This window comes from Neorhizobium sp. SOG26, assembly GCF_003491345.1.
Lineage (GTDB): Bacteria > Pseudomonadota > Alphaproteobacteria > Rhizobiales > Rhizobiaceae > Neorhizobium > Neorhizobium turbinariae.
In genome coordinates, this window is record NZ_CP025512.1 from 2,747,575 (window position 1) to 2,802,262 (window position 54,688).

Here is a 54,688-nt window from a genome sequence, read left to right on the forward strand (position 1 = left end):
GATCTTGCATTCTTCCGGCGTCAGGATGCCCGGGCAGTTCGGTCCGAGCAGGCGCGACTTCGACTTGTCCAGCCGTGCCTTCACCCGCACCATGTCCATCACCGGAATACCTTCGGTGATGCAGGTGATGAACGGGATCTCGGCGTCGATCGCCTCGATGATCGCGTCCGCGGCACCTGCCGGCGGAACGTAGATCACGGATGCATCGGCACCGGTCTTTTCCTTGGCTTCGGCAACGGAAGCGAAGATCGGCAGGGTTTCGCCCTTCGAGCCGGTCCAGGTTTCGCCACCCTTCTTCGGATGGATGCCGCCGACCATCTGCGTGCCGTAATAAGCGAGCGCCTGTTCGGTATGGAAGGTGCCGGTCTTGCCGGTCAGGCCCTGAACCAGGACCTTGGTGTTCTTGTTGACGAGAATGGACATAAGTTCCGGTCCTTCAATTAGGCGTTGATCGCCGCGACGATCTTCTTGGCCGCATCGTCCAAGTCGTCAGCTGCCGTGATCGCAAGACCCGATTCATTCAGGATCTTCTTGCCGAGTTCCACATTGGTGCCCTCGAGGCGCACAACCAGCGGAACCTTAAGACCGACTTCCTGAACGGCCGCGACAACGCCCTCGGCGATGACGTCACACTTCATGATGCCGCCGAAGATGTTGACGAGGATGCCTTCGACCTTCGGATCAGCCGTGATGATCTTGAAGGCTGCCGCGACCTTCTCCTTGCCGGCGCCACCGCCGACGTCGCAGAAGTTGGCAGGCTCCTTGCCGTAGAGCTTGATGATGTCCATCGTCGCCATGGCAAGACCGGCGCCGTTGACCATGCAGCCGATGTTGCCGTCGAGGGCAACGTAGGCGAGGTCCCACTTGGAGGCTTCGATTTCCTTGGCGTCTTCTTCGGTTTCGTCGCGCAGCGCCTTGACGTCGTCGTGGCGGAACATCGCGTTGCCGTCGAAGGAAACCTTGGCGTCGAGAACGCGCAGGTGGCCATTTTCCATGACGATCAGCGGGTTGATCTCGAGAAGGGCCATGTCCTTCTCGCTGAACGCCTTGTAGAGGATCGGGAACAGCGACTTCGCGTCTTCGGCAGCAGCGCCTTCGAGCGCCAGCGCCTGCGAGATCTTGGCAACGTCGTCAGCCGTCACACCGGCTTCCGGGTCGATTGCGATCGTGTGGATCTTCTCCGGCGTGTCATGGGCGACAGCCTCGATGTCCATGCCGCCTTCGGTCGAAACAACGAAGGCAACCTTGCCGACCGAGCGGTCGACCAGCAGCGAGCAATAGAGTTCCCGGGCAATGTCGGCGCCGTCTTCGATGTAGAGGCGGTTCACCTGCTTGCCGGCGTCGCCGGTCTGGGCCGTTACCAGCGTGTTGCCGAGCATTTCCTTGACGTTGGCAACAACTTCATCGATCGACTTGGCGAGGCGGACACCGCCCTTGGCGTCGGGGCCGAGTTCCTTGAACTTGCCCTTGCCGCGGCCGCCGGCGTGGATCTGGCTCTTGACCACGTAAAGCGGGCCAGGCAGCGACTTTGCAGCCGCCTCAGCCTCTTCCGCCTTCAGGATGGCAACGCCTTCCGCAACCGGTGCGCCATAGCTCTTCAGGAGAGCCTTGGCCTGATATTCATGAATGTTCATGGGGTCTATCCCTATTGAGTGTGCGTCGACGCCGATTACTTCAGGGCGGGAGCGATGTTCATGCAGGCTTCGCAGAGGCCGGCAACGGCGCCGACAGACTTCTGGAAGGCTGCTTCTTCGTCCTTGTTGAACTCGACTTCGATGACGCGCTCGACACCGCCGGCACCGAGAACAACCGGTACGCCAACGTACATGTCCTTGACGCCGTACTGGCCCGCGAGGTGGGCAGCAACCGGCAGGACGCGCTTCTTGTCCTTGAGGTAGGATTCAGCCATCTCGATCGCCGAGGCGGCCGGTGCGTAGTAGGCCGAACCGGTCTTCAGCAGGCCGACGATCTCGGCGCCGCCATCACGGGTGCGCTGGATGATCTCTTCGAGACGCTCCTGCGTCGTCCAGCCCATCTTCACGAGGTCCGTCAGCGGAATGCCGGCAACGGTGGAGTAACGTGCGAGCGGAACCATCGTGTCGCCGTGGCCGCCGAGGACGAATGCGGTGACGTCCTGGACGGATACGTTGAATTCTTCAGCGATGAAGTGGCGGAAACGACCGGAGTCGAGAACACCGGCCATGCCGACAACCATGTTCTTCGGCAGGCCGGAGAACTTCTGGAGCGCCCAGACCATCGCGTCGAGCGGGTTGGTGATGCAGATCACGAAGGCGTTCGGGGCATACTTCTTGATGCCGGCACCGACCTGTTCCATGACCTTGAGGTTGATGCCGAGAAGGTCGTCGCGGCTCATGCCCGGCTTGCGGGCAACACCGGCGGTGACGATGCACACGTCAGCGCCTTCGATGGCGGAATAGTCGCTTGCGCCGGAAAGCTTGGCGTTGAAGCCTTCAACGGGGCCGGACTGCGCAATGTCCAGTCCCTTGCCCTGCGGGATACCGTCGGCAATGTCGAACAGGACGATGTCGCCCAGTTCCTTCAAGCTGGCCAGGTGAGCCAGCGTGCCACCGATCATGCCAGAACCAATAAGTGCGATCTTCTTGCGCGCCATCGAAAAGCTTCCTCTCGAGATCCGAACCACAGCAAGCTCTGGAGCCCGCCAATGTGCCAGATCGCATAGACCTAACGCGCAAAAAACGCAATGGATTCTTTCCGACCTAGTATTTTCAATCGGTTAGAATGCAAAAATCTTACGTAAACGTAAGATATCCATTAACGGAAATTAAGCCCGTCGCCGCTTTTCCTGATGCATCTCCAGGTAATCCTGGCTCCGCATCTCGAACAGCCGCGAAACGGTCCGGTCAAACTCGAAGCCTTCCGTGCCGCGCCGCTCGAGAAGAATGTCTTCCGGAGCAGTGGCCGCAGACACGAACAGGCGAACGCCATGGTCATATAGGGCGTCAACGAGATTGATAAACCGTTTGGCCTCATTTCGCTTGTCCGGGCCAAGTTGCGGCACATGCTCGACGAAGACGGAGTCGAACCTGTCGGCGATCGCGAGGTAGTCGGAAGCGCCGAGCGGCTTGCCGCAGATGTCGCTGAACTGGAAGCGCGCCGCACGTCCGGCTGCCGAGGGCACATGGATGCTGCGCCCCTTCCTCGGGATTTCCATCGGCGCCGACTTCAGCCCTTCGGTCACCTGGTGCCAGGACGATTCCATCGCGGCATCGGTGCGTGCATCGAGCGGTGTGAGATAGACCGGCAGGCTCGCAAGCTTCTGCATCCGGTAGTCGGTCGGGCTGTCCAGCGTCACCACGTCGACATACTTGCCGAGCAGCGTGATGAAGGGCAGGAACAGCCCGCGGTTGAGCCCGTCCTTGTAGAGGTTCTCCGGCGCCACGTTGGAAGTGGCGATCAGCACGCAGCCGAGCCCGAACAGTTCGGTGAACAGGCGCGCCAGGATCATCGCATCGGTGATGTCGGTGACCGAAAATTCGTCGAAGCACAGCAGCTCGGCCTCGGCAAAGATCGCCTCCGCCACCGGTGGCACGGGATCGGACTGCTTCGTCTCGCCCCGCTTCAGCTTCTGCCGGTGCTCGTGGATGCGGTTGTGCACATCCGCCATGAACTCGTGGAAATGCGCCCGGCGTTTCTTTTCCGTCGGCGCCTTCTTGAAGAACATGTCCATCAGCATGGTCTTGCCGCGACCAACGCTGCCATGCACGTAGAGCCCGCGGATCTCGCGCGGCTTGCCGCCGCCCTTGGCAAACAGCCAGCCGAGTGCACTCTTCTTCTTCGAAGGCTTGGTGTCCCGCAGGCAGGTCAGCACATGGTCGAGCTTGGCCGCGACATCGAGCTGCGCGGCGTCAGCCGTCAAGGTGCCCGACGCAGTCAGCGCCTTCAGCTCCTCGACGACGCTCGTCGTGTATTTCGGTATGGGTTCCAAAAGACGCCCTCGGAGGCGAGGGCTTAGCGGCTGAGGCTCACCGGCTGTCCGGAGTTCAGCGTGCCGTCGAACTTGTTCTCAGCCGTCTTGTAGACGCGGCCGATCACGTCGCCGGAGCGGTTCTTGAACTGCACCATCTTGCCCGACACTTCCCATGAGCCCATCGCCGTCAGCTCGCCCGCGCAACCGCGCGTACCGCCGCGCGAGCCGCTGCCGAGATTGGTGAGCGTCAGGAACATGTCGCAGGACTGGCCGGCGTTCGACACGCGCCAGTTGCCGACCATGGCTTCCTTCTTGATGTCGAGCGCGCTTGCCGGGGCAGCCGCGTTCGGATCAAGCGCTGCCATGTCCTGGCCGGCCGCCGGCGCAGACGGGTACTGCGACGCGCCACCCGGAGGCGGAAGTTCGCTGCCCTGGACCGAGGGAACCGGCTGGGCCTGGAGAGGGGTAGGTTGAGCGGGCTGGGCCGGAAGGCCACTGTAGAGATTGTTCGACGTCCGCTGGCAACCGGCAAGCGCCATGGCTAGAACCAAAGTCGTCGCCACATATCTCATCTGCATACTACTACTCCTGCTTTCAGTCCTCATCCGCCCGGCCACTGATTAAGACCGCATTAGCGTAAAGCGAATTGGTTAATCAAGTCGTACCGGAACAATTCGGCATGCCTGTGACGCGTCTTGTCTCACAGGAAGGAGTGGTGCGCCGGCCGATCTCGCACGTCGCGCGACCGGCCGGCAATCTTAGGTCAGACGCGGCGCTCGACCATCATCTTCTTGATTTCGGCAATCGCCTTGGCCGGGTTGAGGCCCTTCGGACAGGTCTGCGCACAGTTCATGATCGTGTGGCAGCGATAAAGCCGGAAGGGATCCTCAAGGTTGTCGAGACGCTCCCCCTTGGCTTCGTCGCGGCTGTCGATCAGCCAGCGATAGGCCTGCAGGAGAACAGCCGGGCCGAGGTAGCGGTCGCCGTTCCACCAGTAGCTCGGACAGGAGGTCGAGCAGCAGGCGCACAGGATGCACTCGTAGAGGCCGTCGAGCTTGAGGCGGTCCTCATGGCTCTGCTTCCATTCCTTGGCCGGCTGCGGCGATACCGTCTTCAGCCAGGGCTCGATCGAGCGGTGCTGGGCGTAGAAGTTGGTGAGGTCCGGCACGAGGTCCTTCACCACCGGCATGTGCGGCAGCGGATAAACCTTCACCGTGCCCTTCACGTCGCCCATGCCCTTGGTGCAGGCCAGCGTGTTCGAGCCGTCGATGTTCATGGCGCAGGAGCCGCAGATGCCTTCGCGGCAGGAGCGGCGCAGCGTCAGCGTCGGGTCGATCTTGTTCTTGATGTAGAGAAGACCATCGAGAACCATCGGGCCGCAGTCGTCCACGTCGACATAGAAGGTGTCGATGCGCGGGTTCTGCCCGTCGTCCGGGTTCCAGCGGTAGATGCGGTATTCCCGGACATTCTTGGCGCCGGCCGGCTTCGGCCAGACCTTACCCTCGGTCATCTGGGAATTTTTCGGTAGAGCGAGTTCAACCATGTTCCAGGTCCTTTGAGATCAGTAGACGCGCGCCTTGGGCTCGATCTTGGCGGCTTCGATGCCATCCGCGATCAGCTCGGTGTGGACCGGACGGTAGTCGAGCTTCACCTCGCCCGCCTCGGAAACCCAGGCGAGCGTGTGCTTGCGCCAGTTCTCATCGTCGCGACCGCCGAACGGGCCGGACGTGTAGTCTTCGCGCGCATGCGAGCCACGGCTTTCCTTGCGCGCTTCGGCGCCGTAGACCGTGGTGATCGCGTTGGCCATCAGGTTGTGCAGCTCGAGCGTCTCGACCAGATCCGAGTTCCAGATCATCGAGCGGTCGGTCACCTGGATGTCCCTGAGCTCGCCCCAGATGGCCGACAGGCGGCGGCAACCGGATTCCAGCGACTCCTGGGTGCGGAACACGGCTGCGTCTTCCTGCATGGCACGCTGCATCTTGTCGCGCAGCACCGCCGTCGGCGTGCCGCCCTTGGCGTGACGCAGGCCGTCGAAACGGGCCATGATCTTGTCGCAGGCAGCGAGGTTGAGCGCCGGGACCGGCTCGGCGCGGTTGATCACCTCGCCGGCGCGGATGGCAGCGGCACGGCCGAAGACCACGAGGTCGATCAGCGAGTTGGAGCCGAGACGGTTTGCCCCGTGAACCGAAGCGCAGCCCGCCTCGCCCACGGCCATCAGGCCGGGAATGATGCGTTCCGGGTTTGCGCTGTCGGCGTTGAGCACTTCGCCCCAGTAGTTCGTCGGAATGCCGCCCATGTTGTAGTGCACGGTCGGCAGGACCGGGATCGGCTCGCGCGTCACGTCGACGCCCGCAAAGATCTTCGCGCTCTCGGAAATGCCCGGCAGGCGCTCGTGCAGGACGGCCGGATCCAGATGGTCGAGATGCAGGAAGATGTGGTCCTTGTTCTTGCCGACGCCGCGTCCTTCGCGGATTTCCAGCGTCATGCAGCGCGATACCACGTCACGGGAAGCCAGGTCCTTCGCCGACGGAGCGTAACGCTCCATGAAGCGCTCGCCCTCGGAGTTGACGAGATAACCGCCTTCGCCGCGCGCACCTTCGGTGATCAGGCAGCCCGAACCGTAGATGCCGGTCGGGTGGAACTGCACGAACTCCATGTCCTGCAGCGGCAGGCCGGCACGTGCCACCATCCCGCCGCCGTCGCCGGTGCAGGTATGGGCCGAGGTTGCCGAGAAATAGGCGCGGCCATAACCGCCGGTCGCCAGAACGACCATCTTCGCCGCGAAGCGATGGATGGTGCCGTCGTCGAGGTTCCAGGCCACGACGCCGGTGCAGCGGCTGCCGTCTTCCGACATGATCAGGTCGAGCGCGAAATACTCAATGAAGAATTCCGCGTTGTTCTTGAGCGACTGGCCGTAAAGCGTGTGCAGGATGGCGTGACCCGTGCGGTCAGCGGCAGCGCAGGTGCGCTGTACCGGCGGGCCGGCGCCAAAGTTCTGCATGTGGCCGCCGAACGGGCGCTGGTAGATCTTGCCTTCCTCGTTACGCGAGAAGGGCACGCCGTAGTGCTCCAGTTCGTAGACGGCCTTCGGCGCTTCCATGACCATGTACTGCATGGCGTCGACGTCGCCGAGCCAGTCGGAACCCTTCACGGTGTCGTAAAGGTGCCACTGCCAGCTGTCGGGCGTCATGTTCTGCAGCGAGGCGGCAATGCCGCCCTGTGCCGCCACGGTGTGGGAGCGGGTCGGGAAGACCTTGGTGATGCAGGCGGTCTTGAAGCCTTGTTCAGCCATGCCGAGCGTGGCGCGCAGGCCGGCGCCACCGGCGCCGACGACGATCACGTCGTAGGAATGGTCGACATAGGTATAGGCCTTGCCGTTCTGGGCGATCGGGGTCACGGATGCCATGGGATTATCCTGCAAATGCGATTTTCAGGACGGCGAAAAGACAGAGCCCGCCGACCACGAGGGAAAAGGTTGCGTTGAGGATCAGCAGTGCGACCTTCATGAACTCGGAATGGATGTAGTCCTGGATGATCTCTTCCATGCCAAGCCGCATGTGGATGATGCTGGCGATCACGGTCAGGCCGTTGATGGTCGCAACGAAGGGATTGGCAAGCGCGCTGACCACTTCAGCATAAGGCCGTCCCGCATACATGATCAGGAAGACCACATAAAACAGCATGAGGGGCACGAGCGCGAGCGAGGTCGTGCGGACGCGCCAGAAATGTTCGGTACCGCTTTTTGCCGAGCCGAGACCGCGAACCTTGGCGAGGGGAGTACGCATATCCATGAAACGATCTCCTCAGCGAACGATCAGCACGATCGCCCAGACCAGCACGGTCAGCGCGATGGAAGCCACGAGGTTGGCCTTGGCCAGCATGGTCGAGAATTCCTTCTCGAAACCGTAGCCGATATCCCACATGATGTGGCGCAGGCCGCCGAGCAGGTGGTGGAACATGGCCCAGGTATAACCGAACAGGATGATCTGGCCGATGATGGAGCCGAAGAACCAGTTGACCTGGCTGAAATAGTCCTCGCCCGAGGCCGCGGCGATCAGCCAGGCAGCGACAAGCAGCGTGCCGAAATACAGCGCACCGCCGGTAATGCGGTGGACGATCGACATCGCCATTGTCGGGATGAACTTGTAGATTTGAAGATGCGGCGACAGAGGCCGGTTATTTGTCACATTCGCCATCAGAACCTCGCGGCGTCGTATGCGGTATGGAGGGCGGGGGCCCGCAATGCAAAGAAAATGTGCATTGCATCATTGGCACGGTTTAATCGCACGCGTGTCGCGCGACAAGAACATTTCAGGTGGAAGGGCAATTTAATCGATTGTGTCTTTCTCAAGGTAAGCCGCCGAATCGGGCGGACGCGACGTTAACCATAAAATTCCAAAGATTCCGTTGCTATGGAGACCTGGCGGCACTTCGGTGTTAACCTTTGTTAACCACGTGAACGGAGTTCGCCATGATAGCGAATCGCATGAAGCCTGTTTTCGCCGCGCTGGCCCTTGCAGCAGCGCTCGGATCCTCCGTCGAGGCGGCTGACCGCCATCGCGACCGGGGCCATGGATATCATCGGGTGGAAAACAGCCGGTGGGACCGCCAGGGCGACGGCCGCCACAACCGCCCGGCTGAAATCGACCGGATGATCGGCATCAACAAATCCATCGCGCATGTCCGTCGCAAGCACCATGTCAGTGACTTCTATGGCGGGTCGGTCGCTGGCTACGATGTGCGCGGCGTCGGCCGGTATGTCTCGCGCGATCTCTACTGGGCCAGTGACATCCGCACCGGCGTGATGCCGGCGCCGAAGGCAAAGATCATCGACGTCGAAACTGAGATGGGCGGCAACGCCTTTGCGTCGCGCGCCTGCGCCTTCGAGGCCGGCGTCTGCGTCATCCGCGGCGGGAACTGAGGCCGTTCCGCTCAAGGATTGCCGCCACATCGAGCGGACCTCGGTCGGCCAGGCGGATGCCGCATAGCGGCGTGGCCGACCGTGCATGTTCGTTCACGCCGCTTGTCAGCGCTTCGGCACCCCCCCTTTGCTCGGCCGGGCATCTCCCCCTCAAGGGGGGGAGATCAGCCAGAGGCATCGGTTTCCCGACCATCGACGGCTGCGACTGGCATCATAACATTAAACCCTATGCCTCAAGCCCCGGGCCCCGGGCCCCGACCCCCGACCCTTGAGCCTGCCGATCGCATCCTCTTCCTGCTGCTCCAGGTGCAGAGGGTGGATGGAGCTTGAAGCCGGGCCACCTGTGATCTCCCCCCTTGAGCCCTGAGCCTGCCGATCGCATCCTCTTCCTGCTGCTCCAGGTGCAGGGGGTGGATGGAGATTTGAAGCCGGGCCACGTGTGATCTCCCCCCTTGAGGGGGAGATGCCCGGCAGGGCAGAGGGGGGTCATCACAACCATTACCGTACGCGACCCGTGGACATTTGCGGGGGTCGCTTGAGCCCATTCAAGCACTTAGCACGATTTTCATCCCCGCCTTTTCGCCACCCGTTATTCTGTGCCTGCTTCCGTCGCCGGAGTGTTTCGCGAGACGTTCGCGGGCAGGCGGGAGCCGGCGCTCATCCTTCAAACCGTAACGTGCGGGGAAGGGATGAGAGGTGAAAGCCATGGGAGCGGATGTGTTTTTCAGTGCCGCGCCCTATCAAGCCTCCCCCTGGTCGCCAGGCCAGGTTCGGTTGAGCCGTGCAAGTGTTCCTGAATATCGGGGCACGCAGCGAGGCGAGGCGCTCACCTGTAGGGACCGGAAGTCCCGAAAAAACGCCGAAGGCCACGCGAATGCGGAGCCACAGAATTACATTTAAGAGAGGTTTCGCATTCGCGTGCGCTCTCCGTTATTTGACATAACCCGGCGGGAGACCGCGCGGGGATAAAAGCCTTGCGGCATCCTCGGCGCCCTCCCTCTCCCCTGGTGGGAGAGGTTACAAAATCATGATCTTGGCGTCAGCTAAGTCATAGATTTTGTTGGTGAGGGGGTCGCACTTCCGCACCTCAGCAACAATCCCTAGCCCACGAAGCGCCAGACGGTGGTGCGCTTGACCTCGCTGTCCTCGAGTGCCCGCGTCACCGGCACCTGGTAGACGGCAAGTTCCTCCAGCCGGTCCCTGGGGCAATAGCTGCGCCCGGGATCGCCCACCAGCACCAGCTTGCCCTCCCCGGCCAGCCGCGAAAACCACGGGATCAGCGCCGCGGCAAAATCCTTGTCGTAGAACACGTCGCCGGCCAGCAGCACATCGGCATCGGTGGCGGCGCCGATCTGGTTGTCGCCCGTGAACCGAACCTCGACGCGATTTTCGGCCGCGTTCAGCGCCACCGCCGTCTGCGCCCAGGGGTCGATATCAGCCGCCAGGACACCGGCCGCGCCGGCGCGTTTGGCCGCAATCGCCACAAGCCCGGAGCCGCTGGCGAAATCCAGAATCCGCTTGCCCGCCACCATGTCCGGATGGTCCAGCACGTAGCGCGCCAGCCCCTGCCCGCCCGCCCAGGCAAAGGCCCAGAACGGCGGCGGCAGCCCGATCCGCTCCAGGTCCTCCTCGGTCTTCAGCCAGAGTTCATGCGCCTCGGTCGCCAGATGCAGCCGGATTTCCGGCACATGCGGCGGGCACATGAGATCGGTGTTGTCGAGGATGAACGTCCGCGGATCGGTCTTCAAGACAGTCTTCAGTCGGTCGACTTGGGCGGGTTGTCGATGCCGCCCAGCCGGCAGATCTCGAAATATTCCTCGTCCGTCACCGGCTGCACCGAAAGCCGCATCGAGGTGACGAGCGACATCTTCTCGAACTTCGGGTTCGCCTTGATCTCCTTCAACGTCACGGGTTTGGGCATGTCCATCACGGCCCGGATGTCGACGCAGTCCCACTTCGGATCGCCGTTCGCCGTCGAATCCGGATGCGACAGCGCACACACCTCGACGATGCCGACAATCTCCAGCCCCTCGTTGGAGTGGTAGAAGAAGCCCTTGTCGCCGATCTTCATCGCCCGCATGTTGTTGCGCGCCAGGTAGTTGCGCACGCCCGTCCACTCGGTGCCTTTTTCGCCGGCCGCCTTTTGCTGCTCCCAAGACCAGGCCGAGGGTTCGGATTTATAAAGCCAATAGGCCATCTGCTGTCTTACTCCGGCTTGTTGAAGACCCAGTTCCAGGGCTTCACCTCGACCTTCTCGAACAGGCCCGCGAGGTAATAGGGATCGGCTTCGGCGATCATGCGGGCTGCGGCCATGTCATCGGCTTCCACCACCACCAGGCTGCCGTTCGGCTTGCCTTCGTCATCCAGGAACGGGCCGGCAAACTTCAGCGTGCCCTCCGCATCGAGCTTGTTGAGGTGCTCGACATGCTGGGGACGCGTGTCCATGCGGACATTGAGATGCCCGGGCTTGTCGGTGCAGAGGAAGGCAAACAACATGGTCTTGCTCCTTGGGTAACGGTTATTCAGTGGTGATCGGTCGGTTCATCAACTGCTGCATCGCCGTCATGACATCGAGCCGCCCGTCGATGATATCGGCAACGGCGCGGGTGATCGGCAGGTCGATGCCATGATCGTCGCCAAGCCGGGCAGCGACGGAAGCGGCAAAGGCGCCTTCGACCAGTGTGCCGCCGCTCGCCTGCGCCAGGTCGCCACGTCCAAGCGAGATGCCGAAGCGGAGATTGCGCGACTGGTGGCTGGTGCCGGTAAGCACGAGGTCGCCGAGGCCGGAGAGCCCGCGCACCGTGTCGGCCCTGCCGCCCATCGCCTGAACGAGCCGCGACATCTCGGCCAGTCCGCGCGAGATCAGCGCCGCCCGGGCGGATTCGCCCAATCCGGCGCCTTCCACGATGCCGCAGGCGATCGCCAGCACGTTCTTGAGCGCCCCGCCAAGCTGGGTGCCAATCCGGTCCGACGACGGATAAATCCTGAAGGTGCGGCCGGACATGGCAAACGCGAGCCGTTCGGCGAGCGCCGCATCCTGGGCAGCAACCACCATGGCGGTCGGCAGGCCGCGTGCCATATCGGCCGCAAAACCCGGACCGGATAGCGCAGCGACAGGGTGACGCGGCAGTTCCGCCTCAAGCAGATCGGTGAGGAGCCGGCCTGAGGCGCGATCAATCCCTTTCGCGCAGGTCACCACGACGGCGTCATCGGCAAGATAGGGACCGTAATAGCGTGCCGCGTCACCTTGCGCCTGCGACGGCATGGCAAACAGGACGAGGCTGGCCTCGGCAATGGCATCGGGCTCCGCGGAAAACTGCAGCGCATCCGGAAGCGGCACGCCGGGAAGAGCGGCATCATGCACTCGGTCGTCGCGCAGGTCGCTCATCAGGGCCATGTTGCGACCGACCAGCGTCACCGGGTAACGGTTTTCGAGCGCCATCACCGCGGCAAGCGCGGTCCCGAAAGCGCCGGCGCCGATCACGGCAATGCGTTCGCCAGGCTGCCTTGCGGCACTCATGCCTTGGCGCCCCGTTTGCCGGAGCCGAGAAGCGTCTGCGCGTGGCTGTCGAGCGGCCAGCGCGAACGCGGCGCCACGTCGAGCCCATCAGTCGGCATGTCTTCGGCGAGACGCTCCAGCCCTGCCCAGGCAATCATCGCCGCATTGTCAGTGCAGAGCCTGAGCGGCGGCGCAATGAAGCGGAAGCCGTTTTCGATGCAAAGCGCCTGCAGCGTGCGGCGAATTTCCTGGTTGGCGGCAACGCCACCCGCGACCACCAGCGCCGGATCCACGTCCAGCGCGCCGAACTCCGCCTTGAAGCGGAGAAGTCCGCGGCCGATGCGGTCGCGCAGTGTCCGCGAGATCGCCTTCTGGAACGAGGCGCAGATATCGGCCACATCCTGTTCGGACAGCGGAGCGATCTCGGTTGCCGCCTGCCGCACCGCAGTCTTCAGGCCGGAGAAGGAGAAGTCGAGCCGCGCTTCGCCAACCAGCGGTCGCGGCAGCGAGAAACGATCCGGATTCCCGGTTTGCGCAGCCTTCTCGACCGCCGGCCCGCCGGGATAAGGCAGGCCAAGCAACTTGGCCGTCTTGTCGAAGGCTTCGCCGAGCGCATCATCAATGGTGGTGCCCCAGCGCTCGTATTCGCCAACGCCACGCACCAGCACGAGCTGCGTATGGCCGCCGGACACGAGCAGCATGAGGTAAGGGAAGGAGAGCCCGTCCGTCAGCCGCGCCGTCAGCGCATGGCCTTCGAGGTGGTTGATCGCCATCAGCGGCTTGCCAGTCGCACGCGCGATGGCCTTCGCCGTCATCAAACCAACGATCAGGCCGCCAATCAGCCCGGGACCGGAGGTCGCCGCGACGGCATCGATGTCGCTCAGCGAGACATTGGCGCGAACCAGCGCTTCCTCGACCAGTCCGTCAAGCGCCTCGACATGCGCGCGCGCTGCAATCTCCGGCACGACGCCGCCATAGGCACTGTGCTCGTCGAGCTGCGAAAGCACGACATCCGACAGGATCTCGCCGCGTCCGTCTTCATGGCGCACGACCACCGCCGCGGCGGTTTCGTCGCAGCTTGATTCTATCCCGAGGATGCGAAGAAAGGTCGCCATGTACTATCGCTCGTTGCGAGCTCGGATAAACGGGTTTACGGAGAACCCTCCGGTAACAATGGAATGACCGATATGCAAACAAAACCTTTCCGGATCGGAACACGCGGCAGCCCGCTGGCGCTCGCCCAGGCGGCTGAAACACGCGCACGACTGATGGCCGCGCATGACCTTCCGGAGGAGATGTTCGAGATCGTCATCCTCTCGACAACCGGCGACCGCGTCGTCGACAGGTCGTTGAGCGAGATCGGCGGCAAGGGTCTCTTTACGCTGGAGCTCGAAGAACAGCTCGCGTCCGGCGACCTCGATTTTGCCGTTCATTCCTCCAAGGACATGCCGACCAGGTTGCCGGACGGGCTTTACATCTCGGCCTACCTGCCGCGTGAAGATTTCCGTGACGCCCTGATCGGGCGAACGGCGCCGACCCTGACCGCGCTGCCGGACGGCGCCGTCGTCGGCACCGCGTCGCTGCGCCGCCAGGCGCTCATCCGCCGCATCCGTCCGGACATCCAGGTCACCATCTTCCGCGGCTCCGTCGGAACGCGCCTTCGCAAGCTGAACGAAGGCCATGTCGATGCGACGCTCCTTGCTTATGCCGGGCTGAAGCGGCTTGCCCGCGAAGAAGTGATTACCGAACTTCTCGACCCCACCACTTTCCCGCCGGCCCCGGCACAAGGTGCGATCTGCATCGAAAGCCGTGTCGGCGACGCCCGGATCGACGCCCTGCTCGACCCGATCAACCACCGGCCGACCTTCGACGCCGTGTCCTGCGAACGCGCATTCCTCGCCGCACTCGACGGATCCTGCCGCACGCCTATCGCCGGTTACACAGTTCTCGACGATGAGAGGCTGAAATTTTCCGGACTGATCCTTACCCCCGACGGGAAGAAGGAACATTCGATCGAGGTCGATGGCAAGCGCGCGGATGCCGAAACACTTGGGCGCCAGGCCGGCGAGGCCGTGCGCGCCGCCGCCGGGACGGAATTTTTCGAAGGCTGGGCCTGACGCGGATGCGGGTTCTCGTCACCCGCCCCGCCGTTTCCGCCACACGCACGGCAGAACGCCTGCGTGCCCTCGGCCACGAACCCGTGTTCCTGCCGCTGACGGAAGCGGCCCACGCGCCCGATGTCGCGCTCGGCGCGCTGCAAAAGCCATACGCCGCGCTTGCGATGACCAGCGCCGAAGCGGCCCGGGCGCTGGACCCCATCGCCGCCAACCTGACGGAGTACTTCACCAAGAGGCTCTATGCCGTCGGTCCTGCAACCGCCCGGGCTGCGTCTGACCTCGGCTTCCGCGACATCCGCACCGGGCCCGGCACCGGCCTTGGACTGGCGGAATTGATGGCCGGCGAGGCGCGCGATCCCACCTTCCCGCTGCTTTACCTCACCGGCCGCCCCCGCTCCTCGCGATTCGAAGATCGCCTGCTCGCCGAGGGACTGGCCGTGGACGTAGCGGAGATCTACGAGATGCGCGCCATCGCGCATGAACCAGAGCAGGTTGCTGCGGCCCTGCTCTCCCCGCCTGTCGATGCCGTGCTTCTGTATTCCCGCGAGAGTGCATCCCACTTCGCCCGGCTTGCCGAAAACCTGCTGCCGTCGCTGCCAAAGCTGCAGTGGCTGTGCATCAGCGCCAATGTCGCCGAGGCGGTTCCCGCCACTCATCACGCAAATATCAGGACAGCCGTCTCCCCTGATGAAGACGGGTTGATGTGCCTCCTTTAGTCGCGGAGAAGAGGCAAAATCCGACGGGCCCCTTTCTTTCCAGTGGAGCCCCCACTAGTTTCTCCCAAAGGCATGCGAAAAGAGGTCGAGATGGTATCGGACAAGCCACCCCGCCGATCAAAACGAGAAAAAGAACCGGTCACGATCGACCTGACTCCGGAAGAAACTTCCCCGGTTGCCGAGCCCACCCGCTCCATCGACGCTGACGAACCGCTGACGGCGGCCGAGCAGGGTGGTGATGAGACTGAAAAGCCCGCCCCCGACACCGCGACCGCCGAGCCGCTCGCAGACCCTGTGATCGAAGAGACCGTCGAACCGATCGAGGGTGCGGCCGCATCGCAGGACGACACGGTTGTTGCCTCTCCTGCAGATGAACCGCCGGCGGAAGCAGCGTTGGGAGAGCATCCACCACTGGACGAGCCGCCGGTGGATCAGCCGCCGGTAGACGAGCCGAAGGCGGACGAGACTGCGGCTGCAGCCGAGCCAGAGGAACCTGCGAAGCCGGCAACTTGGGCCTCCGAGCCTGCGCCGATTACCCCGGCGAAACAGAAAACCTCCCCTGCCACCTCGACCCTGATTGCCTCGGGCATCTTTGGTGGCATCGTGGCGCTGCTGCTTGCCGGCAGCATGCAATATGCCGGTTATATCCCTGGCGCGAGCCGTACCACCCCGGTCGACACCTCCGGTCTCAGTGCCGAGATCGACGCCCTCCGCCAGGAGGTTGCGGCGCTGAAGGACCGGCCTGCACCGGAGCCGGCACAGGCGGCCGCCGCCGACCCGCAGCTTGAACAGCGTCTTGCTGCGCTGGAAGCCAATGCCGGAAACGAGAGCGGTGGCAACGAAGAGGTTATCAACGCGCTGCGCCAGGAACTCGCCCAGTTGAAGAGCCAGGTGGAAGCAAGCCAGGGCAATGCGGCCGAGCTTCAACAGCGGGTGGATGCCGCGGAAGCCAAGCTGAACGATCCCGGTCCCGAACAGCAGGCCGCGCGCGCCGTGGCCGCTGCGGCCCTCAAGTCTGCCATTGATCGCGGCAGTTCCTTCGAGGCCGAACTGGAAACCTACGCCAACGTCGCCGGCGACGATGCAGCCGTGGCTGACCTGCGCGATTTCGCGACCTCCGGCGTTCCTTCCCGCGATGATCTGCAGCGCGAGTTTTCCGCTGCGGCCGATGCCATGCTGGAAGCTTCCGCCCAGCCTGATCCCGACCAGGGTGTCGCGAGCCGGCTGTTCTCCTCGGCCATGTCCGTGGTCAAGGTGCGCCGCGTCGGTGATGTCGAAGGCGACACGCCGGACGCTGCGGTGGCGCGCATGGAAGATGCCGTTCGTAAGGGCGATCTCCAGGCTGCCGCGCGCGAATGGGACAAGCTGCCCGAGCCCGCCAAGGCCGCGTCCCAGGAGTACAAGAAAAAGCTCGATGCACGCCTGCAGGTCGAAACCCTCGTTGATGGCGCCTTGACGCGCGCTGTTGCCGAAACCAAAGGCTGAGGACGAAAAAGCGGATGGTCAGACTTTTCATTTTCCTTCTCGTCGTCCTCGGTTTGGGATGGGGTTTCGCCTGGCTCGCAGATCGGCCGGGGCTGATTTCGATCACCTGGCAGGACCACCTGATCGAGACGAGCCTGATGGTGGCCGCCACGGCTCTGGTTGCCGTCATCGGCGCGGTTATGCTGCTCTGGTGGATCATCGGCGTCATCTGGACATCGCCGCATTCGGTGCGCCGTTATTTCAGGAGCCGCAAGCGTGACCGTGGTTACCAGGCTCTGTCGACCGGCCTGATCGCCGCCGGCGCCGGCAATGCCATCCTCGCCCGCAAGATGAGCCTGCGCACGCGTGGCCTTCTGTCTGCCGACCAGGAACCGCTCATCCATCTTCTCGATGCGCAGGCGCTGCTGATCGAGGGCAAGCATGACGAGGCGCGCCAGAAGTTCGAGCGAATGTCGGAGGATCCGGAAACCCGCGAGCTGGGTCTTCGGGGGCTTTACATGGAAGCACGCCGGCTGGGCGCCAATGAAGCAGCGCGTCAGTATGCCGAGAAGGCCGTCGAGCATGCGCCCTATCTGGCCTGGGCCGCGCAGGCGACGCTCGAATCCCGCAGCCAGGCTGGCCGCTGGGATGATGCCATCCGCCTGCTCGACCAGCAGCGCGCCGGCAGCGTCATCGACAAGCCGCAGGCCGACCGCCTGAAGGCCGTGCTGCTGACGGCCAAGGCCGACGATCGCCTCGAAGGCGATCCGAAGGGTGCGCGCGACGATGCGATGGCGGCCCTGAAGCTTGCCAAGGATCTTGTGCCGGCGGCCGTCATCGCCGCCAAGGCATTGTTGCGCGAAGACAATGTTCGCAAGGCAGCCTCGGTTCTGGACGGCGTCTGGAAGCTCAATCCGCATCCGGAGATTGCCCGCACCTATGTCCGCGCCCGCAGCGGCGACAGCACGCTCGACCGGCTGAAGCGTGCCGAGAAGCTCGAAGCCATGCGGCCGAACAATGTAGAGTCCCTGCTGGCGGTGGCGCAGGCCGCGCTTGATGCGCAGGATTTCAAGAAGGCGCGCGCCAAGGCGGAAGCTGCCGCACGCATGCAGCCGCGGGAATCGGTCTTCCTGCTTCTGGCCGATATCGAGGACGCAGATACGGGGGACCAGGGTCGCGTGCGGCACTGGATGGCCCAGGCGCTTCGGGCACCGCGTGATCCGGCCTGGGTCGCCGATGGTTTTGTTTCCGAGAAGTGGTTGCCGCTGTCGCCGGTCACCGGCAGGCTCGACGCCTTCGAATGGAAGGTACCCTTCGGGCAGCTCGAAGGACCGGTCGAAGACGGTTCGGTCGTTGGCGACCAGGCGATTGCAACGCTGCCGCCGGTCAGCCGGCAGAGCGATGTCGCGCCTGAACGGCAGGAGCGGGTCGCTGCCGAGCCGGCGAGCCAGCCGGATAGCGAGCGGCCGAAGCCGATCCTGGTGGAAGTCCCGGCCACGCCCGCTGGAACACAGCGCGCTAATGGAGGCGAAGCTGTTGCAGCAAAGACAACAGCGCCCACAAATGCGCCGGAACCGGCCGAAAAACCGCCGCAAACTGGCGAAGAACCGGTTCCATTTTTCGGCCATCCGCCAGATGATCCCGGCGTGAAGGATCCAAACGCTGCGGAGTCTCGAACGAGGCTCCGGCTCTTCTAAAGGACGAGGGCCTGGGGAAACATGTTCGATCGCATACAGGCATTTCTCCAGACCCTGACAAGCCGAAGCGACACAAGAGAATTTGCACCCGATGATCCCCGGGTCGCCTTCGTGGCGCTTTGCTTCCAGGTGATGGAGGCAGATGGCCATGTGTCGGAAAGCGAGCAGAAGCGGTTCCGCGATCTCCTGCGGGAAAGGTATGATCTCACCGAGGATCGCCTGAAGGCGCTGATTGCAGTCGGGCGCGATGCCGGCAGCCAGGCCGTCGACTATTACCGTTTCACCTCGGATCTGAGGCGCCACCTCGTCAACGAGGAGGATCGCGTCGAGCTGCTCGGCAGCCTGTGGGATCTGGTTTATGCTGATGGCAAGCGCAACGAGATCGAGGATCACGTGATCTGGCGGATTGCCGATCTTCTGGGCGTTTCGTCGCGCGAACGCGTGCTCCAGCGACAGCAGGCCGCCGCCCGCATCGGCTCCGGCGACACGGCCGAAGCCGAGGCCTAAGCGTCAGCGCTGCGGCGCTTCCAGGCTGTCGATCTTGCGAAGTTTCGGGAAACCCAGCGACCAGATGGCCGCCACGGCCAACGTGCCGATGCCGCCAATGACCACCGCAGGAACGGCACCGAAGATCGACGCCATGGTGCCGGCGCGGAACTCGCCAAGCTCATTGGATGCCCCGACAAACACCATGTTGACCGCATTGACCCGGCCGCGCACTTCATCCGGCGTCCAGAGCGCGATCAGCGTTTCGCGGACATAGACCGAGATCATGTCAGAGGCGCCCATCAGCATCAGCGACCCGATCGACAGCCACGGCGTGGCGGACAGGCCGAATACGAGCGTGCCGACACCGAACAGCGCAACCCCGATAAACATCGCATGGCCGGCATGGTGGCGGATCGGATAGAAGGCAAGCAGAACGGCCACGACGATCGCACCAACACCTGGAGCTGCACGCAACATGCCAAGCCCCCAGGGCCCGAGTTCGAGGATATCGCGCGCGAAGATCGGCATCAGCGCTACCGCGCCCCCGAGAAGCACTGCGAACAGATCAAGCGAGATGGCGCCGAGCACCACCTTTTCACCGGAGATGAAGCGGAAGCCCGCAAGGATCTCGCCCCAGCTCACCTTGTTAGCGGCATTGCGCTGCGGCGGCTTGGGGATCATGAACATCATGATCGCGGCGAGCACCAGGAACAGCAGCGCCACGGAATAGGCAGCAACGGCACTTGCGCCATAGAGCAAGCCGCCGAAGACCGGGCCGAGGATGGAGGCCGTCTGCCAGGACGAGGAGTTCCAGGCAATCGCGTTCGGCAGGTCCTGTTCGGGAACGAGGTTGGGCCCGAGCGACTGGACGGCCGGCCCCATGAAGGCGCGCTCGATGCCGAAGACGATGAGGATCGCAAACACCAGCCATGGCGCAAACGAGTTGGTGATCGTCAGGAACAGCAGCGCTGCAGAGCACATGGCACCGACAACCATGCAGATCGAGACGATCACGCGCCGGTTATAACGGTCGGCAACCGACCCGGTAACGAGGATCAGCAGCAGCGATGGCAGGAACTGGAAAAGGCCGATCAGCCCGAGGTAAAGCGGGTTGCGGGTCTCGTCATACATCTGCCAGCCGACTGCGACACTGACGATCTGGATCGAGAAGGCAGCCAGGAACCGCGAAAAGAAGAAGAGCGCGTACGACCGGTGCCGGAAAGCGGCGAAACGATCGCCAGATGCAGGAATGGACATGAGGCAGTCACTTTCACCATGGCCGAAGCCGGCACTGTTTGCGCCCGCTGTTAAACATGATTCGGACGAGGCGGCGGAGCGGCACTTGCTCGTTAGTTCTCCAATGTCTACATGTCTGTCAACAACGAATTGGAGACCTGAATGCTCGCCCTGTTTCAGACCATAGATTTGGCCTTGAACCTTTACACCTGGGTGCTGATCGCCAGTGCCATCTTCTCCTGGCTGTACGCCTTCAACGTCATCAATTCGCGCAACCAGTTCGTGGATTCGGTCGGACGTTTTCTGTTCAACGTGACTGAACCGGTCCTGCGCCCGATCCGCCGCGTCATGCCGAACCTCGGCGGCATCGATATCTCGCCGGTGATCCTGCTCCTCATCATCTTCTTCATTCGCTCGCTGATGTGGACGTCGATCTACCCCGCCCTGGCTTGAGCACGGCATACACGATTTACCCGGATCATCTGCGGCTCGCGGTGCGGCTCACGCCCAACGCGGGCCGCAACAGCATTGACGGGTTCGAGACGGCCGCGGACGGCGAGGCTTACCTGAAGGCGCGGGTGACCGCCGTTCCGGAGGATGGCAAGGCCAACAAGGCGCTCATCCTGCTTCTTTCCAAGACCTACCGGATCCCGAAGTCTTCGATCTCCTTCGTGTCCGGCGAAACGGCGCGCAAAAAAATCCTCCGGATCGAGGGCGACCCGGAGGATTTGAAGGCAAAGCTCGAGAAAGGCTGAAGCCGAAGCTTACTTCTTCTTCTCGGCTTCGTAGCGGGCGATCGCGTCGATGATCATCTGCTTGGCAACGTCGACATCCTTCCAGCCGTCGATCTTCACCCACTTGCCGGGCTCCAGATCCTTGTAGTGCTCGAAGAAATGCTCGATCTGCTTGAGGGTGATCTCAGGCATGTCGGTGTAGTTCTTGATCTTGTCGTAACGCTGGGTGAGCTTCGGCACCGGCACGGCGATGATCTTCTCGTCCTTGCCGCCGTCGTCTTCCATCACCATCACGCCGATCGGGCGGACGTTGATGACGCAGCCCGGAACCAGCGGACGGGTGTTGCAGATCAAAACGTCGATCGGGTCGCCATCTTCCGAAAGCGTGTGCGGCACGAAACCGTAGTTACCCGGATAGGTCATCGGCGTGTACAGGAACCGGTCGACGATCAGCGCGCCCGCTTCCTTGTCCATTTCGTACTTGATCGGTTGGCCGCCGACAGGCACTTCGACAATGACGTTCACATCCTCGGGCGGATTCTTGCCAACGGCAATCGCATCGATACGCATTCTATTCCTCAGGTAAGGCTTGTTAAGGTGCTGCGTCACTAGCGGGATTCAGGCTGCAAGGCAACAAAGCTTTGGACGCAAGGTTAAGTTGCGGACGGTCAGGTCCGCGAAAGAAGAACCTCTCTTCATGAACGCAGAGGCGTGGTTCAGGACCAGACGAAGCCGAGCTTCTTCAACTGCACGCCGTCAAAATCTTCCATGCCTTCGGCGATGTCAACGCCGCCGTGGCGACGGAAGAAACGGGCCGCATGCTCGCTGTCTTCAAGGCACCAGACCACCATGCCTTCGCAGCCGAGCGACTTCAACAGCCGGCGACTTTCGCCGAACAGCCGGCGGCCAAGCCCGATGCCCTGAAATTCCGGGCGCAGGTACAGTTCATAGACTTCGCCGTCATATGGCAGCGCCCGCGCACGGTTGAGCCCGACGGTTGCATATCCGGCAATCTGGCCAGCGACATCGAGTACGAGCAGGGTGGCCGGTCCGCGCGTTGCCTTGCGCCACCAGTTCTCGCCGCGACGCTCCAGCATCTGGGTCAGCGGCTTGTGGGGGATCAACCCGGCATAAGCCTGTGTCCATGCTTCCCGGTGGGTTTCCGAGATAGCACGAGCATCTTGCGGCTCCGCGCGCCGGACATCGATCGACAACGTCTTCATAACGTTAACTATGGTCCCGCCCGGGTACAATCGCCATACGCATTTCCAGAGCGTTAACGATTGCCCACAGACTTATCATGTGGACGACATGGCAACGTTAACGTGTTTTCAACCTTTTCGACAAGAGCGGGAACAACGGCAAATACTAAAAAACCCCGGCATCTCTGCCGGGGTTCTGGTTCGTGCGATCGATGGCGGATCAGCCGGCCATCTTCGACTTTTCGTAGCGCTTGCGATCGTTCGGATCGAGGTACATCTTGCGGAGACGGATCGACTTCGGCGTCACTTCCATCAGCTCGTCGTCCTGGATCCAGGACAGGGCGCGGTCGAGCGTCATGCGGATCGGCGGGGTCAGCTTCACGGCTTCATCCTTGCCGGCGGCGCGGATGTTGGTGAGCTGCTTGCCCTTGAGCACGTTGACTTCCAGGTCGTTGTCACGGCTGTGGATGCCGATGATCATGCCCTGGTAGACCTTTTCGCCCGGCTCGATAATCATCGGGCCACGGTCTTCGAGGTTGAACATGGCATAGGCCACGGCTTCACCCGAACCGTTCGACAGGAGCACGCCGTTGACGCGACCACCGATCGGGCCCTTGTAAGGCTGGTAGTCGTGGAACAGGCGGTTCATGATCGCCGTGCCGCGCGTATCGGTCAGCAGTTCCGACTGGTAGCCGATCAGGCCGCGGGTCGGAGCGTAGAAGCGCAGGCGCAGGCGGTTGCCGCCCGACGGACGCAGCTCGACCATTTCGCCCTTGCGCTCGGACATCTTCTGAACGACGACGCCGGAATGCTCTTCATCGACGTCGATGACGACTTCTTCGATCGGCTCCATGAGGTTGCCGTTTTCGTCATTGTGCATGACGACGCGCGGACGCGACACGGCAAGCTCGAAACCTTCGCGACGCATGGTCTCGATAAGAACGGCGAGCTGCAATTCGCCACGGCCGGACACGTAGAAGGAGTCCTTGCCTTCGGCTTCTTCGATCTTCAGCGCGACGTTGCCTTCAGCTTCCTTGAAGAGGCGGTCACGGATGACGCGCGAGGTGACCTTGTCGCCTTCGGTGCCGGCAAGCGGGCTGTCGTTGACGATGAAGGACATCGTGACAGTCGGCGGGTCGATCGGCTGGGCCTTCATCGGCTCGGTGACGGACGGGTCGCAGAACGTGTCGGCAACCGTGCCCTTAGAGAGGCCCGCGATGGCAACGATGTCGCCCGCAACGGCTTCATCGATCGGCTGGCGCTCGATGCCGCGGAACGCGAGGATCTTGGAGATACGGCCGGTCTCGACCGTCTTGCCGTCCTGGCTGAGAACCTTGACCGGCTGGTTCGGCTTGATCGAGCCGGATGCGATGCGCCCAGTGATCAGGCGGCCGAGGAAGGGGTTGGATTCGAGCAGCGTACCGATCATCCGGAACGGGCCTTCGCCGACATTCGGCTCCGGAACATGTTCCAGCACCAGGTCGAGCAGCGGAGCGAGACCATCTTCAACCGGGCCTTCCGGCGCGGTGTTCATCCAGCCGGCGCGGCCGGAACCGTAGAGGATCGGGAAGTCGAGCTGCTCATCGGTTGCGTCAAGTGCGGCGAACAGGTCGAAGACCTCGTTGACGACTTCTTCGTGACGGGCGTCGGGACGGTCGATCTTGTTGATCGCGACGATCGGGCGGAGGCCGACCTTCAGGGCCTTGCCGACCACGAACTTGGTCTGCGGCATCGGGCCTTCCGAGGAGTCGACGAGAACGATGGCGCCGTCCACCATCGACAGGATACGCTCAACTTCGCCGCCGAAGTCGGCGTGGCCGGGCGTGTCGACGATGTTGATGCGGGTGCCCTTCCATTCAATGGAGGTCGCCTTGGCAAGAATGGTAATGCCGCGCTCTTTTTCCAGGTCGTTCGAGTCCATCATGCGCTCGACGGTGCGCTGGTTCTCGCGGAACGAGCCGGACTGCTTCAGCAGCTCGTCGACCAGGGTCGTTTTCCCATGGTCAACGTGTGCGATAATCGCAATATTTCGCATTTTCATTGTTAAAGATCTCTAGGTTGTAGGGCGCAATGCTTGGGAGGCGCCGAATTCGCTTGGCGGCCTCTTACCTGCTTTTTGCCGATCGCGAAAGGGGGCGAGCGACATTGGCCGCCCGCAGCGCCGTTTGCGGACGGTGGATTTGGCTGCGAAGCGCCCGGCGGAGTACCGCCGGCACGCCGATATTGCCGGGCGAAATCGGGCGTCGCGGCGCCCGGACTAGCTTCAGGCGTCGCTGCCAGCGAGTTCGCCGACCATGGCGAGCCCCTTCTTCTTCAGCATGGCCTGCGGGTCCGGCAACTTGCCCCGGAAGGCCTTGTAGGTTTCTTCCGGATCGACCGAACCGCCAACCGAATAGATGTTGTTCTTGAGCTTGCGGGCCATCACCGGGTCGAAGACATTGCCGCTTTCCTCGAAGGCGGCAAATGCATCGGCATCCAGCACTTCAGACCACATGTAGGAATAATAGCCGGCCGAATAGCCGTCGCCCGAGAACACGTGCTGGAAGTGCGGCGTGGCATGCCGCATGACAATCGATGCCGGCATCTTCAGCTCATCGAGAACCTGCGCCTGCACGGCCATCGGATCATCGACCGCATCGCGCGTATGGAAGGCCATGTCGACAAGCGCCGACGAGGTGAATTCGACCGTCGCAAAGCCGGCGTTGAAGGTGCGGGCCGCGAGCACCTTGTCAAGCAGCGCCTTCGGCATCGGCTCCCCGGTCTCGTAATGGACGGCGTATTTTTCGAGGATTTCCGGCACGGTCAGCCAATGCTCGTAAAGCTGCGACGGCAGCTCGACGAAGTCGCGTGCGACGCCGGTGCCGGAAACGGACGGGTAGACGACATCCGACAACATGCCATGCAGCGCGTGGCCGAATTCATGGAAGAGCGTGCGCGCGTCATCGAGGGATAGCAGCGCCGGCTTGCCTTCGGCAGGCTTTGCGAAGTTGCAGACATTGTAGATGATCGGGATTTCGCCTTGAGCGCCGTTCTTGAGAGGCAGTTTGTGCTGCGACTGGAACGAGCTCATCCATGCACCGGAGCGCTTGGATGGACGGGCGAAATAGTCGCCGAGGAAGAGCGCCTTCAGGCCACCCTTTTCGTCGCGGATTTCGAAGACGCGCACATCGGGATGATATGCGGTGATGCCCTTCACCTCGACCGCCTTGATGCCGAACAGCCGTTCGGCAACATCGAAGCAGGCCTCGATGATCTTTTCGAGCTGCAGATAAGGCTTCAACTCGGTTTCGGAGAAGTTGAACATCCGCTGGCGAAGCTTCTCGGCGTAATGGCGCCAATCCCAGGGCGTCACCTCGTGGTTCTTGCCTTCCTCCGAAATCAGGCCGGCAAGGCTTGCCTCTTCCTCGAGCGCCTTGGCACGTGCCTTGTCCCAGACCTTGTGCAGGAGACCGTTCACGGCCTCCGGTGTCTTGGCCATGGTGTTGTCGAGCTTGAAGGCTGCGAAATTATCATAACCCAGTAGCTTTGCCTTTTCGGCGCGAAGGGCCAGCACTTCCTTGACGATCGCCAGGTTGTCCGTTTCGCCGCCATTGGCGCCGCGTGCGACCCACGCCTTGAACGCCTGCTCGCGCAGGTCGCGGCGGGTCGAGAAGGTGAGGAAGGGCTCGATGATCGAGCGCGACAGCGTCACGGCATAACCATCCGCCTCGCCACGCTCACGCGCCGCAGCTGCCATGGCATCCCGCAGGAACTGTGGAAGGCCCTCAAGTTCTGCCTCTTGGGTCAGTTTCAGCGACCAAGATTTCTCGTCGCCCAGCACGTTCTGGCCGAACTTCGCGCCGAGCCCGGCAAGCTTCTCATTGATGTCAGCCAGCCGCTCCTGCTCTGCCTTGGGCAGCTTTGCGCCAGCGCGAACAAATCCCTTCCAGTGGCGCTCAAGCACCCGCTCCTGCTCCACCGACAGATTAAGCTCTGCCCGTTTTTCCCACAGCGCATCGATGCGTGCGAAGAGCGCCGCATTCATGCCGATCTTCGAATAATGGCGCGACATCTTCGGGGCGATCTCGCGCTCCAGCGCCTGGATGTTTTCATTGGTGTGGGCGCCGGCCTTGCCCCAGAACAGCGAGGATACCCGCGACAGCTCATCGCCTGCCGTTTCCAGCGCAACCACCGTGTTCTCGAAGGTCGGAGGCTCGGCATTGGCCGCAATGGCGTCGATCTCGGTCTCATGCGCAGCAAGCGCCGCGTCAAACGCCGGCGCAAAGTCCTCATCCCTGATCTGGTCGAAGCGTGGAAGCCCATGATGGCCATCCCAGGTGGTGAGCGCGGGATTGACGGATAGATCAGACATGCGGGAAATCCTCTTCAGCGATACGTGGCATCCATATAGTGATGGCGCCGCCGGATGCAGTATGCACAGCCGAGATTTCGAGCTCCAGCAGGAAATTACACCCAATAATTAACGTCTGTTAACCATTTGACGTGCCGCGGCGCGGGCGGGTAGTTTGCGCCCAACACATCCGATGGATCAGGACACAGCCGTGGAAATCAACTCCCTGCGCTGGCCAACCAATCTGCTGCAGCGAGATAATTCTCGACAGGCCAAGATCGAGAAACCTCTGCAACAGGCGGAAAGCCGGCAGAGCAAGATCGTCTTTCATGTGCCCGAGGTAGATGAACGACAGACCGACTTTTCTTCCATCTCACCGCGCGAACTGCGCGCCCTTGCCTGGCAGAATTACCAGGCAGGACGGATCGATCAGGAAACCTTCCTGACGCTGTCGGAAGAGCTGCCGATGCATGCGATCGACGCGCATGGCCAGGTGCTCGACTTGTCCGGCATCACCGATGATACCGGCTTCGACTTCTGGAACTACTATCGTGACCAGTTGCAGATCGCGATGTCGCTGGGAGACGCACCGCGCGCCGAGGTGCTGAAATCGGTGCTCGCCTTTATCGAGATCTGATCGAGGGGCTCTAAGACCGCCGAAGCGACAGCAGGTTTGGCGCCGAATGCCACAGGGCCTGCAGGGCAAAGCCGATGAACAGCAGGCCGGACAGCCGCACGATGATCGTTTCGTGGCGACGGTAAAAGCGGCGGACGACACCAGCGCCGATGACGCCGAGAAGCACGAGGTCGGCAACAAGGAAGCCGAGCAGCGATACCGCGAGCAGGATCGGAAGCTCGGAGAATTCGAGCGCGTCAGAGGAGCTTGCGAGCAGCGCCGTGAAGGTTGCGAGTGCCACAGGGTATCCCTTGGGATTTGTGAGGCCGAAGATGAGACCACGCCGCAAAGGTCTCTCAACGGTCATTATCGAGCCTCCGTTTTCCTTCGGTCGCGCCTTCAGTGCGCTCCAGCCGATCCAGCCGAGGTAGAGGCCGCAGAACACACCGAGGATATCGAACAGCGTCGTGCCAACCGTCTTGGCACCGATGATGGCGATGAGCGCGAGGCTCGACCACAGGACATCGCCGGCCAGATGTCCGCCCATGAAGAAGGCGCCGGCCTGCCGGCCCTGTCCGGCGCCGATGCCGAGCAGTTGCAGGAAGGCAGGACCCGGAATGAGCGTATAGGCAAGCGCTGCCAGGAAAGCGCCGACAAGCAGCGAAGACGTCATGTTGGATCCCCATCCGCGATTGAAGCAATCAATAAAGCGGCTCATGGCCCTGTCAATCGGCGAACACGCAGTCTTCAGTTTGCCTTGAATGAGAATGATAGTAAGAGAACCTTAATAAACCGACCGGCGAAAGCGACCGACCCCCCAACATGAACAGCCTGAGTTTCCTGATCGCTGACAACGCCCGCCTGTTGCGGGCGGTGTTCGAGCGACGTATCGCGCAAGCAGGACTGAGCCTCACCCCTGGCGAAGCCCGCGCGCTCCTTAACATTGCCGCAGCAGATGGCAGCCGTCAGCTCGACATAGCCGCCCGCATGAGCGTCGAGCCGATGACGCTTTGCGCCTACCTCGACAAGCTGCAGGTGCTGGGGCTGATCGAACGGCAACAATGCACCGCAGACCGGCGCGCCAAGCGCATCAACCTGACCGACAGCGCCCAGGAGATGATCACGGCGCTCAACCAGGAGATCGAACTGATCCTCGCCCAGGCGACCGAAGGCCTGGATGATCGGACAAAGGAGGTGCTCGTGCAGGCCATGGCATCCGTCCACGCCAACCTGCAAGCGCTTAATTCCGTGCAACAGCCTCAGCCCGAGTCCGATGAAAGCCGATAACATTCCTCCCGTCCCTGCCCGCATGAGCGAGCGCCGCACGACGATGATCGGCGCCCTGCTGACGGCAATCGGCCCGATCTCGATGGCGATCTATACACCGGCCATGCCGGAACTGGTGCGCGCCTTCGACACGACCGAAGCAGCGATCAAGATGTCGCTTTCGCTCTATTTTGCAGGCTTTGCGCTGGCGCAGCTGTGTGCCGGGCCTATGTCCGACGCCTTCGGCCGCCGAAAGGCGTCTCTTGTCTTCCTGCTGATCTACCTTGGCGGCTCGCTGATCGCAGCCCTTGCGCCAAGCGTCGAATGGATCCTCGCCGGACGCCTCGTTCAGGGTATCGGCGCCTCCGTCGGCATCACCGTGTCGCGCGCGATCGTTCGCGACCAGTTCAACGGCCCGGATGCGGCGCGCATCCTCAACATGATGAACATCATCCTGGCCATCGGGCCGGCGCTCGGTCCAACGATCGGCGGACTGGCACTCGCCGGCTTCGGCTGGCGGGCGATCTTCCTGCTGATGGTGGGCTTTGGCGCTCTGCTGCTCTTCCTCTCGACCGTGTGCATGAAGGAGACGACGGTGCCTGATCCGAGCCGGGTGAAGCCGGCGCGTCTGGTGCAAGCCTATGGCGAGATAATCGGGCAGAAGCGGTTTCTCTTCACCGCCGTCGTGCTGGCAGGTGCGGTGGGATCGATGTATGCGCAGGCTGCCGTACTGCCCTTCATCCTGATCGAGCGGGTGGGCCTCACCCCCACCCAGTTCGGCATGAGCATGCTGATGCAGTCGGGCTTCTACCTGATGGGTTCGATCTGCCTTCGTTTCGTCTCGAAGTGGCTTGCCGCCGAACGCGCGCCCGTGATTGGCCTGATGCTGAGCGGGACTGGCGCGCTGGCGATCGCCATTTCCACCCAGGTCTTCCCGCCGTCGTTCGCCTCGATCATGGTGCCGGTCGCGATCTGCGCCGTCGGGATCGCCTTCGTCATCCCCTATATCACCGCTGCCGGCCTGATGCCCTTCCCGCATATTGCAGGCTCCGCCTCGGCGATGATGGGCTTCATCCAGATGACCGCGGGTTTCGTTGGCGGTGTCGCAGCCGCCTCGATCGGCGAGCCGGTGATCGCCTTCGGCATCATCATCCCGCTGATGCACTTCGCGGCGATCTGCGCCTATATCGGCTATCGCAAGACAAGCCGGCGCTAAAGAAAAAGCCCGCCTCCGACTGGAGACGGGCCTGCTAATTTCAGGTAGCGGAAGTTTTACTTCTGGAGGTTGCGCTTTGCGAGCGTGCGAAGGCGCAGTGCGTTGAGCTTGATGAAGCCAGCTGCATCCTTCTGGTCATAAGCGCCTTGGTCGTCCTCGAAGGTGACGAGCTTGTCGGAGTAGAGCGACTTCTCGCTCTCGCGGCCGATCACCATGACATTGCCCTTGTAGAGCTTCAGCGTCACTTCGCCTTCCACATGCTCCTGGCTCTTGTCGATCAGGGCCTGCAGCATTTCGCGCTCCGGCGAGAACCAGAAGCCGTAGTAGATGAGCTCCGCGTAACGCGGCATCAACTCATCCTTGAGGTGGGCGGCACCACGGTCAAGCGTGATGGATTCGATGGCGCGGTGGGCTGCAAGAAGGATCGTGCCGCCGGGCGTTTCATAGACGCCGCGCGACTTCATGCCGACGAACCGGTTCTCGACGAGGTCGAGGCGACCGATGCCGTTGTCACGGCCATAGTTGTTCAACGTCGCCAGCAGCGTTGCCGGAGACATGGCAACGCCATTGATGGAGACAGCATCGCCCTTGTTGAAGCCGATCTTGATGACAGTCGCCTTGTCCGGAGCGGCTTCCGGCGAGATCGTGCGCATGTGCACGTATTCCGGTGCTTCCTGCGCCGGGTCTTCAAGAACCTTGCCTTCGGACGAGGAGTGCAGGAGGTTAGCGTCGACCGAGAACGGCGCCTCGCCCATCTTGTCCTTCGAAACCGGGATCTGGTTCTGTTCGGCGAAGTTCAGGAGGTCGGTACGGCTCTTGAAGGCCCAGTCGCGCCAAGGCGCGATCACCTTGATGTCCGGGTTCAGTGCATAGGCAGAAAGCTCGAAGCGAACCTGGTCGTTGCCCTTGCCGGTCGCGCCATGGGCGATCGCGTCAGCACCGGTCTTGCGGGCGATGTCGATGAGATGCTTGGAGATCAGCGGGCGAGCGATCGAGGTGCCAAGCAGGTAGACGCCTTCGTAGACGGCGTTGGCGCGGAACATCGGGAAGACGAAATCGCGCACGAATTCTTCGCGGACGTCCTCGATATAGATTTCCTTGATGCCGAGCATCTCCGCTTTCTTGCGGGCCGGCTCCAGTTCTTCGCCCTGGCCGAGGTCCGCCGTAAAGGTGACCACTTCGGCACCCAGTTCGGTCTGCAGCCATTTGAGGATGATCGAGGTATCGAGACCGCCGGAATAGGCGAGAACGACCTTCTTTACGTCTTTCGGAAGTGCCATGTCGAAGTTGTCCGTCTGCGAGTGGTGCGGCTCTGAAGCCGTCATAGCGGGAATGGCGGCACTTTTAGCGAGTTTCCGGTGCCGCGCAAGGAAAACAAAGGTCGCACGGGTTCACAGATGGCGACTGATATTCATGCGCTGGTGCAGAATGCGAACGATCACTATCCGCGTATCCAAATTTCGGTAGATAATGAAATGCGGTCGGTGGGCCAGTGCCAGATTGCCCACCCTCAACCATGGATATCTCGTCCAGGAACGGGCCGACTACGTTGCAAGATCATCCACGGTGTCGAGGTGATCGTGCCCATCGAGCGTGTTCCCTTGCGACGTTGCCGTCGTGTTGACAGGTATGGACGAGGGTACCATATCCCGCCGGGGCTTTGAACAGCAGCGTTACAGGGGAGACCATTCATGGCCATTACGCATCCTGCTCTGAAGAAGGACAACGTTGCCGTTGTCACCGGTGCTGCCTCCGGCATCGGACTTGCTGCCGCAAAGGAATTTGCCCGCATGGGGCTTTCGGTCGTGCTGGCCGATCTCGAAGGCGACAGGCTTGCCGAAGCCTGCCGCGAGGTGGCCGCCCTTGCCGAAGGCGGCGAACATGATGTGGCTGCCATCGGTACCGATGTGTCCAAGCTGGACGAGGTGGCCGCACTGGAGCGCGCCGTCATCCAGCGCTTTGGCCGCGTGCATGTACTGATGAACAATGCTGGCATACAGCCCGGCAGCAGCATCTTTGGGCCACAGGCAAACTGGGACAATGTACTTTCGGTGAACCTGATGGGCGTCATCCATGGCAGCCGGATCTTTGGCCCGGCGATGATCGCACATGGCGAACCGGCACTTATCATCAATACCGGCTCCAAGCAGGGCATCACGACGCCGCCCGGCGATCCGGCCTACAATGTTGCGAAAGCCGGTGTGAAAGCCTTTACCGAGGCCCTGCAGCATGAGCTGCGCAACACCCCGAACTGCCAGGTGTCGGCGCATCTCCTGATCCCCGGCTTCGTTTACACGAACCTCACCAAGGGTGACCGCACGGAAAAACCCGCCGGCGCCTGGACACCCGAACAGACGGCGGAGTTCATGTTCAGGAGCCTGGAAAAGGGCGACTTCTACATTCTTTGCCCCGACAACGACGTCGACCGCCCGACGGACGAGCGGCGCATGGCCTGGGCGATCGGCGACATCATCGAAAACCGGCCGCCGCTGTCGCGCTGGCATCCCGATTTTGCCGATGCCGCGAAGGCGTACATCTCCAAGGCCTGAGCGCACGGATTGGCTGATTGGCACGGCCGCGAAAGCCGGATAAGGAAGCGCACCTCATCCGGCCATTCGAGTGCGACCCATGGACTACCTGCCGAGCCTTGCCACCCTTCTCGCCTTCAGCGCTGCCGCTCTTCTGCTGGCGATCACGCCAGGTCCGGACATGACGCTATCGATCAGCCGCGCACTTGGGCAAGGGCGGCGCCCGGCGCTATTCGTCGTGCTCGGCACCACGCTCGGCGTCGTCTGCCACACGCTGCTCGTCGCCTTTGGGATCGCCGCGCTCATCACCGCGTCGCCCACCGCCTTCTTCATCCTGAAGACGGGCGGTGCGGCTTACCTCCTGTGGCTTGCGATCCAGGCCGTGCGGTACGGCTCGAGCATTTCGGTCGAGAAGGTAGAGCGACCGGAAAGCAGCGCGCTCGCCAATATCTCGGTCGGCTTCTGGGTGAATATCCTCAACCCGAAGGTCATCATCTTCTTCATGACCTTCCTGCCGCAGTTCATCACCGCCACCGATCCGCATGTCACCGGCAAGCTGATCTTCCTGGGTTTCTACTTCATCGTCATCGGCATGCCGGTGAACCTCATCGTGGTCCTTGCGGCTGACAGGCTATCGGCCTGGCTGCAGGCCAATCCGAAGGTGCTGCGCGGGATCGACTACACCTTTGCCGGCGTCTTCTCGATCTTTGCGGCGAAGATTTTCATGACCCAGGCACGCTGAGCAACTGAGGCACGCCAAGCCTCAGCCAATCAGCAGGGCGTCGTCGTCCAGCGTTTCGTTGCGCATCCTGCGGAACATGGCGATCAGGTCTTCGACTTGCAGGTCCTTGCGGCTTTCGCCGCTGACATCGAGAACGATTTCCCCGCCATGCAGCATGATCGTGCGATGGCCGAAATCCAGCGCCTGGCGCATGGAATGTGTCACCATCAGCGTCGTCAGCTTGCGTTCCGATACGACCCGCTGGGTGAGCCGCATGATGAATTCCGCCATGCCGGGATCGAGCGCGGCCGTGTGTTCATCAAGAAGCAGGACGTCCGAGCCGGCAAGCGTCGCCATCACCAGCGAGACCGCCTGGCGCTGCCCGCCCGACAGAAGGTCCATGCGGTCCTTCATGCGGTTCTCGAGGCCAAGATTAAGCTCGGCGACGCGCTCCCGGAAATGCGAGCGCCGGTTTGGTCCAAGCGCTGCCTTCAGTCCCCGCCGCTCGCCACGCCGGGCCGCCAGTGCGAGATTTTCCTCGATCGACAAGGCGCCGCAGCTGCCCGTCAGCGGGTCCTGGAAAACGCGGGCGACAAGACCGGCCCGTGCGGCCGTCGGCTTGCGCGTCACGTCCGTCGTTCCGATCGTCACCTTGCCTTCATTTGGCAACACGTCGCCCGCCAGGACGCCGAGCAGCGTCGACTTGCCGGCGCCGTTCGAGCCGATCACCGTGACGAACGATCCCTGCTCGATCGTCAGGCTGACGCCTTTCAGCGCTTCCTTCTGGAGCGGAGTACCCTTGCCGAAGGTGACGTGGATGTTCTTGAGATCGATCATGACCTGGCTCCTCCGCGACGCAGTTGCGGCAGGATGAGCGCCACCGCCACCAGCACAGCCGTCACCAGGTTGAGGTCGGACGCCTTCAGCCCGAGCGCATCCGTCGACAGCGCAAGCTGGATGGCGATGCGGTAAAGGATCGAGCCGACGATGCAGCCGATCAGCGCGAGAAGGATGCCGCGGGCGCCAAACAGCGTCTCGCCGATGATGACTGCCGCCAGGCCGACGACGATGGTACCGACACCGGACGTGACGTCGGCAAATCCGTTGGTCTGTGCGAACAGTGCGCCGCCGAGCGCCACGAGCGCGTTCGACAACGCCAGCCCGAGATAGACTTGGCGACGTGTGTCGACGCCTTGGGCACGGGCCATCCGCGCATTGGCGCCGGTTGCCCGCATGGCAAGCCCCGCGTCGCTTTCAAGGAAGCGCCAGACGAGAACGACCGCGATCACCACCAGCACACCGACAAACAGCGGCCGCACATAAACTTCACGCATGCCGAGGCCAAAGAAGGGGCTGAGCATGGTATCGGCATTGATGAGGGCGACGTTCGGCTTGCCCATGACCCGCAGGTTGACCGAGAAAAGCGCGATCATCGTCAGGATCGAGGCGAGCAGGTTGAGGATGCGGAAGCGCACGTTGAGGAAGGCCGTGACGAGGCCCGCGAGCGCGCCCGCAACCATGGCAATCGCCGCCGCAAGCCATGGATTGAAGCCCCCCGTGATCAGCACGGCAGCAACCGCTGCGCCGAGCGGGAACGAGCCGTCCACCGTGAGGTCGGGAAAATCGAGCACCCGGAAGGTAAGGAATACGCCGATGGCAACAAAGGCGAAGACCAGCCCTAGTTCCACCGCGCCCCAAAAGGCAATCTGGCTCAGCACCCTGGTGCTCTCCTGCTTTATCCGCCAAAGGGTGGCGGATCGATGGTGTTCGGGCGTCGGCCTTTGAACCGCCGACGCCCGCTGATAGGCAGCGGCTTATTCGACGACGCGGCTTGCGCGCGACAGAACGGCCTCGGAGAAGGTGACGCCCATCTTTTCAGCGGCCTTCTTGTTGATCACAAGGTCGGTACCCGCAGCAACCTTCACCGGGATGTCGCCAGGCGCCTCGCCCTTCAGTACGCGGACCACGACTTCGCCCGTCTGCTTGCCAACGTCGAAGTAGTTGAAGCCGAGCGCTGCAAGTGCGCCGCGCTGGACCGAATCCGTATCGCCGGCATAAAGCGGCAGCTTGGCTTCCTCGGCCACGCCAACGGCGGCCTCGAAAGCGGAGACGATCGTGTTGTCGGTCGGGATGTAGATGACGTCGGCGCGGCCAACGAGCGCACGGGTCGCACCCTGCACTTCGGCGGACTTCGTGGCGACGGATTCGATCACCTGCAGCCCGGCCTTCGTCGCCTCTTCCTTGAGAGCGGCAAGGGTGGAAACAGAGTTCGCTTCAGCCGTGTTGTAGACGAAGCCGATCGACTTGGCGTCCGGAGTGATTTCCTTGATCAGCGCCACGTGGTCGGCAACCGGCGACATATCGGAGATGCCGGTGACGTTGCCGCCGGGCTTGTCCATGTCCTTGACCAGCTGCGCGCCGACCGGATCCGACACCGCCGTGAAGACGACGGAGATGTCGCGCGTCGCCGAAACAACGGCCTGTGCAGACGGGGTCGAGATCGGAACGATGACGGTCGGGTCTTCGCCAATGAACTGGCGGGCAATCTGGGCGGCCGTGCCCGGGTTGCCCTGTGCCGATTCGTACAGGAATTTCAGGCCTTCGCCTTCCTTGTAACCGGCCTCGACCAGCGCTTCCTTGACGCCGTCACGGACAGCATCGAGAGCAGGATGTTCGACGATTGCGGTAACCGCAACAGTCACATCCGCAGCCTTTGCAGGCATGACGAGCGCCGTCGCGGCGGCGAGGGCGAGAATAAAGTTGCGCATGTTCTCCTCCAGAGTCGCTTCTTCTGTCACGTCTCTTATGGAGCCATCGCGTTGAAATCAACTGGATGGTGATAGCGAACGCTTGCGGATCAGTCGTCTTCGCCGTGGCCGGCGATCATCATCGCTTCGAAGGCAAGACGTTCGGTCTTGCGCATGCGTTCCGATTCCGACTTCAGCTGGCCGCAGGCGGCCAGGATGTCGCGACCGCGCGGGGTGCGGATCGGCGATGCGTAACCTGCCTGGTTTATGAAATCAGCGAACTTCTCGATCGTCGCCCAGTCCGAGCACTGGTAGTTAGTGCCGGGCCAGGGGTTGAACGGGATGAGATTAATCTTTGCCGGAATGCCCTTCAGCAGCTGGACCAGCAGCTTTGCATCCTCCAGGCTGTCGTTGACATCCTTCAGCATCACATATTCGAAGGTGATACGGCGGGCATTCGAGAGGCCGGGATATTTGCGGCAGGCCTCAATCAGCTCCTTGAGCGGATACTTCTTGTTGATGGGCACCAGCATGTCGCGCAGTTCGTCACGCACGGCATGCAGCGAGATCGCCAGCATGACACCGATTTCTTCACCGGTGCGGTAGATTTCCGGCACGACGCCGGAGGTCGACAGCGTGACGCGCCGCTTCGACAAGGAGAGGCCGTCGCCGTCGGTGGCAATCAAGAGCGCCGTCTTGACGCTTTCGAAATTGTAGAGCGGCTCACCCATGCCCATCATGACGATGTTGGTGATCTTGCGCTCGCCGGTCGGCACGAAGGCGCCCGGAGGCGTATCGGTGCCAGGGAAATCACCCAGCCGATCGCGCGCCAGGAGAAGCTGCGACAGGATTTCTTCCGCCGTCAGGTTGCGGACGAGGCGCTGCGTGCCGGTATGGCAGAAGGAGCAGGTGAGCGAACAGCCGACCTGGCTCGAGATGCAGAGCGTGCCGCGACCTTCTTCGGGGATATAAACCGTCTCGACTTCGACCGGACGGCCAGCGCCACGCGGCGGAAAGCGCAGCAGCCACTTGCGGGTACCGTCGTTCGACACCTGCTCTTCGACGATCTCGGGACGTGCGATGGTGAAATGCGTCTTCAGCATTTCGCGCATGTCTTTCGCGACGTTCGTCATCGCATCGAAATCAGAGACGCCGCGAATATAGAGCCAATGCCAGAGCTGGCTGACGCGCATGCGCACCTGCTTTTCCGGCACGCCCTTGTCTTTCAGCGCCGTGCCCATCTCTTCACGGCTCAGCCCGATCAGCGACGGCTTGCCTGACATCAGGTCCGGACGGGGCACCAGCGGGGTCTTCAATGGGGCCAGAACGGCCTCGGAAACCGACATGTCTTCATCCTGTCGAACGCCTGTTATCCCGCATCAACTCAGCGGAACCGGGCGATATGTCTGTTCGTGGAATATGTGATGGCGCTCACGGCACTCCAAGTGCCGGACCGCATGTTGATGCGGCCTTTATCATCAAATAGCGGCCGCGTCACCCCTTCCGGCGAAATGCAAAAAGGCCGGTCACGAGACCGGCCTTCGAATTCAAGCGACGGATAATGCCTTACTTGCAGGACTCGATCTGCTTCAGGGCGGCCGAAATGCCTTCCAGATTGTAGGTATAGGCGGTCTTGGTGCCGCGTCCGGAGACGGCGTTGACGCTCATGGTCCGCCCGGCCTTCATGGCGGCGACGAGCGCCGGCTCTTCAGCCGCGTTCTCCACCCAGGCTGCCTTGTCCTTGGTGAACATCGTGAACTTCTTGTTGTCGATCGTCACGGTGACCTTGGAATTGGCCTGCAGCGTGTAACCCACCATGGCCTGCGGCTCGTAGGAGATGTTCTGGCCGGGACGCTGCGAGACGATGAAGAAGATATCGCCGTGATCGACGGTCGTCGGTTCCTTGGCAGTCGGCACCGAAAGCACGTAGCAGACATTGCCGCCGCCAGACTTGTAGGAATAGGCGCCCCACGCCTTGAACTGCTGGATCCGGGTCGGAGCGGGTGCCTGGGCGGAAGCCAAACCAGCGCCGGCTACCAAGAACATCAATGCGGTCGCGATCGTTTTTACAGACATAGTCTCCTGCCGATTTTCTTTTGTCTCTGCGGCGCAATGCCGAAGCATGGCCAAGGCATGATCCTGATTCGGTGCAATTTGACTTAATTCCGGTTACCAAACCGTCAACAAGCCGTATCAAAGATGTGCAGCACGTACCCGCCCTTTAGATCCGGCGAAAACATTCGATCGCCGTTGTCTTATTCAATCTTGCCGGGAAGACCATGCACAGCGCCCAGCAGTGACACAAGGAATAGGGCGAGAGTTTGTCCTTTTCCTCCGTCTCGCGATGACGTTAGAATGTCAACTCTAACGCGAATCGCATTGGATAATACCTGCCGTTGCCTGCATGGACGAAAACCAAAAAGACCACTTCGCCAGCTTGGTAAAGGCAGTGGCCGATGAGCGCGATCAGACAGCCTTTACTGCGTTGTTTGATTACTTCGGCCCGCGGCTGAAATCCTGGCTGGTACGGCAGGCGATGAGCCCGGATGAAGCGGAGGAGCTTGTCCAGGAGGTGATGACCGTGCTTTGGCACCGGGCGCATCTTTACAACCCGCGCCAGGCGTCGATCTCGACATGGCTGTTCCGGGTCGCGCGAAATCGGCGCATCGACGCGCAGCGCCGGGCCAGGCATCGGGTCTCGGAGGCCTACGCGCCGCTTTATCCTCTGACAGAAACGCCGGCTGCCGACATGATGTTCGAGAGGGAGGAACAGGCGGCAAGGGTGCGGGCCGCACTTTCCGGTATTCCACCCGAGCAGATGGAACTGGTGACGGCTGCCTTCTTCCTCGGCCAGTCGCATGCGCAGATCGCATCCCAGACGGGGCTGCCGCTCGGGACCGTGAAATCGCGCATCAGGCTGGCATTCGAACGGCTTCGCAGGGCGCTTGAGGACGACACACCCGCCTGACCCAGGGGTCAGGTGCCGCTGTGCACCCCGCCGGTCATGTCCGGGTGGTCGGCCAACGCTGCATCGGCTGCTTCGTAATGACGATCGGCGATATGCCCCTGAATCATCCGGAAGGCAGTGGCGAGCACGGCGATATCATCGGTGAAACCAACAACCGCGAAGACATCCGGAACGACATCGATTGGCAGGACGAAGTAGCCGAGGGCGGCGAGCAGGATGCCGCGGACGCGCGTCGGCGTCTTGGGGTCAACGGCGCAATAGTAAGCGGCCACGAGGTCACGACTGAAGGGGACATAGCGCACGGCGCGCTTCAGCGTCGGCCAGAACTTGGCCCGCACCTGGCGTTCCTGGCGGTTTTGCGCCTTCTCGTCGCCCGGCAAGAGAATTTCCCCGATTTTCACGTCGTCCATGTTCGCTCCACTGTCTCGGATGCAGACCCCTTACATATGGTTCTTCCGAGGATGGGGATCAATTGCGGCGTCCGTATGCCTTGTCCATGGCCCGCGCGAGCTTGAAATCATGTTGCGTGAGGCTTTTGGTGGCATGCGTCGTGAGCAGCACATCGACGCGGGAATAGCTGTTCGACCATTCGGGGTGATGGTTGAGCTTCTCGGCCCGCATCGCGCATTCGGTCATGAAGCCGAAGGCCTCGATGAAGGTCTTGAAGGTGAAGCTCTTGAAGATGGCATCGCCATCCGGCTTCAACTCCCAGCCATCCAGGGACGGCAGCTCCCGTGCCGCGGCTTCGGCATCAAGCTTCTCGTAGTCCATGGTCGTAGCGTCCTTAAAGGAAGCCCTGTTCCAGTTCCGCAGCGCCCGCGTAACCGTAGCTCGTTTCGCGAAGCGGGAAGACTTCTTCCGTCAGATAGGGTCCGCCGCCGACCGATTCCTTCGACGACAGCAGCACGAAACGCCCCACGGTGAAGGTTGGGGCAAAGAAGTTGCCGCGACCGGAGAGATAATGGACGACGTCATCGAGGCGGCAGTTCTTCAGCCTCGCAAGCGTTACGTGCGGGGTGAACTTGCGTGGATCCGGCGGCAGGCCGATGCGCTGGCAGATGCGCTCGATCTCGCCTTGCAGCGCATTGAGTTCAGCGGATGGCGAGACCCCTGCCCAGATGGAATGCGGCTTCTTGGAACCGAAGGAGCCGATGCCGCTCAGCGTCAGCGGGAATTCCGGTCGGTCGATGCGATCGAGCCGATCGACGATCTCGTCGGCGGTGCGCCCATCGACATCGCCGATGAAGCGCAAGGTGATGTGGTAGTTTTCTACGTCGATCCAGCGGGCTCCGGGGAGACCGCCGCGCAACAACGAAACGCTCATGGCCAGATTGCGCGGTATTTCGAGGGCGGTGAAAAGTCTCGGCATGGGGACCTCCTCGAATCTTTTGCAGACGCTAACAGCGGATCATGCAACGGAGTTCCGCGCAAGTCGGGTTTTTCACTTGTGATCAATGTCCCCCAGGAAGCTTTCTACCAGCGCCAGGGATTTCTCGACCATGATGTCGACGCCCTTTGCGTTCGGATGCATTCCGTCCTCCAGCTGCGTTCCTTCCACCGTCACGACGCCATCAAGAAAGAAGGGGTAGAGCTTGACGGAATACTTCTGCGCCAGTCGTTCGTAGATCGGGTTGAACCGGTCGGCATAGTCGCTCCCCATGTTCGGGGGCGCCATGATGCCCACCAGCAGAACCGGAATGTTTCGCTCCTTTAGCCGCGCCAGCATCGCATCGAGGTTCTTCTCGGACTGCTCGGGAGAGATGCCGCGCAGCGCGTCATTGGCGCCAAGCTCCAGGATGACGCCGTCCGTGCCGTCGGGCACCGACCAGTCGATGCGGGAAAGGCCGCCTGACGTGGTATCGCCCGAAACACCAGCATTGGTGACCACGACATTATGGCCCTTGGCCTTCAGCGCGGCTTCGAGCTTCGCGGTATAGGATTCGGACGGCGCAAGCTGGTAGCCTGCCATGAGGCTGTCGCCGAAACCGACAAGCTGGAGCGTTCGATCCTGCGCGCCGGCCGGCAGAGCGACAAGGCCCATAACCGACATGACGATGAAGTGAAGCAGCCTTGCTTTAAAACTCAAGATCCGTCTCCTAGATTTGGCGCTACCGCAATGCGGCATCAGCGCGAGGCATGGGCCCAATATAGGACGGATCTCTTTGACTAGAACCATCATCACGTTGAAGAAGGCGGACCTCACGCTTGGCAGTGCCGCCGCATCCGTCCATGTCCTGAAGGAAATTGACCTCGAGATCGGCGCCGGCGAAGCGGTTGGCATCGTTGGCCCGTCGGGTTCGGGCAAGTCGACTCTGCTGATGGTGCTGGCAGGGCTCGAACGGCTCGACCGCGGCGAGATCATCATCAACGACGCACCGCTGCATGCGCTTTCGGAAGACAAGCTTGCTGACTTCCGCGGCCGCAACATCGGCATCGTCTTCCAGTCCTTCCACCTGATCGCCAACATGACGGCGCTCGAGAACGTCGCGGTTCCGCTTGAACTCGCCAACGTCAAGAACCCGTTCGACATCGCGCGCCGGGAACTGACTTCGGTCGGCTTGGGCGAGCGGCTCAGCCATTATCCGGGCCAGCTCTCGGGTGGGGAACAGCAGCGCGTGGCGATCGCTCGCGCGCTTGCCCCGTCACCGGCGGTACTGATTGCCGACGAACCGACCGGCAACCTCGACACCGAAACGGGCCGCCAGATTGCCGACCTCCTGTTCGCAAAACAGGCTGAGCGCGGCATGACCATGCTGCTTGTTACCCATGACAATGCGCTTGCCGCCCGCTGCTCGCGCCAGATCAAGGTCCGCTCCGGGCAGATTGTCGGTGACAGCGCCCAGCCGGCACGCGCCCAGGCTGTCATGGCATGACGGCCTTCCTGCCTCGGCTCAAGATCGCCCTTCGCCTGGCGCTGCGCGAAATGCGCGGCGGCCTTGGCGGTTTTTATATCTTCCTTGCTTGTATTGCACTTGGCACCGGCGCGATCGCTGTCGTCAATTCCGTCTCGCTTGCAATCACCAGCGCGATCGCGAGCCAGGGCCAGGAGATTCTCGCCGGCGACATCCGCTTCGAACTCAACAACCGCGAGGCGAACGACAAGGAACGCGCCTTCCTCGACAGCCTCGGTGAAGTCTCGGTGTCGACAGGCTTGCGCTCCATGGCGCGCAAGCCAGACGGCTCGGAACAGGCGCTCGTCGAGGTGAAGGCGGTCGATGGCGCCTATCCTCTCTACGGCACCTTCGTCTCCGAACCGACCGAACCGCTCGGCCAACTCCTGTCCCGCGACGGCGAGACATTCGGCGCCGTGGCGGCGCCGCTGCTCCTCGAGCGATTGGGACTGCAGGTGGGCGACGAGATCCTGCTTGGCAACACGCGCCTCAAGCTGAGCGGCACCATCACCACCGAACCGGACGCGCTATCGGAAGGGTTCGGCTTTGCGCCGCGGCTGCTCGTCAGCCGAGAGGCGCTGGCCGCCTCCGGACTGATGGCGAACGGCAGCCTGGTTGAACATGCCTACAAGGTGAAGCTCCAAGATCCATCACAACGCGCCGCCATCCAGGCGCGGGCGATGAAGGAGTTTCCGAGTGCCGGCTGGTCGATCCGGGTGAGCGACCGCGCCGCGCCGTCGCTGACGGAAAATGTCGACCGCTTCTCGCAATTCCTGACCCTCGTTGGGCTGACGGCGCTCATCGTCGGCGGTGTTGGCGTCGCGAACGCCGTGCGCGCCTTCCTGGATGCCAAGCGGACCACCATCGCGACCTTCAAATGCCTTGGCGCACCGGCTTCCGTGGTGACGCTGATCTACCTCATCCAGATCCTGGCGCTGGCGGCGATCGGCATCGTGCTCGGACTGATCATTGGCGCGATCTCCCCCTTCGTGGCGCTGCGTTTCCTGGAAGGTACTCTCCCGGTTCCGAAGGAACTGGTCTTTTATCCGTCCGCACTGGGTCTTGCCGCCGTCTTCGGCCTGCTGATCACCTTCGCCTTTGCCATCCTGCCGCTGGGTCATGCTCGCGAAGTGCCGGCCACCGCGCTCTTTCGCGAGCAGAGTTTCGACAACACGCGCCTGCCCTCCTGGCCTTATCTTCTTGCCGGGGGGCTGGCGCTTGCAGCCCTTGCCGCGCTCGCGATCATTTCCGCGGATGACCGCTTCATCGCCTCCGTCTTCCTGGCGGCCGTCGCCGGCGCCTTTGTCCTGCTGCGCCTCGTCGCAGCGCTGATTGCCGCGATTGCCAGGCGAGCCCCGCGCGTGAACTCCCCTGCCCTGCGGCTCGCAATCGGCAACATCCACCGCCCCGGCGCCCTGACGCCGTCGGTGGTACTCTCGCTCGGCCTCGGTCTGGCTCTTCTGGTGACGCTCGCCCTCATCGACGGAAACATGCGCCGCCAGTTGAACGGACGGATCATGGAGCAGGCGCCGAACTTTTTCTTCGTCGATATCCAGGGCGCTGAGCGCGAAGGTTTTGTGAACATCCTGAAACAGCTGTCGCCGCAGGGCACGGTGACGCAGGTACCGATGCTGCGCGGGCGCATCCTCGCCTTCAACGGCCAGGACGTGGCGCAGATGAACGTGCCGCCGGCCGGCCGCTGGGTCCTGCGTGGCGACCGCGGCATTACCTATGAAGAGGCGATTCCGAGCAACTCCACCCTGACGGAGGGGCAATGGTGGCCGGCAAACTATGCCGGCGAGCCGCTCGTTTCCTTTTCCGCAGAAGAGGCGGGCGAGCTCGGCCTGAAGCTCGGTGACACGGTGACGGTCAACGTGCTTGGCCGCAACATCACGGCCAGGATCGCCAACTTCCGCAAGGTCGAGTGGGAGTCGCTGTCCATCAACTTCGTGATGGTGTTCTCGCCGAACACCTTCCGCGGCGCGCCGCATGCCTGGCTGGCGACCTTGAGCGATCCTTCGGCGACCGCGCAACAGGAAGCCGCCATCCTGCGGCAGGTGACCAACACCTTCCCGACCATCACCAGCGTACGGGTGAAGGATGCGATCAGCATCATCGACCAGCTCGTCGGCCAACTCGCAACGGCGATCCGTGCGGCCGCGGCGGTTGCCTTGATCGCCTCGGTGCTGGTGCTTTCCGGAGCGCTTGCCGCTGGAAACCGCGCCCGCACCCATGATGCCGTGATCCTGAAGACGCTCGGTGGCACGCGCAGCATGCTGATGCGTGCCTTCTCCTATGAATACATGATCCTTGGCGCCGCCACGGCTGTCTTCGCACTCGTTGCCGGAGGCCTCTCGGCCTGGTTCGTCGTCAGCCGCATCATGCGCCTGCCCTCGACCTTCCTGCCGGATGTCGCGGTGATGACGCTGGTGATTTCACTGGTCCTGACCGTCGGGATCGGTCTTGCGGGCACATGGAGGATCCTCGGTCAGAAGGCCGCACCCGTGCTGCGAGAACTTTGATACAACCTTGAGGTTCATTCGCGGATCGGCACCCGCATCAAAATCCCGTCATACCGCCCATAGGTTGCCGAACCCGGCCCGAATTGGCGGGCTTGCGATGATTGAACCTCTTGTATGAAGAACATTCTCGCATCATATTGTTTTACAGGCTTGCTGGAGCTCCGCAGCGGCGCCTGGATCTGCGAAACATCAGACCCGACACCGTAGTAATTCCGGAGCTTAAAGAGGAAACAATGGCTGACTTTAACAACTACCAGAACCGAATGGCGCAGTCCCGTGCGCAGTCCGGTGCGATGATCGATGAGGGCCTACGGACCTATATGCTGAAGGTTTATAACCTGATGGCACTCGGCCTCGCGATCACCGGCGTGGCCGCCTATGGCACTTACGCTCTGGCGGTTTCCAACCCGGGCTTCGCACAGCTGATGTATGGCTCTCCGCTGAAGTGGGTCATCATGCTGGCACCGCTGGCGATGGTCTTCTTCCTGAGCTTCCGCATCCATACGATGAGCGTTTCGGCCGCGCAGACAACCTTCTGGGTCTATGCCGCACTGATGGGCCTGTCGATTTCGTCGATCTTCCTAGTCTATACCGGCCAGAGCATCGTGCAGACCTTCTTTGTGACGGCTGCCTCGTTCGGCGCGCTGTCGCTCTTCGGCTACACGACCAAGAAAGACCTGTCCGGCTTCGGCTCGTTCCTGATCATGGGTCTCTTTGGCCTGATCATCGCGTCGATCGTCAACATCTTCCTGGCGTCTTCGGCGATGAGCTTCGCCATCTCCGTGATTGGCGTTCTGATCTTCGCAGGCCTCACCGCCTACGACACGCAGAAGATCAAGGAAATGTACTATGATGCCGACGACGTTGCCGTGATGGGCCGCAAGGCGATCATGGGTGCGCTGACGCTCTACCTCGACTTCATCAACCTGTTCATGTTCCTGCTCCAGTTCCTGGGCAACCGCGACGACTAAGGTTGAGGAAACTGACATTCGAAAAGGCGGCCTTCGGGCCGCCTTTTTTGTTGTGCGGCAGCGGATGTCGATCTAGCCTGCTTGGATTGTTCCATTCTGCCAGACCGCCGCAATGACCATCCGCATCCGAAACGCCTCTCCGAGCGACCTCCCCACCATCACCGAAATCTATCGCGACAGCGTGGAAAACGGCGTGGCGAGCTACGAGCTGACGCCGCCCGACCTGGCGGAGATGACGAAGCGCTTCGAGGCGATTACCGCGCAAGGTTACCCTTATATCGCGGCAGAGGACGAGACAGGTCGTCTCATCGGCTACGCCTATGCCTCCGCCTTCCGGACACGTCCTGCCTATCGCTGGCTTGTGGAGGATTCGATCTATCTGTCGCCCGGAGCGCGCGGCAAAGGCACCGGCAAGGCGCTCTTGAGGGAGTTGCTCGCTCGCTGCGAAACCCTCGGCTTCCGCCAGATGGTGGCGGTCATCGGCGGGGCGAGCCCCGCTTCCGTTTCAGTTCACAAATCGCTGGGTTTCGAAATGACCGGCATGCTGAGGGGCACTGGCTTCAAGCATGGCCGCTGGCTGGACACCGTGTTGATGCAGATCGCGCTTGGCGACGGCACGCAAACCCTGCCCGACATGGCCGCCTATCCCGGTTCGCTGTTTGCCGGGTAACCCGGCTCGACCTCAGTCGATCAGCTTCAGCGCCTTGTCGAAGACTTTGAGCACCTGCGGCAGTTCGTGGCCGCGCTTGAGGATCATGCCATTGGTATTGATCACCGAATAGGCGCCCTGCTTGGCGGCGAGCTTCGGGTTCTTTTCGATGCGGAAAAGCGGCATTTCGCCGGACCGCTTGAAGACGCAGAACACGGCACGGTCCTTCAGGTGGCCGATCGAGTAGTCCTTCCACTCGCCTTCGCCCACCATGCGCCCATAGATCCTCAGGATCGCGTCGAGCTCCCTCCGGTGGAAGGTAACCGGCGCGGGATCGCGGCTTTGGCGGTATTCGCTGAGACTGACGACACTTGCGTCCTGGGGTCGGTTCGACCCTTGCAAATCCGGCTGATCAGTCATCTAGGCTCCACATCGTCGATATCGACCACCTGACAATGTGCCCCAGGCAGGTGAAAATGCAAGCCTGCCGGCCGGAAGTTGAATGCGGATGATCTAATTAATCTTGCCCAATTTAGGACAAAAGAGTGCCTGAATTCAGGGCGACAGTCTCATCGTTGGTTGGCGCCGATTTTCGCGCCATATGGCCCGGTTCGCCACATTGACCCTTACCCCCAGCCCCCCAATGTGCCGGACCGGGCCGCCAACAACTTCCCGGATCAGCTAGTGTTTCTTGCGGCCTGCCATGAGAATGGTGGCGCCGATGATCGCCGAGGGCTCTCCGCCTTCGCTCGAGGTCTGTAGCAGGATGGCGCAGCCGTCCTTCTTGGATTTCCCCATCAGTTTGCCGGGAAGCGTGAGCTTCATGCTCTCGCCATTCCAGGTGCCGACCGACTGGACGTCATAGACGGCGTGCCAGTAATCCATGTTCTTGCCGCTGTTTTCGCCCTTCGTCACTTCCACCTGCTGGCGCTTGGTGAAATAGGCGACCACGACATCGGCATTGCCATGCCCCTTGCCAATCTCGATCTCGATCTCGTCGCCATGCATCGCCGCATGCACCGGCACGGTCAGCCCGTGTCCCGATTCGCCCAGCCCCTTCACCCTGTCGTTGATGACAGCAAGGTCGGTGCCCTTTACGTGCTCACGGCCATTGATGATTGCCTGCGGGGTATAAACACCGGTGCGGCCGAGCGTCTTGGCGTAGCCGTACTGGCGCTCGGTATTTTCCTTCGAGGAAAGTGTGTCGGTCCAGCCGAGGTAGTTCCAGTAATCGACGTGATAGGAAAGGACCACCATGTCGCCCTGTGCGACCAGTTTGGCGATGGCGGCATCAGCGGGCGGACAGGATGAACAACCCTGCGAGGTGAAGAGCTCCACCACCCCCTTAGGCGCTTTTGCCTCGTCTGCGTGTGTTGCGTTGGTCGCGCAAAACAAGCTCAGGACGAGGATGAACGCGCGGGAAAATGGCATGGTGGCGAAGCCTTTTCATTCACAACAACTGTTTGTTCAAACATCAACTCGCTGAGAAGATGCAATGACTGCAGCCCCAACGCTCAAGACGTCGGAAGGTAACCGTGGCTTGCCTTCAAGAGAAAGTCACGAAGGGGTGAAGACCGGATATTTGATCGGCTTTGCGAGGCGGTCAAGCGATTGATTTGACTGTATCCGCAAGCGTTCAGACGAGTTTCATCAGCCCCTGGGTCAGGTAGACGGCGCCGACGGCCGTCACCACCCAACGCGTCCAGGCGCGAAAGTTGGCGTCCGTCATCTTCTGCACGATCCCGCTTCCCGTATGGGCGCCGAGAATCGCGAGAGGTGCAGCGATGAGGAATGAGATCCAGTCCGCCGGCGGCAGGTTGATCGCGGCATCCCAATAAAAGGCAATCTTCGTCAGGTGCGACAGGGTCTGGATGGACGCTTTCGTGGCAATAACCTTGCGCCGGTCCATCTGGGTGCGGATGAAAAAGACGTCGATGGTCGGGCCGGCAACACCGACGCTGATGACCAGGGCTCCGGACAAGAGGCCGCCGAGGAAGGCGTGCGAGGGGCGGGAGGCGTCCAGTTGCAGCCGCTTCAGGGGGAGCCAGACGAGGATCGGCATCAGGCCGACACCGATCAGCACCACGATGAGGTTCGGCGTGTAATCGACAAAGAAAAGGAAGGCGCTGGCGGCGAGCACGCCGAGGCACAGCATGCCGAGAATTTTCCAGTCGATATAGGCGCGCGAGAACCAGGCACGCGAACCGTTGGACACGGTCTGGATGACACCGTGGATCGCGATGGCCGTACCGACGGGATAAAGGAAAAGCAGGACCCAGAGGAGGATCAACCCGCCTGCCATCCCGAAGATGCCCGACAGCAGCGACGTCAGGAAGACGGTGACGGCCATGGCAATGAGGACGACAAGGAACAAGGCAGGCGACCTTGGGAAGGATGCCCACCCACGGGCAAGAGAGGGAAGCCCCCGCCGGAGGCTAGCTCCGGCGGGGGCAGATCTTGAGACTTAGGCTGCGAGGTCGCGCAGAACCGTCTGCAGGATGCCGCCGTTGTTCATGTAGGTGACTTCATCGAGGGTATCGATGCGGCAAAGGATGTTGATTTCCTTCACCGTGCCGTCGCCGTAGGTGATCTTGGCAGTCTTCCATTCGCGCGGCTTGATGTCGCCTTCCAGACCCTCGATGGTGACGGTTTCGTCGCCCTTGAGGTTCAGCGAAGCCCAGGTCGTGCCTTCCTCGAAGACGAACGGGACAACGCCCATGCCGACGAGGTTGGAGCGGTGGATACGCTCAAACGACTGCGCGATGACGGCCTTGACGCCAAGCAGGTTGGTGCCCTTGGCAGCCCAGTCACGCGAGGAACCGTTGCCATATTCGACACCGGCGAAGATGACGAGCGGCGTGCCTTCGTCCTTGTACTTCATGGCGGCGTCGTAGATCGACATCTCTTCCTTCGACGGATAGTGGATGGTGTAGCCACCTTCCTTGCCGTTCGGGCCGAGCATGTGGTTTCGGATGCGGATGTTGGCAAAGGTGCCGCGCATCATCACTTCATGGTTGCCGCGACGCGTGCCGTACTGGTTGAAGTCGGCGACGCCGACACCATGGCTGGTGAGGTAGGCGCCAGCCGGAGACGCAGCCTTGATCGAACCGGCCGGGGAAATGTGGTCGGTGGTGATCTTGTCGCCAAAGAGACCGAGGATGCGTGCACCCTTGATGTCCTTGAGGCCGCTGCCCGTCTTGCCCATGCCGACGAAGTACGGCGGGTTCTGGACGTAGGTCGACTTGTCGTCCCAGGCATAGGTGTCGCCTGCCGGGATCTGCACGGCCTGCCAGTGCTCGTCGCCCTTGAAGACGTCTGCGTACTTCGTTTCGTAAAGTTCGCGGGTGACGTACTTCTGGATGAACTCCTGCACTTCGTGCGAGGTCGGCCAGATGTCCTTGAGGTAGACCGGGTTGCCGTTCTGGTCTTCGCCGATCGGCTCCTTGGTCAGGTCCTTCTGCACCGTGCCGGCGAGCGCGTAAGCGACGACGAGCGGCGGCGAAGCAAGGTAGTTGGCCTGGACGTCCGGCGAGATACGGCCTTCGAAGTTACGGTTGCCCGAAAGCACGCCCGAAACGATGAGGCCCTTGTCGTTGATCGTCTTGGAGATCGGTGCCGGCAGCGGCCCCGAGTTACCGATGCAGGTCGTGCAGCCGAAGCCGACGAGGTTGAAGCCGAGCTTGTCGAGGTCTGCCTGCAGGCCGGACTTGGCAAGGTATTCGCCAACAACCTGGGATCCCGGTGCCAGCGAGGTCTTCACCCACGGCTTGGACTTCAGGCCCTTGGCAACAGCGTTGCGAGCCAGGAGGCCTGCAGCGATGAGCACGCTCGGGTTGGAGGTGTTGGTGCAGGAGGTGATCGCAGCAATGGCAACGTCGCCGTGGCCGAGGTCGAAGTCGGTGCCTTCAACCAAGTAACGGTTCGAAAGCTGGCCCGGCTTCTTGTATTCGGTGTCGAGCGAGGTTGCGAAACCGGATGCGATGTTTTCGAGCGCAATGCGGCCTTCGGGACGCTTCGGGCCGGCCATGGACGGAACAACGTCGCCGAGGTCGAGTTCGAGCGTATCGGTGAAGACGAGTTCCGAACCGTCGCCTTCGCGCCACATGCCCTGAGCCTTCGAATATGCTTCGACAAGTGCGATCCGGTCATGCGTGCGGCCGGACATGGTCAGGTAGTTGATGGTCTCGCCGTCAACCGGGAAGAAGCCGCAGGTTGCGCCATATTCCGGACCCATGTTGCCGATCGTCGCACGGTCGGCGAGCGGCATATTGTCCATGCCCGGGCCGAAGAATTCGACGAACTTGGAAACAACGCCCTTCTTGCGCAGCATCTGCACGACAGTGAGAACGAGGTCGGTCGCGGTGACGCCTTCCTTGAGCTTGCCCGTCAGCTTGAAGCCGATGACTTCCGGCAGGAGCATGGAAACCGGCTGGCCAAGCATGGAAGCTTCAGCTTCGATACCGCCCACGCCCCAACCAAGGACGCCGAGGCCGTTGATCATCGTGGTGTGCGAATCGGTACCAACGCAGGTGTCCGGATAGGCGACGGTCTCGCCGTCTTCTTCATTGGTCCAGACGGTCTGGCCGAGATATTCGAGGTTCACCTGGTGGCAGATGCCAGTGCCCGGGGGAACAACGCGGAAGTTCTTGAATGCCTGCTGGCCCCACTTGAGGAAGCGGTAGCGCTCGCCGTTGCGCTGGTATTCCAGTTCGACGTTCTTGGCGAACGCCTGCGGCGTGCCGAATTCGTCAACGATGACCGAGTGGTCGATGACGAGGTCGACGGGAACGAGCGGGTTGATCTTTTCGGCATCGCCGCCGAGAGCCTTGATGCCGTCGCGCATGGCGGCGAGGTCAACAACGGCCGGAACGCCGGTGAAGTCCTGCATGAGGACGCGTGCCGGACGGTAGGCGATTTCAGCCTCGGTGCGGCCCTTGTTGTTCAGCCATTCGGCAACAGACAGAATCTGCTCCTTGGTGACCGACTTGCCGTCTTCAAAACGCAGCAGGTTTTCCAGCAGCACCTTCATGGAGAAGGGAAGCCTGGAGACGCCCGGCAGACCGTTCTGCTCTGCCTTGGGCAGGCTGTAGTAGACGTAGTCCTTACCGCCTACGGTAAGGACGGAGCGACAATTGAAACTGTCGAGAGATTTAGCCACGGAAAATAACCCCGCTGATACTTAAGAGCCAACACGCGCGTGCGGACGCCTATGCACTTCATGCACATCAGGATGCGGGTGCGACCATTTCCGCTGTCCGCACGAGAAGGTTTTTGAGGCCTCCAGGTTCGGCGCAAGGTGGAAGTCACGCCGGTCGCTGGCGTGGTTGCGAACCATATAGATAATTTCTAAACAGGGTGCCAGAGCCGATACGGCATCATCTCGAACATTTTTCCACGCGAGATGGTTAAAATTGAAACAAAGGCCCGAACCATGCGGCTGGAAGCCGAGAACCTGAGCGCCCGGCGTGGGGAAGACCTGATCTTCAGGAACGTGTCTTTCGTATTGCAGGCTGGCGAAAGCCTGGTGCTGACCGGCCGCAATGGCTCCGGCAAATCGACACTGCTGCGTGTGGTGGCCGGACTGTTGCGCCCGGAGGTGGGACGAGTGCGCTGGCATTCCGATACAAGCGATTCGGGGATGCGTCCCTCCGAAGCCTGTCACTATCTCGGCCACCGTAACGCGATGAAGGCGGAACTCACCGTCTCCGAAAACCTGTCCTTCTGGAAGACATTCCTCGGCGACTTCCATGGCGGGCATGGGCTGACGGTCGGCGAAGCTGCCGAAGCCGTGGGGCTTGGCGACATTACCCACCTGCCCTTCGGCTACCTTTCCGCCGGCCAGCAACGCCGCATGGCCTTCGCCAAGCTGCTCGTCGCCTACCGCCCGGTCTGGATCCTCGACGAACCGACCGCCGCACTGGACGTAAATGCTGAAAGCGTCTTCACCTCTCTTATCAAGCAGCACCTCACCGGCGGCGGCATCCTGCTCGCCGCGACCCACCAGCCGCTCGGGCTCGAGAATGCGAAGGAATTGCGCATGCAGGGGTTTGCTGGCGTGGCGGAGGAGGTGTGGTGACCGCGCTCCTCCTCCGCGACCTCAAGCTCTCGGTGCGCGCCGGCGGTGGCGCGCTGATTGGCGTGCTGTTCTTCATGACGGTGGTCGCCGTCATTCCCTTCGGTGTCGGTCCCGACCTCAACCTGCTCGCCCGCATCGGCCCGGCGATCGTCTGGATCGGCGCGCTCCTGTCCGCACTTCTCGGCCTCGACCGGATGTTCCAGACGGACCGCGAGGATGGATCGCTCGACCTCCTCCTGATGCAGGAGCACCCGCTCGTCCTGACCGTGCTTGTCAAATGCCTGGCGCACTGGCTCGGCAACGGCTTGCCGCTGGTGATCGCCTCGCCGCTGCTCGGGCTCTTCATGAACATGAGCGAAGTCGCGATCGGCGCCACCATGCTGACGCTGCTGGTCGGAACCCCGGCGCTGACCTTTATCGGCGCTGTCGGGGCAGCCGTTGCCGTGACGCTGCCGCGCGGCGGGCTCCTGGTCTCGATCCTCGTGCTGCCGCTGGCAATCCCGGTACTGATCTTCGGCGTCAGCGCAGCCTACGCCGCGGTTGAAGATCCCGCCCCGTTTATGCCGCCTTTTCTGATATTGGTGGCCATCACGATGTTTTTTGCCGTTCTCGGTCCGCTCGGTGCGGCCCTCGCTTTGCGAACGGCGAGCGATTGACTAAAATCAAGATCTTGCGCCTGTTGTGCACTAGAAAGCGTTCATGACTGAAAGTCTCGCCATTACCAAGTTCAGCGATCTTGCCAACCCGACGCGGTTCCTGGCGCTGGCGGCACGTCTCCTGCCCTGGATGGCGGGAGCAACCGCGGTCCTCTTCGCGCTCGGCCTTTATCTCAGCTTTGCAAGCGAGGGCGACTACCAGCAGGGCATGACGGTGCGCATCATGTATGTGCATGTGCCAGCCGCTTGGCTTTCGATGATGTGCTACACGGTGATGGCGGTTTCGGCGGTCGGCACGCTCGTATGGCGCCATCCGCTGGCCGATGTCAGCCACAAGGCGGCAGCGCCGCTCGGCGCCGCCTTTACCCTCATCGCACTCGCTACCGGCTCCCTCTGGGGAAAGCCGATGTGGGGCACATGGTGGGTGTGGGATGCGCGCCTCACCTCCGTCTTCGTGCTTTTCCTGATGTATCTCGGGCTGATTGCGCTGAACCGTGCCATGGAGGATCCGGGCAAGGCAGCGCGTGTCTCGGCCGTGCTGATCCTGGTCGGCTTCGTCAACATCCCGATCATCAAGTTTTCCGTCGAATGGTGGAATACGCTGCACCAGCCTGCGAGCGTGATCCGCATGGACGGGCCGACGATCGATAAGGAATTCCTGTGGCCCCTGCTGGTGATGGCAGTCGCGTTCACGCTTCTGTTCTTCACGCTGCATGCGGCTGCGATGCGAAACGAGATCCTGCGCCGGCGCGTGAGTGCGCAGCGCCGCATGGCCGCGCGTCTTGCCGGGCGGTAGGCATGACATGAGCCACACCTTCTATATCGCCATGTCCTATGCGGTCGCCGCCCTCGTTACGCTCTGCCTGATCGGCTGGGTCTGGCTGGATGGGCGTGCGCGCCAAAGGGAACTGGCCGAGCTTGAAGCCGCCGGCATTCGCCGCCGGTCTGCCCAGCCGAAGACGCCCGAGGCCAGCAAGGCATGAGCACCGAAACAGACAAGGCCTCTGCGCCGCGCAAGGGTGTTGCACGGTATGCGCTGGCGCTCGTCCCGCTCGTGCTGTTTGCAGGTTTTGCCGCGGTCGCGGGCAAGATGCTCTACGACCAGGACGTCAACGGCCGCGACATCTCCGCCATTCCTTCGGCGCTGATCGGCAAGAACGCGCCGTCGCTCAACCTGCCGCCGCTCGAGGGTTCGAATACGGCAGCGCTGACCGACGCGGCGATGAAGGGCAAGCTTACCCTCGTCAACGTCTTTGCTTCCTGGTGCGTACCGTGCCGGCAGGAGCACCCCATCCTCAAGGAGTTGGCCAAGGACAGCCGCATCACGGTGGTCGGCATCAACTACAAGGACCGCAACGACAACGCACTGCGTTTCCTCGGAGAGCTCGGAAATCCCTACAAGGCAATCGGCGTCGATCCGAACGGCAAGGCCGCGATCGACTGGGGTGTCTACGGGATTCCGGAAAGCTATCTTGTCGGTCCCGACGGGACGATCCTCTACAAGAAGGTCGGGCCGTTCGATGAGCGCAGCCTCACCCAGGACCTGCTGCCCGCAATCGCCAAGGCAGCAGCACCTGCCAGCAGCTAGAGCGCGCCCTGCCAGGCACGGATGGCATCGATCGGCCAGATCAGCATCACCACGTTGAGGGTGAGGTTGTCGCGGATGATGTAGCCCGTCAGCAGTTCAAAGAAGATGGCAATCGTGATCGTCAGCCAGACAGGCAGGCGTGATGCGGCCAGGAAGCCGAACACCATGAACACAGTGTCCATCGCCGAATTGAGGATGCTGTCGCCGGTGTAACCGAGCGCCATGGTCGCGGTGCGGTAGCGATCGATGATGATCGGCGAATTTTCCAGGATCTCCCAGGCCGCCTCGATGAAGACCGCAAGCGTCAGCCGCTCCATCAGCGGCCGGCGGCGCAACAGCAGCCAGCCGAGAGCATAGAACAGGAAGCCATGGATGATGTGCGACGGCGTGTACCAGTCCGACAGGTGCTGGGAATTGCCGCTAGTGTTGACCCCGCCTTCCCAAAGCTTGATCTCACCGCATTCGCAGATCGGAATCCGCCCCATGCCGTAGAGGATGGCGATCTGCAGCAGGAACAGGACAACGGCACCGATGAGCCAGCGCCGCGAGGATGTTGCGAACGGAGAAGGCTCGACCAAACTCACTTCTCAGCCTCGCCCTGCGGCTGCACCGTGTGCCGCATGATGAGCGGCATCTGCGCGAGCGTGAAGGCGATAGTGATCGGCATCGTACCCCAGACCTTGAAGTTCACCCAGAAGGCGTCGGAGAAGTTACGCCAGACCACTTCGTTGAGCAGGGCCAGGAACAGGAAGAACACGCCCCAGCGCAGCGTCAGCTTCTTCCAGCCTTCGCTGTCGAGCTGGAAGGCGGCGTTGAAGACATAACCGAGCAGCGACTTGCCGAACAACATGCCGCCAAGCAACACAACGCCGAACAGGGTATTGACGATGGTCGGCTTCATCTTGATGAAAGTCTCGTC

General features: G+C 62.0%; 59 protein-coding genes and 1 pseudogene (2 of these 60 running past the window's edge). 23 read left to right on the top strand and 37 right to left on the bottom strand.

Annotation, left to right across the window (positions count from 1 at the left end; all coding sequences use genetic code 11):
• The 9 genes from sucD to sdhC form a co-directional block, all read right to left on the bottom strand.
• Positions 1-423, bottom strand: the start of a protein-coding gene (sucD, locus tag CYG48_RS13640) for a succinate--CoA ligase subunit alpha (RefSeq protein WP_118850874.1). The gene continues 480 nt to the left of window position 1, outside the view; the window shows 423 of its 903 coding nt (coding positions 1-423); its start codon is at positions 421-423; the stop codon falls past the left edge of the window.
• Between the two features lie 17 nt (positions 424-440).
• On the bottom strand, positions 441-1,634 hold the full coding sequence (gene sucC / locus CYG48_RS13645) for an ADP-forming succinate--CoA ligase subunit beta (RefSeq protein ID WP_118850875.1): 1,194 nt from the start codon (positions 1,632-1,634) through the stop codon (positions 441-443).
• 35 nt (positions 1,635-1,669) lie between these two features.
• Positions 1,670-2,632, bottom strand: coding sequence for a malate dehydrogenase (gene mdh / locus CYG48_RS13650; RefSeq protein ID WP_118850876.1), 963 nt, complete (start codon positions 2,630-2,632; stop codon positions 1,670-1,672).
• A 171-nt stretch (positions 2,633-2,803) separates the two neighbouring features.
• Complete coding sequence (zapE, locus tag CYG48_RS13655; protein WP_118850877.1) at positions 2,804-3,967, bottom strand: cell division protein ZapE; 1,164 nt, start codon at positions 3,965-3,967, stop codon at positions 2,804-2,806.
• 23 nt (positions 3,968-3,990) lie between these two features.
• A complete protein-coding gene (locus CYG48_RS13660) occupies positions 3,991-4,527 on the bottom strand; it encodes a protease inhibitor Inh/omp19 family protein (RefSeq protein WP_118850878.1) in 537 nt (178 codons plus the stop codon).
• A gap of 185 nt (positions 4,528-4,712) precedes the next feature.
• Complete coding sequence (locus CYG48_RS13665) at positions 4,713-5,492, bottom strand: succinate dehydrogenase iron-sulfur subunit (protein WP_118850879.1); 780 nt, start codon at positions 5,490-5,492, stop codon at positions 4,713-4,715.
• 18 nt (positions 5,493-5,510) lie between these two features.
• Positions 5,511-7,355 carry a succinate dehydrogenase flavoprotein subunit gene (sdhA, locus tag CYG48_RS13670; RefSeq protein WP_118850880.1) on the bottom strand — a complete coding sequence of 615 codons (1,845 nt, stop codon included), beginning with the start codon at positions 7,353-7,355 and terminating at the stop codon, positions 5,511-5,513.
• A gap of 4 nt (positions 7,356-7,359) precedes the next feature.
• Positions 7,360-7,740, bottom strand: coding sequence for a succinate dehydrogenase, hydrophobic membrane anchor protein (gene sdhD / locus CYG48_RS13675; protein ID WP_118850881.1), 381 nt, complete (start codon positions 7,738-7,740; stop codon positions 7,360-7,362).
• 12 nt (positions 7,741-7,752) lie between these two features.
• Positions 7,753-8,145: a succinate dehydrogenase, cytochrome b556 subunit gene (gene sdhC / locus CYG48_RS13680; RefSeq protein ID WP_118850882.1), complete on the bottom strand. Its 393-nt coding sequence runs from the start codon at positions 8,143-8,145 to the stop codon at positions 7,753-7,755.
• Positions 8,146-8,420: 275 nt separating this feature from the next.
• Here sdhC and CYG48_RS13685 point away from each other — a divergent pair, with 275 nt between their 5' ends.
• Entirely contained in the window at positions 8,421-8,870 is a 450-nt protein-coding gene (locus CYG48_RS13685; RefSeq protein ID WP_150132729.1) for a hypothetical protein, read from the top strand.
• Between the two features lie 1,100 nt (positions 8,871-9,970).
• Here the strand turns inward: CYG48_RS13685 and CYG48_RS13690 are convergent.
• The 5 genes from CYG48_RS13690 to tsaD are packed head-to-tail and all read right to left on the bottom strand — an operon-like array spanning position 9,971 to position 13,484.
• Positions 9,971-10,618: a class I SAM-dependent methyltransferase gene (locus CYG48_RS13690; protein WP_118850884.1), complete on the bottom strand. Its 648-nt coding sequence runs from the start codon at positions 10,616-10,618 to the stop codon at positions 9,971-9,973.
• A gap of 8 nt (positions 10,619-10,626) precedes the next feature.
• Positions 10,627-11,067 (bottom strand): EVE domain-containing protein, encoded by a 441-nt coding sequence (locus CYG48_RS13695; RefSeq protein ID WP_118850885.1) that lies wholly within the window; start codon positions 11,065-11,067, stop codon positions 10,627-10,629.
• Between the two features lie 8 nt (positions 11,068-11,075).
• Positions 11,076-11,366 carry a YciI-like protein gene (locus CYG48_RS13700; protein WP_118850886.1) on the bottom strand — a complete coding sequence of 97 codons (291 nt, stop codon included), beginning with the start codon at positions 11,364-11,366 and terminating at the stop codon, positions 11,076-11,078.
• A gap of 22 nt (positions 11,367-11,388) precedes the next feature.
• Positions 11,389-12,390 (bottom strand): NAD(P)H-dependent glycerol-3-phosphate dehydrogenase, encoded by a 1,002-nt coding sequence (locus tag CYG48_RS13705; RefSeq protein ID WP_118850887.1) that lies wholly within the window; start codon positions 12,388-12,390, stop codon positions 11,389-11,391.
• Positions 12,387-13,484 (bottom strand): tRNA (adenosine(37)-N6)-threonylcarbamoyltransferase complex transferase subunit TsaD, encoded by a 1,098-nt coding sequence (tsaD, locus tag CYG48_RS13710; RefSeq protein WP_118850888.1) that lies wholly within the window; start codon positions 13,482-13,484, stop codon positions 12,387-12,389. Before tsaD ends, CYG48_RS13705 begins: the two co-directional genes overlap by 4 nt.
• Positions 13,485-13,556: 72 nt before the next feature.
• Between tsaD and hemC the strand changes: the two genes are divergently transcribed.
• The 5 genes from hemC (at position 13,557) to CYG48_RS13735 (ending at position 18,870) form a co-directional block, all read left to right on the top strand.
• Entirely contained in the window at positions 13,557-14,486 is a 930-nt protein-coding gene (gene hemC, locus CYG48_RS13715; protein ID WP_118851660.1) for a hydroxymethylbilane synthase, read from the top strand.
• A 5-nt stretch (positions 14,487-14,491) separates the two neighbouring features.
• Entirely contained in the window at positions 14,492-15,202 is a 711-nt protein-coding gene (locus CYG48_RS13720) for a uroporphyrinogen-III synthase (protein WP_118850889.1), read from the top strand.
• A gap of 90 nt (positions 15,203-15,292) precedes the next feature.
• On the top strand, positions 15,293-16,687 hold the full coding sequence (locus CYG48_RS13725; RefSeq protein ID WP_118850890.1) for a COG4223 family protein: 1,395 nt from the start codon (positions 15,293-15,295) through the stop codon (positions 16,685-16,687).
• 14 nt (positions 16,688-16,701) lie between these two features.
• Entirely contained in the window at positions 16,702-18,363 is a 1,662-nt protein-coding gene (locus tag CYG48_RS13730; RefSeq protein ID WP_118850891.1) for a heme biosynthesis protein HemY, read from the top strand.
• A 21-nt stretch (positions 18,364-18,384) separates the two neighbouring features.
• Positions 18,385-18,870: a tellurite resistance TerB family protein gene (locus tag CYG48_RS13735; protein WP_118850892.1), complete on the top strand. Its 486-nt coding sequence runs from the start codon at positions 18,385-18,387 to the stop codon at positions 18,868-18,870.
• Between the two features lie 3 nt (positions 18,871-18,873).
• Here the strand turns inward: CYG48_RS13735 and CYG48_RS13740 are convergent, their stop codons facing one another.
• The gene (locus tag CYG48_RS13740) at positions 18,874-20,109 is read right to left on the bottom strand and encodes an MFS transporter (RefSeq protein ID WP_118850893.1); all 1,236 of its coding nucleotides are present in this window, start codon (positions 20,107-20,109) and stop codon (positions 18,874-18,876) included.
• Positions 20,110-20,250: 141 nt separating this feature from the next.
• Between CYG48_RS13740 and CYG48_RS13745 the strand changes: the two genes are divergently transcribed.
• Together CYG48_RS13745 and CYG48_RS13750 are read left to right on the top strand one after the other, a co-directional pair.
• A complete protein-coding gene (locus CYG48_RS13745) occupies positions 20,251-20,541 on the top strand; it encodes a YggT family protein (RefSeq protein ID WP_118850894.1) in 291 nt (96 codons plus the stop codon).
• Positions 20,538-20,843, top strand: coding sequence for a DUF167 domain-containing protein (locus CYG48_RS13750; protein ID WP_118850895.1), 306 nt, complete (start codon positions 20,538-20,540; stop codon positions 20,841-20,843). The genes CYG48_RS13745 and CYG48_RS13750 overlap by 4 nt, the downstream gene beginning before the upstream one ends.
• Positions 20,844-20,852: 9 nt before the next feature.
• Here the strand turns inward: CYG48_RS13750 and ppa are convergent, their stop codons facing one another.
• The 4 genes from ppa to CYG48_RS13770 all read right to left on the bottom strand — a co-directional run bounded on the left by ppa (position 20,853) and on the right by CYG48_RS13770 (position 26,375).
• The gene (gene ppa, locus CYG48_RS13755; RefSeq protein WP_118850896.1) at positions 20,853-21,392 is read right to left on the bottom strand and encodes an inorganic diphosphatase; all 540 of its coding nucleotides are present in this window, start codon (positions 21,390-21,392) and stop codon (positions 20,853-20,855) included.
• 146 nt (positions 21,393-21,538) lie between these two features.
• Positions 21,539-22,045, bottom strand: a complete 507-nt coding sequence (locus tag CYG48_RS13760) for a GNAT family N-acetyltransferase (protein ID WP_118850897.1) — start codon at positions 22,043-22,045, stop codon at positions 21,539-21,541.
• Positions 22,046-22,244: 199 nt separating this feature from the next.
• Entirely contained in the window at positions 22,245-24,065 is a 1,821-nt protein-coding gene (gene typA / locus CYG48_RS13765; protein WP_118850898.1) for a translational GTPase TypA, read from the bottom strand.
• Positions 24,066-24,287: 222 nt separating this feature from the next.
• Positions 24,288-26,375, bottom strand: a complete 2,088-nt coding sequence (locus tag CYG48_RS13770; protein WP_118850899.1) for a M3 family metallopeptidase — start codon at positions 26,373-26,375, stop codon at positions 24,288-24,290.
• 190 nt (positions 26,376-26,565) lie between these two features.
• On the opposite strand from CYG48_RS13770, the gene CYG48_RS13775 reads away from it, so the two are divergent.
• The gene (locus CYG48_RS13775; protein ID WP_150132730.1) at positions 26,566-26,991 is read left to right on the top strand and encodes a hypothetical protein; all 426 of its coding nucleotides are present in this window, start codon (positions 26,566-26,568) and stop codon (positions 26,989-26,991) included.
• A 10-nt stretch (positions 26,992-27,001) separates the two neighbouring features.
• On the opposite strand, the gene CYG48_RS13780 is transcribed toward CYG48_RS13775, so the two are convergent.
• Positions 27,002-27,643 (bottom strand): LysE family translocator, encoded by a 642-nt coding sequence (locus CYG48_RS13780; RefSeq protein WP_118851661.1) that lies wholly within the window; start codon positions 27,641-27,643, stop codon positions 27,002-27,004.
• A 149-nt stretch (positions 27,644-27,792) separates the two neighbouring features.
• On the opposite strand from CYG48_RS13780, the gene CYG48_RS13785 reads away from it, so the two are divergent.
• Entirely contained in the window at positions 27,793-28,257 is a 465-nt protein-coding gene (locus tag CYG48_RS13785; protein ID WP_118850901.1) for a MarR family winged helix-turn-helix transcriptional regulator, read from the top strand.
• 22 nt (positions 28,258-28,279) lie between these two features.
• Positions 28,280-29,452, top strand: a complete 1,173-nt coding sequence (locus CYG48_RS13790; protein ID WP_118850902.1) for a multidrug effflux MFS transporter — start codon at positions 28,280-28,282, stop codon at positions 29,450-29,452.
• A 56-nt stretch (positions 29,453-29,508) separates the two neighbouring features.
• Here the strand turns inward: CYG48_RS13790 and CYG48_RS13795 are convergent, their stop codons facing one another.
• Positions 29,509-30,732 (bottom strand): argininosuccinate synthase, encoded by a 1,224-nt coding sequence (locus CYG48_RS13795; RefSeq protein WP_118851662.1) that lies wholly within the window; start codon positions 30,730-30,732, stop codon positions 29,509-29,511.
• A gap of 111 nt (positions 30,733-30,843) precedes the next feature.
• On the bottom strand, positions 30,844-30,960 hold the full coding sequence (locus CYG48_RS22915) for a type II toxin-antitoxin system RelE/ParE family toxin (RefSeq protein WP_199925147.1): 117 nt from the start codon (positions 30,958-30,960) through the stop codon (positions 30,844-30,846).
• 183 nt (positions 30,961-31,143) lie between these two features.
• On the opposite strand from CYG48_RS22915, the gene CYG48_RS13805 reads away from it, so the two are divergent.
• The gene (locus CYG48_RS13805) at positions 31,144-32,001 is read left to right on the top strand and encodes an SDR family NAD(P)-dependent oxidoreductase (RefSeq protein ID WP_118850904.1); all 858 of its coding nucleotides are present in this window, start codon (positions 31,144-31,146) and stop codon (positions 31,999-32,001) included.
• A 79-nt stretch (positions 32,002-32,080) separates the two neighbouring features.
• Entirely contained in the window at positions 32,081-32,722 is a 642-nt protein-coding gene (locus tag CYG48_RS13810) for a LysE family translocator (RefSeq protein WP_118850905.1), read from the top strand.
• 21 nt (positions 32,723-32,743) lie between these two features.
• On the opposite strand, the gene CYG48_RS13815 is transcribed toward CYG48_RS13810, so the two are convergent.
• The 5 genes from CYG48_RS13815 to CYG48_RS13835 form a co-directional block, all read right to left on the bottom strand.
• Positions 32,744-33,538, bottom strand: a complete 795-nt coding sequence (locus CYG48_RS13815) for an ABC transporter ATP-binding protein (protein WP_118850906.1) — start codon at positions 33,536-33,538, stop codon at positions 32,744-32,746.
• Positions 33,535-34,416: an ABC transporter permease gene (locus tag CYG48_RS13820; protein WP_118851663.1), complete on the bottom strand. Its 882-nt coding sequence runs from the start codon at positions 34,414-34,416 to the stop codon at positions 33,535-33,537. The genes CYG48_RS13815 and CYG48_RS13820 overlap by 4 nt, the downstream gene beginning before the upstream one ends.
• Before the next feature lie 99 nt (positions 34,417-34,515).
• Positions 34,516-35,469 (bottom strand): ABC transporter substrate-binding protein, encoded by a 954-nt coding sequence (locus CYG48_RS13825; protein ID WP_118850907.1) that lies wholly within the window; start codon positions 35,467-35,469, stop codon positions 34,516-34,518.
• A gap of 89 nt (positions 35,470-35,558) precedes the next feature.
• Entirely contained in the window at positions 35,559-36,731 is a 1,173-nt protein-coding gene (gene rlmN, locus CYG48_RS13830; protein WP_118851664.1) for a 23S rRNA (adenine(2503)-C(2))-methyltransferase RlmN, read from the bottom strand.
• Positions 36,732-37,014: 283 nt separating this feature from the next.
• Positions 37,015-37,524, bottom strand: a complete 510-nt coding sequence (locus CYG48_RS13835; RefSeq protein ID WP_118850908.1) for an invasion associated locus B family protein — start codon at positions 37,522-37,524, stop codon at positions 37,015-37,017.
• 328 nt (positions 37,525-37,852) lie between these two features.
• On the opposite strand from CYG48_RS13835, the gene CYG48_RS13840 reads away from it, so the two are divergent.
• Positions 37,853-38,416: a sigma-70 family RNA polymerase sigma factor gene (locus CYG48_RS13840; RefSeq protein ID WP_118850909.1), complete on the top strand. Its 564-nt coding sequence runs from the start codon at positions 37,853-37,855 to the stop codon at positions 38,414-38,416.
• Positions 38,417-38,424: 8 nt separating this feature from the next.
• Here CYG48_RS13840 and CYG48_RS13845 read toward each other — a convergent pair whose 3' ends face one another.
• From CYG48_RS13845 to CYG48_RS13860, 4 genes are all read right to left on the bottom strand, one after another.
• Positions 38,425-38,826 (bottom strand): YkvA family protein, encoded by a 402-nt coding sequence (locus CYG48_RS13845; protein WP_118850910.1) that lies wholly within the window; start codon positions 38,824-38,826, stop codon positions 38,425-38,427.
• A gap of 58 nt (positions 38,827-38,884) precedes the next feature.
• Positions 38,885-39,187 carry a 4a-hydroxytetrahydrobiopterin dehydratase gene (locus CYG48_RS13850; RefSeq protein ID WP_118850911.1) on the bottom strand — a complete coding sequence of 101 codons (303 nt, stop codon included), beginning with the start codon at positions 39,185-39,187 and terminating at the stop codon, positions 38,885-38,887.
• Between the two features lie 13 nt (positions 39,188-39,200).
• Complete coding sequence (gene thpR / locus CYG48_RS13855) at positions 39,201-39,785, bottom strand: RNA 2',3'-cyclic phosphodiesterase (RefSeq protein WP_118850912.1); 585 nt, start codon at positions 39,783-39,785, stop codon at positions 39,201-39,203.
• A 72-nt stretch (positions 39,786-39,857) separates the two neighbouring features.
• Positions 39,858-40,502 (bottom strand): arylesterase, encoded by a 645-nt coding sequence (locus CYG48_RS13860; RefSeq protein WP_445304306.1) that lies wholly within the window; start codon positions 40,500-40,502, stop codon positions 39,858-39,860.
• Positions 40,503-40,578: 76 nt separating this feature from the next.
• Here CYG48_RS13860 and CYG48_RS13865 point away from each other — a divergent pair, with 76 nt between their 5' ends.
• From CYG48_RS13865 to CYG48_RS13880, 4 genes are all read left to right on the top strand, one after another.
• Positions 40,579-41,289, top strand: coding sequence for an ABC transporter ATP-binding protein (locus CYG48_RS13865; RefSeq protein ID WP_118850913.1), 711 nt, complete (start codon positions 40,579-40,581; stop codon positions 41,287-41,289).
• Positions 41,286-43,829, top strand: a complete 2,544-nt coding sequence (locus CYG48_RS13870) for an ABC transporter permease (RefSeq protein WP_118850914.1) — start codon at positions 41,286-41,288, stop codon at positions 43,827-43,829. The genes CYG48_RS13865 and CYG48_RS13870 overlap by 4 nt, the downstream gene beginning before the upstream one ends.
• A 233-nt stretch (positions 43,830-44,062) precedes the next feature.
• On the top strand, positions 44,063-44,800 hold the full coding sequence (locus CYG48_RS13875) for a Bax inhibitor-1/YccA family protein (protein WP_118850915.1): 738 nt from the start codon (positions 44,063-44,065) through the stop codon (positions 44,798-44,800).
• Positions 44,801-44,912: 112 nt separating this feature from the next.
• Positions 44,913-45,470, top strand: coding sequence for a GNAT family N-acetyltransferase (locus CYG48_RS13880; protein ID WP_118850916.1), 558 nt, complete (start codon positions 44,913-44,915; stop codon positions 45,468-45,470).
• Positions 45,471-45,482: 12 nt separating this feature from the next.
• Here the strand turns inward: CYG48_RS13880 and CYG48_RS13885 are convergent, their stop codons facing one another.
• From CYG48_RS13885 to acnA, 4 genes are all read right to left on the bottom strand, one after another.
• On the bottom strand, positions 45,483-45,869 hold the full coding sequence (locus tag CYG48_RS13885) for a DUF2794 domain-containing protein (RefSeq protein ID WP_118850917.1): 387 nt from the start codon (positions 45,867-45,869) through the stop codon (positions 45,483-45,485).
• Between the two features lie 261 nt (positions 45,870-46,130).
• Positions 46,131-46,880 (bottom strand): DUF1223 domain-containing protein, encoded by a 750-nt coding sequence (locus tag CYG48_RS13890; RefSeq protein WP_118850918.1) that lies wholly within the window; start codon positions 46,878-46,880, stop codon positions 46,131-46,133.
• A 205-nt stretch (positions 46,881-47,085) separates the two neighbouring features.
• Complete coding sequence (locus CYG48_RS13895; RefSeq protein ID WP_199925149.1) at positions 47,086-47,823, bottom strand: sulfite exporter TauE/SafE family protein; 738 nt, start codon at positions 47,821-47,823, stop codon at positions 47,086-47,088.
• A 90-nt stretch (positions 47,824-47,913) separates the two neighbouring features.
• Positions 47,914-50,607 (bottom strand): aconitate hydratase AcnA, encoded by a 2,694-nt coding sequence (gene acnA, locus CYG48_RS13900; protein WP_118850919.1) that lies wholly within the window; start codon positions 50,605-50,607, stop codon positions 47,914-47,916.
• 273 nt (positions 50,608-50,880) lie between these two features.
• On the opposite strand from acnA, the gene ccmA reads away from it, so the two are divergent.
• From ccmA to CYG48_RS13925, 5 genes are read left to right on the top strand one after another with little or no spacing between them, the layout of a single operon-like run.
• Positions 50,881-51,525, top strand: a complete 645-nt coding sequence (gene ccmA / locus CYG48_RS13905; protein ID WP_118850920.1) for a heme ABC exporter ATP-binding protein CcmA — start codon at positions 50,881-50,883, stop codon at positions 51,523-51,525.
• Complete coding sequence (gene ccmB, locus CYG48_RS13910) at positions 51,522-52,181, top strand: heme exporter protein CcmB (RefSeq protein WP_118851667.1); 660 nt, start codon at positions 51,522-51,524, stop codon at positions 52,179-52,181. The genes ccmA and ccmB overlap by 4 nt, the downstream gene beginning before the upstream one ends.
• A gap of 43 nt (positions 52,182-52,224) precedes the next feature.
• The gene (locus CYG48_RS13915; RefSeq protein WP_118850921.1) at positions 52,225-52,977 is read left to right on the top strand and encodes a heme ABC transporter permease; all 753 of its coding nucleotides are present in this window, start codon (positions 52,225-52,227) and stop codon (positions 52,975-52,977) included.
• Positions 52,978-52,984: 7 nt separating this feature from the next.
• Complete coding sequence (gene ccmD, locus CYG48_RS13920; protein WP_118850922.1) at positions 52,985-53,164, top strand: heme exporter protein CcmD; 180 nt, start codon at positions 52,985-52,987, stop codon at positions 53,162-53,164.
• Positions 53,161-53,769, top strand: coding sequence for a DsbE family thiol:disulfide interchange protein (locus CYG48_RS13925; protein ID WP_118850923.1), 609 nt, complete (start codon positions 53,161-53,163; stop codon positions 53,767-53,769). The genes ccmD and CYG48_RS13925 overlap by 4 nt, the downstream gene beginning before the upstream one ends.
• Here CYG48_RS13925 and CYG48_RS13930 read toward each other — a convergent pair.
• A pseudogene (locus CYG48_RS13930) lies at positions 53,766-54,275 on the bottom strand (DUF2585 domain-containing protein); the annotation flags it as partial. The gene CYG48_RS13925 and the pseudogene CYG48_RS13930 sit on opposite strands and share 4 nt — an antisense overlap.
• Positions 54,276-54,349: 74 nt before the next feature.
• A protein-coding gene (locus tag CYG48_RS13935; protein ID WP_118851668.1) for a septation protein A crosses the window boundary here: on the bottom strand, positions 54,350-54,688 show its 3' portion. The gene runs 309 nt beyond the window's last position; only the last 339 of its 648 coding nucleotides appear in the window; its start codon lies off the right edge, out of view; its stop codon occupies positions 54,350-54,352.

What these genes read in the sequence shown, in the direction of transcription:
- typA (WP_118850898.1), bottom strand. Translation starts at nt 24,065, where the DNA reads ATGAAAATGCGAAATATTGCGATTATCGCACACGTTGACCATGGGAAA.
- ppa (WP_118850896.1), bottom strand. Translation starts at nt 21,392, where the DNA reads ATGCGTATCGATGCGATTGCCGTTGGCAAGAATCCGCCCGAGGATGTG.
- CYG48_RS13705 (WP_118850887.1), bottom strand. Translation starts at nt 12,390, where the DNA reads ATGAGTGCCGCAAGGCAGCCTGGCGAACGCATTGCCGTGATCGGCGCC.
- ccmD (WP_118850922.1), top strand. Translation starts at nt 52,985, where the DNA reads ATGAGCCACACCTTCTATATCGCCATGTCCTATGCGGTCGCCGCCCTC.
- CYG48_RS13880 (WP_118850916.1), top strand. Translation starts at nt 44,913, where the DNA reads ATGACCATCCGCATCCGAAACGCCTCTCCGAGCGACCTCCCCACCATC.
- CYG48_RS13850 (WP_118850911.1), bottom strand. Translation starts at nt 39,187, where the DNA reads ATGGACTACGAGAAGCTTGATGCCGAAGCCGCGGCACGGGAGCTGCCG.
- CYG48_RS13760 (WP_118850897.1), bottom strand. Translation starts at nt 22,045, where the DNA reads ATGAAGACGTTGTCGATCGATGTCCGGCGCGCGGAGCCGCAAGATGCT.
- CYG48_RS13770 (WP_118850899.1), bottom strand. Translation starts at nt 26,375, where the DNA reads ATGTCTGATCTATCCGTCAATCCCGCGCTCACCACCTGGGATGGCCAT.
- sdhA (WP_118850880.1), bottom strand. Translation starts at nt 7,355, where the DNA reads ATGGCATCCGTGACCCCGATCGCCCAGAACGGCAAGGCCTATACCTAT.
- CYG48_RS13725 (WP_118850890.1), top strand. Translation starts at nt 15,293, where the DNA reads ATGGTATCGGACAAGCCACCCCGCCGATCAAAACGAGAAAAAGAACCG.
- CYG48_RS13925 (WP_118850923.1), top strand. Translation starts at nt 53,161, where the DNA reads ATGAGCACCGAAACAGACAAGGCCTCTGCGCCGCGCAAGGGTGTTGCA.
- CYG48_RS13785 (WP_118850901.1), top strand. Translation starts at nt 27,793, where the DNA reads ATGAACAGCCTGAGTTTCCTGATCGCTGACAACGCCCGCCTGTTGCGG.
- CYG48_RS13720 (WP_118850889.1), top strand. Translation starts at nt 14,492, where the DNA reads ATGCGGGTTCTCGTCACCCGCCCCGCCGTTTCCGCCACACGCACGGCA.
- CYG48_RS13700 (WP_118850886.1), bottom strand. Translation starts at nt 11,366, where the DNA reads ATGTTGTTTGCCTTCCTCTGCACCGACAAGCCCGGGCATCTCAATGTC.
- CYG48_RS13815 (WP_118850906.1), bottom strand. Translation starts at nt 33,538, where the DNA reads ATGATCGATCTCAAGAACATCCACGTCACCTTCGGCAAGGGTACTCCG.
- CYG48_RS13805 (WP_118850904.1), top strand. Translation starts at nt 31,144, where the DNA reads ATGGCCATTACGCATCCTGCTCTGAAGAAGGACAACGTTGCCGTTGTC.
- rlmN (WP_118851664.1), bottom strand. Translation starts at nt 36,731, where the DNA reads ATGTCAGGCAAGCCGTCGCTGATCGGGCTGAGCCGTGAAGAGATGGGC.
- CYG48_RS13915 (WP_118850921.1), top strand. Translation starts at nt 52,225, where the DNA reads ATGACTGAAAGTCTCGCCATTACCAAGTTCAGCGATCTTGCCAACCCG.
- CYG48_RS13735 (WP_118850892.1), top strand. Translation starts at nt 18,385, where the DNA reads ATGTTCGATCGCATACAGGCATTTCTCCAGACCCTGACAAGCCGAAGC.
- CYG48_RS13660 (WP_118850878.1), bottom strand. Translation starts at nt 4,527, where the DNA reads ATGCAGATGAGATATGTGGCGACGACTTTGGTTCTAGCCATGGCGCTT.
- tsaD (WP_118850888.1), bottom strand. Translation starts at nt 13,484, where the DNA reads ATGGCGACCTTTCTTCGCATCCTCGGGATAGAATCAAGCTGCGACGAA.
- mdh (WP_118850876.1), bottom strand. Translation starts at nt 2,632, where the DNA reads ATGGCGCGCAAGAAGATCGCACTTATTGGTTCTGGCATGATCGGTGGC.
- CYG48_RS13790 (WP_118850902.1), top strand. Translation starts at nt 28,280, where the DNA reads ATGAGCGAGCGCCGCACGACGATGATCGGCGCCCTGCTGACGGCAATC.
- CYG48_RS13795 (WP_118851662.1), bottom strand. Translation starts at nt 30,732, where the DNA reads ATGGCACTTCCGAAAGACGTAAAGAAGGTCGTTCTCGCCTATTCCGGC.
- CYG48_RS13695 (WP_118850885.1), bottom strand. Translation starts at nt 11,067, where the DNA reads ATGGCCTATTGGCTTTATAAATCCGAACCCTCGGCCTGGTCTTGGGAG.
- hemC (WP_118851660.1), top strand. Translation starts at nt 13,557, where the DNA reads ATGCAAACAAAACCTTTCCGGATCGGAACACGCGGCAGCCCGCTGGCG.
- CYG48_RS13825 (WP_118850907.1), bottom strand. Translation starts at nt 35,469, where the DNA reads ATGCGCAACTTTATTCTCGCCCTCGCCGCCGCGACGGCGCTCGTCATG.
- CYG48_RS13745 (WP_118850894.1), top strand. Translation starts at nt 20,251, where the DNA reads ATGCTCGCCCTGTTTCAGACCATAGATTTGGCCTTGAACCTTTACACC.
- CYG48_RS13665 (WP_118850879.1), bottom strand. Translation starts at nt 5,492, where the DNA reads ATGGTTGAACTCGCTCTACCGAAAAATTCCCAGATGACCGAGGGTAAG.
- sucC (WP_118850875.1), bottom strand. Translation starts at nt 1,634, where the DNA reads ATGAACATTCATGAATATCAGGCCAAGGCTCTCCTGAAGAGCTATGGC.
- CYG48_RS13780 (WP_118851661.1), bottom strand. Translation starts at nt 27,643, where the DNA reads ATGACGTCTTCGCTGCTTGTCGGCGCTTTCCTGGCAGCGCTTGCCTAT.
- CYG48_RS13835 (WP_118850908.1), bottom strand. Translation starts at nt 37,524, where the DNA reads ATGTCTGTAAAAACGATCGCGACCGCATTGATGTTCTTGGTAGCCGGC.
- CYG48_RS13875 (WP_118850915.1), top strand. Translation starts at nt 44,063, where the DNA reads ATGGCTGACTTTAACAACTACCAGAACCGAATGGCGCAGTCCCGTGCG.
- CYG48_RS13740 (WP_118850893.1), bottom strand. Translation starts at nt 20,109, where the DNA reads ATGTCCATTCCTGCATCTGGCGATCGTTTCGCCGCTTTCCGGCACCGG.
- CYG48_RS13870 (WP_118850914.1), top strand. Translation starts at nt 41,286, where the DNA reads ATGACGGCCTTCCTGCCTCGGCTCAAGATCGCCCTTCGCCTGGCGCTG.
- CYG48_RS13730 (WP_118850891.1), top strand. Translation starts at nt 16,702, where the DNA reads ATGGTCAGACTTTTCATTTTCCTTCTCGTCGTCCTCGGTTTGGGATGG.
- CYG48_RS13885 (WP_118850917.1), bottom strand. Translation starts at nt 45,869, where the DNA reads ATGACTGATCAGCCGGATTTGCAAGGGTCGAACCGACCCCAGGACGCA.
- CYG48_RS13840 (WP_118850909.1), top strand. Translation starts at nt 37,853, where the DNA reads ATGGACGAAAACCAAAAAGACCACTTCGCCAGCTTGGTAAAGGCAGTG.
- CYG48_RS13685 (WP_150132729.1), top strand. Translation starts at nt 8,421, where the DNA reads ATGATAGCGAATCGCATGAAGCCTGTTTTCGCCGCGCTGGCCCTTGCA.
- ccmA (WP_118850920.1), top strand. Translation starts at nt 50,881, where the DNA reads ATGCGGCTGGAAGCCGAGAACCTGAGCGCCCGGCGTGGGGAAGACCTG.
- CYG48_RS13845 (WP_118850910.1), bottom strand. Translation starts at nt 38,826, where the DNA reads ATGGACGACGTGAAAATCGGGGAAATTCTCTTGCCGGGCGACGAGAAG.
- sdhC (WP_118850882.1), bottom strand. Translation starts at nt 8,145, where the DNA reads ATGGCGAATGTGACAAATAACCGGCCTCTGTCGCCGCATCTTCAAATC.
- CYG48_RS13810 (WP_118850905.1), top strand. Translation starts at nt 32,081, where the DNA reads ATGGACTACCTGCCGAGCCTTGCCACCCTTCTCGCCTTCAGCGCTGCC.
- CYG48_RS13890 (WP_118850918.1), bottom strand. Translation starts at nt 46,880, where the DNA reads ATGCCATTTTCCCGCGCGTTCATCCTCGTCCTGAGCTTGTTTTGCGCG.
- thpR (WP_118850912.1), bottom strand. Translation starts at nt 39,785, where the DNA reads ATGCCGAGACTTTTCACCGCCCTCGAAATACCGCGCAATCTGGCCATG.
- sdhD (WP_118850881.1), bottom strand. Translation starts at nt 7,740, where the DNA reads ATGGATATGCGTACTCCCCTCGCCAAGGTTCGCGGTCTCGGCTCGGCA.